Origin of the sequence: Acaryochloris sp. IP29b_bin.148 (assembly GCF_028285565.1) — a bacterium.
Classification (GTDB): Bacteria; Cyanobacteriota; Cyanobacteriia; order Thermosynechococcales; family Thermosynechococcaceae; genus Acaryochloris.
Genome location: NZ_JANQOY010000151.1, coordinates 1 through 40,874 on the forward strand (window position 1 = coordinate 1; position 40,874 = coordinate 40,874).

Consider the following 40,874-nt stretch of genomic DNA (forward strand, 5'->3'; position numbering starts at 1 on the left):
TGGACAAGCAAGGAATGAGCATCCTCACCAGATAGCAGTGTCATTCCTAAGAGAATGGCGCTGATGCTATGCAGAAAATACATATAAATCAGCAAAATCGCTTAAAGCGTAAGGACTTCAAAGCTTTTTAATAAAACCGCCACCTTAGGTTTACATTTCGCTAGCAACAGACAAATCTCTTTAAATGACAGAGTGCTGTAGTAGCAGTGGAAAGCCATCTGGAATGGAGTTCTCAATAGTGAATTATAGAAGCCTGACAGGACTTTTTCCGGTAATTAACAATAATTAAGGTGCTCGATATGGGCAGGGATCACCCGATCAAGAATGAGTAAAAAAACTTATATAGTTATAAATATTCAAAATGTGTCATAAAAGTTTACTCCATCCCCTTCTTTGGCGATCAAATCAGGAATGAGATGAGATGAGCAAATCGTCCCATAAATCCTCAATTCCTCTATTTACAAATATTTCACTGGATTTCTAGCGAGCCAAAATGCGTCATTGAAATAAGTCGATACATGGACCCAGAGGATATCTATCCTTCAGGATTGACGCATATAAAACATAAGAAATTCTTATATTTTTGTTTACAAATTCTCATAATTTGCTGACAGAGGTAAAGCTTCATATTTCATCCATTAGTGCCAGGCTTTTCCGGTATAGTTCCCCTAGAGCAAGATTTTCACAATCACTAATAAATAAGTATTTCTAGGTATTTGGTATGCGATGTCGGCAGACAAGAGTCGGGTGGCTGAGTAGTTTCACGCTTATATGCTTCATCGTGGGGATCAGTTTATCTATGGCTTCCCCCGCCCTTTCGGCACCCCGCCAATTCTCACCAGTCACCGATATTGTTGAAGTCTCTCCCCCTGAAGCCATTCAAAAATTGCGATCGCAAATGGATCGATATCAGCCTCAGGTTAAAATCCTCAGTCCTGCAGTTGATCAGCTCCTTAAAGATGACTCGGTTTCAGTCCGGTTCGACGTTAAAGATTTACCTATTTTTAAAGATGCAAAGCTAGGCTTGGGCCCCCACCTCAGTGTTCTGCTCGATAATCAGCCCGCCCAAGAGGTTTATGACCTCAGTCAACCATTAGTCTTTAAAGACTTAGCACCGGGTACGCATACTATCCGGGCGGTGGCGGTTCGTCCTTGGGCCGAGAGCTTCAAAAATACCCGTGCCTTTGCTCAAACCACCTTTCATGTATTTACCAAAACTGACGAAAATAACCCTGCTGCCGATCGGCCATTGCTCACCTATGGACAACCGCAAGGCGTTTTTGGGACAGATACGGTACTGATCGATTTTGTCTTGAGCAACTTGCCAACAACGGAGCCCAACTCAGCCAATTGGCAAGCTCAGATTTCAGTCAATGGCTCTAAGTTCCGTATTGATGAATGGCAGCCCTTCTATGTTCAAGGTTTAAAACCTGGCAAGAACTGGGTACAGATGCAATTAACGGATCAGCGGGGTCGAACGATAGACAATGTCTATAACGACACTATTCGCGTGGTGGAGCTGCAAGAGAACCGTAACGATACGCTCTCTCAGTTAATAAGAGGGGATTTGTCCGTGCTGGATGCAGGCGGGATTGTTAATCCCAACTACAAGCGGCCTCAACCCCCAGTTAAACCCGCACCTCCTAGCCCTGCTCCTGCTGAACCCGCACCACCCAAAGCTGAAACACCTAAGCCTGTGCCAGCGCCCGTACTTAAGCAGCCGGCAGCGACTCCCAAGTCTAAGGTCTCTGCGCCAGCACCGGCACCCAAACCTACTCCAGCAAAGCCTATTGCTCCCACTAAACCTGCTGAGACAAAATCACCGGAGCCGACGAAGCAGCCCGATCAAAACCTGAAGCCCACATCCCCTACCCAGAAGGAGAAAAAGCCAACTGCTGACCAGGCCAAAGAAAAAGTTGTCTCTCCGGCCCCGTCGCCTGATCGCACACCGGCTAAAAAGGAGACACCAGCGAAAGGAGCAGAGTCTGGTAAATCTGCAGCCCCAGCGCAGCCACCTGCTGCCAAGGCCGAGAAAAAACCACCCACCTCTCCACAAAAAGAGAAAGCTGCATCCCCCTCTGAGCTAAAGCAGTCTCCGCTAAAGCCTACTGATCAATCTTCAGGTCTTGAGAAAACGGCACCAAAGCCCTCAGGGAAATCGGCACCTCCGAAGGGAGACGCCTCTTCTAAAGCAACCCCTAAGCCCACAGTATCCAAGCCAGAGGCGACTCCGGCTCCCTCAACGCCAGCCGTGAAAGCGCCGGCACCTGTTAAAGAGAAGTCTTCAGCAAATTCAAAACCTTCTGAGCAACCTAAATCTACTCAGAAGGATGAAGATTCTTCGCTGAAAACAAGCTTGACCAAGTTTTGGCAACAGGTGCGGCCTGAACCTGCTAAACCCTCACCATCGACTGCAGACGGGAAAGCACCCGCTAAGCCAGTAGAACCCAAGCCAGCTCCAGCAACTCCTAGCCCTGCGACTAAGACAGTAGAGCCACCAGCACCTGCGCCTAAAAAACCAGCACCTGCGACTAAAAAGATAGAGCCAAAGCCAGCTCCCAATCTTAATAAGCCGTCGAGTCAGCGAGCCACTCCATCCCCGACGAAAGTGCAGCCGACGCCTAGCCCTCGCTCAACCAATACAGTAGAGACTCCTCCGGCTAAACCAAAGATCACAACTATTCCGCCATCGAAGCCATCTACGCCATCAAAGCCATCACCTGCGAAGTCCCAAACCGCTCAACCGAAGCCACCCGCTTCCCCGTCCCCAAGTGCCAAACCGCCTGTTGTTCCTTCTAAGGGGGCTGAGCCAAGTGCTAAAACGGCTGTTAGTCCCGAGAAATCTCAGCAAAAACCCGCAGCGCCTGTACAACAAGGTAAAGATGACAATTCTTCCGTATTTTCCGCGTTTCGAGATCGGCTACAACAGCGGCAAAAGAAGGCAGCACCTGCGCCAAAACCGAGCCCATCAGCACCATCACCCAAGGCTACAACACTTCCCAACTCAAGCAAACCAACCGTAAAACCTGAGAAACCTACAGCCCCTGCTCAAACAGCCACACCCAAGACGAGTGGCTCTGCGACAACCTCCAAGGTTGATAATCAGACTCAGAAGGAGTCTCCTAAACCCTCTGTGGAGTCTAAGGAGAAGTCCCAGCCTTCTGCTTTATCTGCTCTGCGAGACCGATGGCAGCAACAGAAGTCGTTGATGTCTCCTGCAGAAAAGGCTAAACCTGCTCCAGTGAAACCTGTTCCACAGAAGAAAACGGGGCCAACAGGAACTGTGACTACGCCTCCCAGTCCAAGTAAGTCATCTTCTACTAAGTCGTCTTCAACTCCAGCTGCCAATAAGCCCGCTCCTCAAAGTTCAGTCCAGAAACCATCTAGTACAAAATCGACCGCCAAGGAGTCTGCACCAGCGAAGCCCGTGGAGCCCAAACCAGCAGGGCCTCAGTCTGCTCAGTCCAAGCAAACCGATTCAGTCTTTTCGTCTTTGCGGGGGAGATGGCAACAACAGAAGCAGCTGATGTCTCCTGGAGAAAAGGCTAACCCTACACCAGTGAAACCTGCGCCTCTAAAAGCAACTGGTAAAACAGGAACTGTGACTACGCCTCCTAGCCCGAGTCAGTCGTCTTCTGGTAAGTCGTCTTCAACTCCAACTACCAAGAAGCCCGCTTCTCCAAGTTCAGTCCAGAAGCCCGCTTCTACAAAATCGACAGTTAAGGAGCCTGCACCAGTGAAGCCCGTGGAGCCTAAACCAGCCGCGACTCAGCCTGCTCAGCCCAAGCAAACCGATTCAGTCTTTTCGTCTTTGCGAGGAAGATGGCAGCAACAGAAGCAGCTGATGTCTCCTACGGAAAAGACCAAACCCGCTCCAGTGAAACCTGCTCCTCAAAAAATAACTGGTACAACCGGGACTGTGACCACGCCTCCCAGCCCCAGTAAATCGTCTTCTGCTAAGTCGTCTTCAACTCCAACTACCAAGAAGCCCGCTTCTCCAAGTTCAGTTCAGAAACCATCTTCTACAAAATCGACAGTTAAGGAGCCTGCACCAGCGAAGCCCGTGGAGCCTAAACCAGCCGCGACTCAGCCTGCTCAACCCAAGCAAACCGATTCAGTCTTTTCGTCTTTGCGAGGGAGATGGCAGCAACAGAAACAGCTGATGTCTCCTGCAGAAAAGACCAAACCCACTCCAGTGAAACCTGCTCCTCAGAAAGCGCCTGATACTAAAGGTGCTGTCACAGTACCTCCTAGCAAAAATAATATTTCTCCAGCCAAGCCGTCTTTAACGCCTGCTGCCAAGCAACCCACTGCTCAACGCTCAACCCAGAAACCATCCGCTGCAAAACCTGCAACTAAGGAACCTGTGAAGGCTCAGTCAACCCCAACTCAACCCTCTGCCGCGACTCAGCCACTTAAACCAAAACCCACAGAGTCTATATTTTCATCCTTACGAGATCGATGGCAACAGCAGCGCAATCAGCTTGGGCAGCAAACACCCCAATCTCTTCAGGCTCCTGAATCGAAAAAACCGAGTGCTACTCCAGCCAAAACAGCAGTACAGGCGAAACCGTCTACACCAACTACACCAACTGCACCGACAACGCCGAAAAAATCTGAGTCTATGAAGGCTGTATCTAAGCCTTCTGATTTATCTTCCCCGCGTGTACAGAGACAACAGCCGCAGAAACCGCAGACCCCTATCAAATCTGTACCCAAACCGACTACTCCTTCAAAGTCATTGAGTTCCAAAGCAACGACTGCTCCCCAGGATTCACCCAGTCAGCCCAAGACCTCTAGTTCTAAAGCAACGACTGCTCCCACTGCATCTTCGAGTCAACCCAAGGTCTCTAGTCCCTCTACCGCTTCAAGTCAGAGTACAAAGAAGGCAGAGGATGCTCGGTCCCCAGAGCAGGCTCAGAAGCCAGACTCAACGGTGTTTGATCCAGGTGTTTACTATCGTCGCTTTTTCCCAGGCAAATCAACTAATGTTGTTCCTGGTCCAGAGAAGGCCAGTCCAACCCCATAAGCCCTATTTAAACAACGCGGACAGAATATTCATCAACGTTACAACCTAAACGCGTAATACTGGGAGAGGCCAGCAGGATACTGGGTCTACTCCCATAGCCCGCAGGGGATGGGGATGAAACGCTGGAGATTGAGTTCGACGTTTATGTTTCTATTTTTATCTAAGTTGCTCCCTCTATTGATCTATCCGGTGGGGTTGAGCATGGTGCTGTTGATGGTTGCGATCGCACTATTCTGGAAACGCCCAAAAGCCGCCGCAGTTTGTGTGGGCCTGGCGCTAGGAGTGCTTTTCTTTGGTGCCAATGCTTGGGTTGGAGATGGCTTGCTTTACTCTCTAGAGCATCAGTATCCCCCCTTAACCCAGAATTCATCTGCAGAGGCCATTGTCGTTCTCGGGGGCTGCACGCGATCGGCTCATCCGCCTCGTCCGTGGATAGAGTTATCGGAAGAAGGCGATCGGGTTGTATATGCTGCCAAGCTCTATCGAGACGGGAAAGCTCCGACCGTGATTTTGGCGGGTGGACGCATTTTTTGGCAAGGTGGCGGGAAATCTGAAGCAGCGGATATGGCTGAATTGATCCAAACCATGGGGGTACCCCAGTCTGCAATTCTGTTGGAGCCTGACTCTCTCAATACCTATGAGAATGCCATTAATGTTCAGCAGGTACTGGAAAAGAACAAGATTGCCGGACCTTTATTGCTGGTCACCTCGGCTCGTCATATGCCTCGGTCAATGGCAATTTTTGAGAAATTAGGATTATCTGTCATTGCTGCACCGACTGATTTTCAGGTAACAGATGTCAATGAAAATGATGGTGTGTTGGGGTTTATTTTACGGTTGCTGCCCGATGTGAAAGCGTTGGATGACACCACTATGGCCCTTAAGGAATGGATTGGGCTGGCGACTTATCGGCTGCGAGGGTGGGCTTGAAATATCGTTATGGGAGTGATGGATCAGTTGTGGACGCCTATTAAACCGTCAAGTTAACAGCGCAGATTGCGCTCGCACACAGGCCCCTGTCAGTAACCCGAGCCAAGAAACAAATGCTTTCCCGACCCTGTTAGCGGCTAAATCGCATCCATAGATCGAAATTTTGGCGTTATCGGTCAACCAGCCTCGCCATTTGCGAAAATCGTCTGCATAGGCCCACAAATTAGCCTCGCATACTCGTGTGGTTCCCAATTGCATTTGGCCAGGAGCCCCCTGACAAATGAGATGAATACTCGAAAGATGCTGATAGCGAGACAACAGGGCTTGGAGTTGAGCGATGCCATCTTCCTGAGCGTTGAGCCTGTAAACCTGAAGATTCATCAAGGAGCTGGCCAGAAAAGATTGGTAATTTTGAACCGCAGCATCCACCACGACGATGGCTGAAGCATTCTGGGGGGATGGTGTTGGCGACTGAGTATCAGTCAAAGACAAGGGGGGGAGCGGATGGGACATCGTTAGCCTCTGAATCCAACAAGCACACAATACAGAAGAGAAGGAAATTAAGACGGCGTTATCCAGCCAGTCCTATAGACGCAAACCTGAAAATTAGTTCCCTAGGGCAATGAGATTCAAATTCTCATAATCTGGACCCATAACACGTTTTTACAGACACACTCTGAAATCGATTCACGTACTCCTCATACGCATACTTAGTAGGTTTGGATTTAAAACAATATGCTCAAGGAAGCCAGAATCTCCCGGTCTCAGTTTTGGGGGGAGGGACTAGGTTTCTTGATATGAGTTATGGGCGCCACCAGCAGAATCAGTTATACCGATTCATTCACAATCAGATCGACCAACCCAGTAATCATACGTTCTCGCTCAAAGGGCACCACTTCTTTGGCATAAAGCAGCTCTTGAAAAATCACATAATGAACGAGGCTGCCAATAAAGATTCGAGCAATTGCTTCTGGATCCTTGAGTTTGAGACCCGATTGAGTGCTGAGATACTCTTTTAGAAGTGAGAGAAAACATCGGGGTGTATGGTGGCTAAAGGCTCGTGCTAATTCTGGAAATCGACCAGATTCCCCAATAATTAGCCGCATAAAGGCCTGAAAGGGCTTATCTTCGATAATGTTTTCCAGCATGGTGCTAGCGAGATGATGCAGCACTTGCCTAGGGGGTCCCTGCAAGCGTTGCCCTTCGGGTGATCCATACACCGCCTGAAATTTCTTCTCTTGTAATTGCTGCACCAAGGCCATAAATAGCCCTTCCTTGTCTTGAAAGTGGCTATAAACCGTGGCTTTAGACACCTTCGCGGCAGCCGCCACTCGATCCATTGTGGTGGCAGCATAACCATGGGCCAAAAACTCCTGCATCGCCCCCGACAAAATGGCGCTGCGCTTGGTAGTAGAGAGCTGACGCTCGGAGGTAGGAGTGGTGGTTTCCATCGTGGGCTAAGGGCAACATAACGCCAAGTTTTGAGCAGTTAAAACCGATTGCTTTTCCCTATCCTAGGGCAAAGTGGGACTACCCTTGACAAAACTAAACTAATCGGTTTAGTCTAATAATAGCAAATCTAAACTAAACAGTTTAGTTAAGTATTCTGGAGACAAGCCATGGTCTCGAACAGCATGCCCTCACCCTCCCGATTGAAAGGGTCCCGAGTAACCTGGGTTGCGATCGCAGCCGCGCTTACCTTAGCAGGGACCTCTATTTGGGTATTCCGGCAATACACCGGTTCCAGTCAGGCCTCTCATTCTCCTGCTGCGCCCCTAGTGATCAAAACCGTTACGGCTCTGGGGCGGTTGGAACCTGAAGATGAGCTGGTTCAACTCTCAGCCCCTAGCAGTACTGAGGGCAATCGCATTGCTCAACTACTGGTGAAAGAGGGAGAAACGGTGGCAGCAGGACAGGTGATTGCCATTCTCGATAGTCGCGATCGCCTTCAAGCCGATTTGCTGACCGCCCAAGAGCAGGTGCAGGTAGCAAAAGCAGAGTTAGCCCGAATTCAAGCTGGAGCCAAACAAGGTGAAGTCGCAGCCCAGCGGGCTGAAATTGCCCGTTTAGAAGCTCAGAGACAAGGTGAACGCACTACCCAATCGGCTGCGATTGCCCGTCAACGAGCCGAAGTAGACAATGCTCAGGCTGAATTTGACCGCTACCAATCCCTCTACCAGCAAGGGGCGATTTCCGCCTCGGAGCGTGATCAAAAACAACTGGTATTACAAACCGCTCAACGCAGTCTGCAAGAAGCCCAAGCAGTGGCCAACCGTTTGCAAGCCGTCCAATCCCCAGAATTAGTCTCAGCTCAAGCCAAACTCAATCAAATTGCGGAAGTGCGGCCTGTGGATGTGCAAGTGGCCCAGGCCAATATTAGCCAAGCTCGTGCCAGCGTCAAACAAGCCCAGACCAGATTGGAGCAAGCCTATATCAAAGCCCCCCAATCGGGGAGGGTGTTAGATATCTATACCCATCCGGGCGAAGTAGTGGGGACAGACGGCATCCTAGAACTGGGTAAGACTCAACAAATGTATGCCGTGGCCGAGGTCTATCAGAGTGACGTTCATAAAATTAAAACGGGTCAGTCCGCCCAAGTTAGGAGTGATGCCTTGCCCAAAACCTTGATGGGCAAAGTGGACCGGATTAGCACCAAAGTCCGTCGCCAAACGATCATCAATACAGACCCCAGCGAAAATATCGATGGCCGGGTCGTGGAGGTTTACGTCAAGCTGGATGACGCCTCCAGCCAACAGGCTGCTCAATTTACCAATTTGCAAGTCAACGTGGCGGTGCAATTATGAAGGCTTTAAAATCGCTAACCCACCGCACTCCCCTGGGGTGGTTGCAGCTTAGCCACGAAAAAGGGCGATTATTCGTTGCCCTCGCAGGGATTGCCTTTGCCGACGTTTTGATGTTTATGCAAATGGGGTTTCAAGACTCCCTGTTTGTTAGCAATACTCAACTGCATCGTTCCCTGAATGCGGACATTGTGCTGCTCAGTCCCCAGGCCCGGAATTTACAGGCCCTGTCTACCTTTACCCGACGACGACTCTATCAAGCTCAGGATATTCCCGGCGTCCAATCCGCCGACCCCCTGTATGTGAGCACCCTCAACTGGAAAAACCCCCAAACCAAGCGAGAAACGGTGGTTCAAGTTTTAGGCTTTAACCCTGACCGCCCCGCATTAACCTTACCGGGACTCAACCAGCAACTCGCGCAGGTGAAGCAACCCGATGCATTTTTGTTTGATCGCGGTGCTCGGGGAGATTATGCCGAAACCTTTGCCCAAATTGATCGAGGGCAACTTGTGCAAACAGAAGCCCAGCGGCGTACCATCACTATTTCTGGGCTATTTCAGATGGGGGCTTCCTTTGGGGCCGATGGTACCTTAGTCACTAGCGATCAAAATTTTCTCCTGCAATTTCCCCGACGGCAAGCGAGCAGCATTAATTTGGGGCTGATTCAATTGGAGGAGAATGCCAACCTTGACCAAGTGGTTGCCGCTCTTGATGATCATCTCCCTGAAGATGTGCGGGTACTCACCCTAGAGCAGTTTATTGAATTTGAAACGGCTTACTGGCAGGTTCGTAGTCCCGTAGGATTTATTTTTGGACTAGGGACAGCGATGGCCTTTGTGGTGGGTGTTGTGATCGTCTATCAAGTATTGTCCACAGACGTTAATGCCCATATCCGAGAATATGCCACCTTTAAGGCGATGGGCTACCAGAACCGCTACCTACTGGGTGTGGTGTTTGAAGAAGCGATTATTCTAGCCTTGTTTGGATTTATCCCAGGGGCAATCCTGCCCGTTGGCCTCTACAGCCTCACCCGCTCTGCCACAGCGCTACCTGTATTTATGACCACCGCTCGGGCAATCACGGTGTTTCTGTTAACGGTGGTGATGTGTTCGCTCTCGGGTGCGATCGCAACCCGGAAACTCCAATCCGCCGACCCTGCTGATATGTTTTAGCCCCCAGGAACCATAACTATGAAAGACCCCGTTATCTCGATTCATCATCTCGATCATTTCTTTGGTCAGGGTCGCCTGCGTAAACAGGTGCTATTCGATATCCACCTAGATATTGCCGCAGGAGAAATTGTCTTGATGACTGGTCCCTCCGGGTCGGGGAAAACAACCTTATTAACTCTAGTCGGTGGATTGCGATCGGCTCAAAAGGGCAGTCTCAAAATCCTGGGCCAGGAATTAGCAGGGGCAAAAGAAAAGGATCTGGTGCAAGCCCGTCGCCACAATGGCTATATTTTTCAGGCCCATAATTTACACCGCAGTTTAACGGCCCTGCAAAACGTAAAGATGGGGCTAGAAGTAACAGGCACTCGATCCCCCCAAGCGATGGTGGAGCAAGCAACGGCGATTCTGAATCAGGTGGGGCTGGGCGATCATATTCACTACTATCCCGATGATCTGTCTGGGGGCCAAAAGCAACGGGTTGCGATCGCAAGAGCATTAGTCAGTCATCCTGCCATTGTCCTCGCGGACGAACCCACGGCAGCACTTGATAGTAAGTCCGGTCGGGATGTGGTGAATCTCATGCAAACTCTGGCCAAAGAGCAGGGTTGCACCATTCTACTGGTCACCCACGACAATCGCATCCTTGATGTAGCCGATCGGATTGTGCATATGGAAGATGGCCGTTTAGAAGCCAACACTCTTACGGCAGAAGCCCCTCCGCACGCGGCCTAAGTCTAGACTTGCGCTATTCCCATGGAAATTACATCGGTACTTGTGAGAACGGCATTCGCAGCATGTTCTAAAACGGACTGACCACGATCGAGAAAAATAATTGGCTATCGTCGAACCCACTCGTATCTCGACCAATCGACAGAATGGGAATTCCCCAGTCCAGCCGAGCTGACATTAAATCAGACCACTGCCACCGTAGCCCTAAACCCACGGCAGCTAAAGTCTCTGCGTCGGAACCTGGAGTATGGCTCCACCCATGGCCAATATCAACAAATGGAGCTAGCTGTAAGAGTCCCTCTTGGTTATTACCCAATCGGACAATGGGAAGGCGATACTCGGCTGAACCAAATAGGCCATTGTCAACCAGTAATCTATTTTGCGGATAGCCTCGAACGCTATTAAGTCCACCGAGACCGTACTGTTGCAACGGCACCAAAGCTCGATCAGAAAATTGAGCACTGGAACGCAACAGCAACAGATTATTCGGTGCAAATTGCTTGACCCATTGTGCTTGCCCTCGCCATAGAAAGAAGAGGCCATCGGGTCCAGTGGGGTTAATCGTCGAGAACAAATCGAGACCTGCGCCAAATTCCGATCGCAACGCTAAGACGGAATCATTGCCTCGCTGTGTCCACTCTTGAAACAATCGTAACTGAGTGATTTTGGTTCGCCCTTCCTCATCCGCCCCAGGAGAGAGGGGAAAACGGACTCTAGGGATGCCGAAGCGCCCGCCTAAAAAGGTCTCACTCTCCTGACGACCCAGCGTGATGCCTAAGGCCAGCTCCTTTTGCGGGGTCTGAATCACAGGTTGACGGAAGGTCAGACTCATATCACGAGAGGTACCTTCGATATCGAGCTGATCGAAGGGTTCTTCTATCACTCGGCTCCACACTTGGCTAAAGCTCGCCCCCAGGGTGCCATTACGAGCATTGACCGGGAAAGTGTAGCTAAAATCTACCTCATTGCTGCCATCGGTATTGGCATAGCCCAAGCGGGCCGCATCCCCAAAGCCAAAGAGGTTCGCTTCACTCACAACAATCTGTCGTTGGAAACTACCAATACTGCCGGAGCGCTGATTATCGAGGACCAACTGCACATCAAAGGTGGACGCTTCTTCCACCTCAACTTGTAAAACACTAAGACCGGATTCTGAGCCTGCCGTCAGTTCAGCCGAGAGATTACCAATCAATGGATCGATCTGAAGCAGCCGCATCGCTTCCAGCAACTCATTGACATTTAGAGGCGGACCCGAGCCCCGTTGTAATCGCTTCCGCACATAGCTAGATTTCAGATGTTTATTACCTGAAATTTCAATGGCTTCCAGTTTGCCTTCGACGACTTGTAACGTAACGATACCGTCTTCGATCACTTGCTCTGCTGGCAGATAGGCCCCTGAGGTGATGTACCCTTCATCAATGTAGTGCTGAGTAATGGCTGAACGGGCTTCCAACAATTGTGAGAAGGGGACGGCTTCGCCCGTAAAGGGTTGGGTGATTTTATCGAGTTCCGCCTGCTTAAACACCGTACTGCCTTCCACACGATATCCCTTGACTTCGATCACGTCAGGATTATCCGGTGAGTCCGGCTGGGGGACAGGTTGCGGTGGTGCATTTAACAGATTATCCGCGGGTGGCAATTGCTGCGGCACCGATGGCGGAGATTCAGGTAGCGTCTCAGGTTCAATACGGTTAAAATCAGTCGGTGCCTGCGGAGCCTGGTTGAAATCATTCGGCGCTTGCGGAGCCTGCGCACCGGCCCTGAGTGGCAAAAGATAGAGTCCCCATAATCCAAAGAAAGTTCTGAACAGTAGCAAGCGGAGACGAATAAAACAACATTCAGAAGCCATCTTGAGCATTCATCAGTAACTGTATTAGCTTAAGGATTGGGAAGCGATTCTAATCAGAGTTAAGCTAACTCTAACATCAGGATGTTCTGTGAAAAATACGCAAGCTTTCACTAATATTTATTTTCCTAACCTAATTAATGACACCAGCCTAGTACCGTCAAAACCTCCCAGCAAAGGAATTTTAACGATATTCGCATTTATTGATGAATGCCATTTCATGAGCCGTTATTTCCCCTTGCCCAGCCATCAAACGTCGATACAAAGGTTGACAGATTGAAGAGGGAGTAGTCTTGCCATTAGCAGTGGGCAAATTGGGAAACTGAAAAGCCAGAGGATGCGAGTTCTGCTGTTTTAGGTGTTTCTGTTAATGAGAGAGGAGCCAACGCTGCCACAGGCTCTGAATCAGGAATGCCGATCATGGCTGGAGAAATCCTTTAGAGTGGGTAAGGGTGAAGAACCCTATTCAGCCTTGGTTGTCCCCGTTTTATGTTGCTGCCTGCTAGCCTCGAATTCACTAGCCTCTGTCAAACGCAAGTGGCACTCCTGATGCAAAGTTTTGAGGCATCCATGGGGGCCGTTTACTTATCCAAGGATCTGCCTGCACGACAGCAAGGCGAACTGATTCCCATTGTTATTTATCCAGAAGATCCCGCTCAAGATTTACAACCCGCCATACTCCGATTGCCTGCTAGTTCTGCGGCCTCTGATGGGGCTGTTGACACCATGCCCTCGCTGACGGCTGGCCAGACCGAGCCTTTGCCACAGCTAGAGATGGGAGAACAGGGGCTGACCACTGCACTCTCGGTGACCCAAGCGCAACGCTTAGTGATTCCATTGATTCATGAGGAGATGGTGTTGGGGTTATTGGTGGTTGCTCGCGAACAGCGTTCCTGGAGTGAGGTGGAGCAATCCCAGTTACAACAGATCGCCGAGACCTTAGCCATTGCCTGTATTTTGGATCAGCGATCGCAATGGTTGGCGAATGCCCAGTATCAACAGCGAGCGTTGCAGTCTGAACAGCAGCAAACCCTCTCCAATCTGCTCCACCAGTTTCGGAATCCACTCACGGCCTTAAAGACCTTAGGCAAACTCTTGCATAAGCGGTTTGACGAAGAGGACAATAACCGCAAAATTGCGGCCAGCATTGTAGAACAGAGCGATCGCTTAGAAGAGATGCTGCGCCAATTTGACGGAGCCATTGATCTAGGGGAAGCGGCTATCGAGCCCTTAGATGCAGATGCTTGGGTTTCTACACCTCAATCCCCTCCGCCTGCACTCCCCCCCTCACTACCGTTGGGGGAAGAGGCGTTACATCTGCAACCTTGTCAGCTCACGGATATTCTCAAACCCCTGATGCAATCGGCAGTGGGACGAGTAGAGCAAAAGAAATTGCAGCTATCCATCAGAATTCCCAAGGATTTGCCTCCCATCCAGGCAGATGCGATGGCTCTGCGGGAGGTCTGTAGCAATTTATTGGATAACGCCTTGAAATATACCCCTGCTGGAGGCGAGGTCCAGATAGAGGTTTGTCGCCAATTGTCTAAGGAACATCAACCTGCCCAACTCTTGTTAATTAGCGATAGTGGGCCAGGGATTCCCCAGGCAGATTTAACCCGAGTGTTTGAGCGGGAATATCGTGGTATCCAGGCACAAACCGATATTCCTGGAACTGGGCTAGGGTTAGCCATTGCCAAAACGCTAATGGCACAAATGCAGGGCGATCTTCAAGCCTTTAGTCCTCGGATTGATCAGCTAGATCCCTGGGCTGGGGCTGCACCCGGCAGCACCTTTATGGTTAGGCTGCCCGAAGCTGGCGTCAAGATTTTGGCCTGAACAGGGTAGCCTATAAGGGGCGAATGGCCGTTTGGTCTCGTGAGTGAATACAAACTATTGATAGGGAATAGTACTGAATGCTGTTGAGCAATCCGATGGTGGCTGAGATGGCGATGGAAGCAGAAGATGCGATCGCAAATAATCTCAAGCAATTTTTGCTAGTATTGTCCGTCTCTTTAAGCGTCGCCACGCTGCCCCAGGTATTTAGCTGGTTTCGGCAAATTCCCTATACCCTGCTGCTGGTGATCGTGGGCTTGTGCTTAGCCTTTGTTGATGTCCGCTTAGTGGATTTATCGCCAGAACTGATTCTGGCCATCTTCTTGCCACCGTTGCTGTTTGAGGCCGCCTGGAATCTAAAGTGGTCGGACCTGAAAAAAGATCTTTTCCCCATCTGTCTCTATGCCATTTTTGGAGTGGTGATCACCGTGGGGGGGGTAGCCTTTGGCCTCAATAAATTTGCCGGAATTTCCCTGACCACCGCTCTGTTAATCGGAGCCAGCTTATCCGCCACCGATCCCGTTTCCGTGATTGCCCTCTTTCGAGAACTCGGGGCAGGCAAACGCCTTAAAACCTTGATGGAAGGGGAAAGCCTGTTCAACGACGGTATGGCGGTGGTGGCCTTTAGCTTTTTGGTGGGCTTACCCTTGGGCGTCAGTACCTTTGAGCCATCTCAGGTGTTGGGACAACTGTTGGCTGTGATTGGCATTGGCATTGGTGTGGGTTCTTTAATTGGGTTTGGTATTTCCTACCTGACTCAGCGGTTTGATTTACCTTTGGTGGAGCAGTCACTGACGCTGGTATCGGCCTACGGCACCTATTTGCTCACAGAGGATTTGGGCGGGTCTGGCGTGATTGGTGTAGTCACCACGGGTTTGGTGCTGGGTAACTTCGGCTCTCGAATTGGCATGAACCCGAGAACCCGACTGATTGTCACAGAGTTTTGGGATTTCTTGGCCTTCTTCGTTAACTCCATTGTCTTTTTGCTGATTGGCGATCAGATTCGGTTTGCCATCCTGGGCGATAACTTAGGCACCATCGTCGTCACGATTTTGGGCATGCTGGTGACTCGGGCTATCTCCATTTATGTTCTCGGCCTATTTACCAATGTCACAGCCAAGTCGGACATTCCCCTTAAAGATCAAACGGTCTTATGGTGGGGCGGCCTCAGAGGGTCTGTGTCCATTGCCTTGGCCTTGAGTGTGCCCGCAGTGCTGGGTGAACGAGAAGAGATTATTGCTACGGTCTTTGGTGTAGTGTTATTCACCTTATTGGTGCAAGGTTTAACCACTAAGTTTTTGCTGCAAGGATTGGACTTAATCAGCGATCAAACGCAACAGCAGGATTTTTTAGCTGCGATCGCACGTCGGACAGCCCTCTCTCGCGTCCTAGAGTATTTGGAGAAAGGAGATGCTCGACCCGGAATTGAGCCGGAATTTTATCGGTATCAAACGGCCTTAGTCGAAGGACAACTGGCCAAGCTGGAGTCGGAATTGGACGAGATGCAAAAGAAATATCCCGAGTTAAAGGAATTTACGGCAGAACAACTTAAAGAGGAATTACTGGCCATAGAAGCGGATACCTATGCGGAATTTGTGCGAGCAGGCCGCCTCAATAAGGAATTAGCCCCGTTCTTAGCTGAGGTCTTTGTCCCGGAATAAACGACGGGGACATGTAACGGAAAACAACGGTCCCTTAGCAAGACTCTCAAAGTTGAGTATTCTAAGCTAACAAGGTTCCTCAACGTCCCCCCCCGACATTATGGCTAAAGATTCTGCTGAGCTTATTCCAGTCAGTCAGTTACAAGAGCGCTACAACGTTAAGCGCTCAGCCCTCTACAATCGTCTATCAGCATTAGAATTACAGCCCACCAAAGTGGGGCGGCGGGCTTTTGTCACTCCAGCTGATGTCGGTCGACTGGATGCGTTAGCGGATCATATTGAGGCCGGTGGAACCATCCATGATTTTACAGAGCAGCCGTCTGGCATCGATGCTAGCGCTTTAGCGGTTGCAGCTGAAGACGGTATGACTCCCCTCAATCCCAATGCCAACTTTGCTACTTTTTTAGAGGCGTTTGCCGCTCGGCCAGAGCCCGTGCAAGCGTTGACCAATCGTCTAGATTTGTTAGAAAAGGCGGCCGCCCATGAATGGTTGTTACCCACTTCAGACTTGTCAATGACCTTAGGACTGTCTCGGCGCTCAGTGGGCAAGTATCCCAAGTTTGAACGCTATGGCTTTGTCTTTACCAAGGTGGGCCAGATGGGCACCGAAACCTCATGGCGGGTCCAGAAAGCGGCAAAACCGAAAAAGAAATTTAAGCGTTAGCGTCACCCTTCCCGCCGACAACGTTTATCTGCCAATCTTGGGGACGAGTTGCCCATCATTGCTGTGAAGGTATGGGCACACTGAAGTTGGAGGCCAACCACTACGACAGGAAGGATGATGACCTTTCAAGACCTGTTTTCGCTATTGATTCAATACAAACCGTTGCTTTTAGGGATGATGTTGTTTGCCCCTTGGATAGCATTGGCTATCTGTGTGGTTATCCCAGGCCAAAAAGAAGAACCCTTTGTATTGAGCTTTAATTTAGGGATGGCCCTTTTGAGTTTGGTCTTGGCGGTTGGCTATTTGCTGTTTGCCACTAACAATGGTGGCTGGGCTCGGGTGATGCAAGAAGCAGATATTCTACTGATGCTAGCGCCTTGTTACTACGTGGGCATTTCATTTTGGGTGACGAAGCAGCGCCTCCCTTTAAGTCAGGTTCCAGTTGCCTGCATGGTTCAGGGCATCGCCTTGATCGCAGCAGGGTATCTCGGGCTGGCTTGGATGCTGAAGTCCATGCGAATTGTGGTGTTCTCTTTTATTCCCTTTCAGTATCTCGTCCTCTTGCTACTGGGGCTCACTGGGATTATGTACTTCGGTTATCTGAGAGTCACGGGGGCTGATACGCGCAAGGATAAACGCTAAGGAAGCCACAACGGATTTAATCCTGACCCGATAGATTGCGGTTGTAATTTTTGACCCGGTTGCAAGGGCAACAGCCATAGATTGCTGGTCGTTACTGTGCTGCCCTGATTGGTTTGCACAACATTTTCAGCGTCAGCATCGGCCTCAATCGCTTGATCAAAAATCAAAGCTGAACCATCGGGGGCTAGCGTCATACTGACATTGCGTTGATTGGGGAGATCTAACAGTCGCGTCTCTGTTTGGGTCGCCAGGTCAACTACGGCTAAGTAGGGGGTTTCCATATAGGTTTCGCCAGTACTCACCTCAGTGAGTAAACAATACAGTTGCTGTTTCTGCGGCCCAAAGGCAGTATTTAATACTGACCCCGATGTCTTCAACAGCTCCGTTTGTTGCCCCTGATTCGTCACTAAAAATAACGAACGAGTAAAGTCGGGATTGAACTTGAGCATGGTTGCGGCTGATCCATCCTTGGCAAAGCTCAAAACCATACCGAATTTGGGTAGGAAGTCCAAGGGCTCGTCACTGGCACTGCCATCTAAAGGCAAAATAGCCAGTCCTTGGCCTTGGGCAATCACCAAAGACTGGCTATCCGGTGCAATCAGAAAATCACCGCCCTGAACATTCTCAAGCTTTTGCAGGGATCCGCCTTCCAGAAGCTGCCAAAGAGAAACCTCACCTAATCCACCGCCTGCTTTGGGAGCTCGCTGGAGCACAATCCGACTACCATCCGCCGCCAGATTAAATTTAAGGATCTGATACTGTCGGTTATCTAAAAGGACCTCGATCTGACCTGCCGCTTTAACCGGGCCATTATCCAGACCAGGAGGACTGGCCTGTAGCCCAGTGGTAACGGTGTAGAGTTGAGGGTTAAAATTGTCGGCGCTCGCCCGTTCAGTCGCAGTGAATAAAATGCGATCGCCATAGGGATACGACTGGAATTCCATCACCACCAGCTCAGGGGGAGTCAGGACAGTTTTTTTATCTTGGGTAAGGTTCTTCAGTATTAGGCGTCCCGATTCCTCGCCATTCACACCTAGATAGATATAGGCGAGATCGCGGCTGCGAAACGAACCCGTAAAAGGTTGCATCACCTTGGGCTGACTCTGAACACCACGACGGGCTTCTTCTACCTGGTCTAACTGCACCTGAAACTCAGTTCCATAGGGAATAGGTTCCGTCAAGGTATAGGCCAGCCGTCGGCCTGACCAGCTCAGTTTGCCCGGTAGTTCAGGGGTGAGTTGAAGATGTTGCTCAACACTCGGCCAATCCATAGTTCGATTGAAGGACAGAATAAATGCCGTATCTTCAATCCCCACGCTTTTCTTTTGCCAGCTAAAGTCTCGAACAAAGGGAACGGTATGGTCACCCCCCACGATGATGCCGCCGATTAAAACCGTAAGCACAAGCATAACTGTGATGGCAATACGATCTAGCGGATAGGATCGATACTTCTTCATAGAGCGCTGGAGGAGAATGCGGGCAAGACAACCTGTGCTGTCACCCAGTCAGGGAGGATAGCACAGGACGGGGCGCTACATGCCCATAATGGAATACCCTGAATCGACATACAAGATTTGGCCAGTAATGCCTGTCGATAAGTCACTACACAGAAACGCGGCCGTGTTTCCCACTTCCGTCTGCGTAACAGTACGTTTGAGCGGTGCAATTTCTTCCACATGGTGGATCATATCTAGAATTCCGCCAACCGCAGAGGATGCCAGTGTGCGGATGGGTCCCGCCGAAATACCATTAACCCGAATGTTTTGCGACCCCATTTCTGCGGCCAAATAGCGAACATTCATTTCTAGCGCTGCCTTGGCAATGCCCATAACATTGTAGTTGGGAACTACCCTCGCCCCACCCAGGTAAGTGAGCGTCACAATACTGCCGCCCTCGGTCATTAAGGGTTTGGCTGCCGCACTCATTTGTACCAAAGAGTAGGCACTGACATCTAAGGCCAGATTGAAGTTGTCCTGCTTAACCGCGCTAAAATCACCCCCCAGATCTTCCTTATTGGCAAAGGCTAGGCAGTGGATCAGAATATCTAGACGTCCCCACTGTTGCTGAATGGTATCGAATGTGGCATCCACTTGAGCTTGGTCTTGGACGTTACAGGGTAAGAATAAGCTAGGTGCCAGCGGTTCAACCAGCTTTTGCACCTTCGACTCGTGACGACCTTTTTCATCGGGTAGATAAGTAATGCCCAGATTAGCTCCTGCAGAGTGGAGTTGTTGGGCGATTCCCCAAGCAATGGAACGATTATTAGCAATTCCAGTCACGAGGGCGTTTTTTCCAGTTAAATCAAGCATGAATGTGAGTTGGATAGAATAGGATAAGCCAGGGGAAGGTCCGTAATCAAAAAAGCCTGATCCTTGACTCTAGATCTAGCTTAGAACGAGTTGAGGGCAAAACGGATCGGGTTGTGGATGAGTCTGAAGAATCACTTGCTTTTTTGCAGATGTATATTTTGATACATAAACAATCGGCTGAGTCCGCTTAATTTATGTAAACTACTGTTTTTTATAAATTTAACGCTGATAACAACCTCTAGATTGAAGCGTTAACCTCTGCTCAGCGTTCTTCTTCTATAAAAATGTAGTGTTTGATTGTTCCGCTTTTCTTTTCCTTCCTTCTTGTCAGTCTAGGGTACGGTCATGTTAATGAGCTCGCCACAAATTAATCGATTAGCACCGGAAAATCCCCTTGCTGCCGTCTTCCGGCAGATGGGCAGCGGGTTGTTTCCACCCGTAACCGAAACCTTTGACCGGGGTAAAACGATCTTTTTCCCCGGTGACCCGGCAGAGCGCGTCTATTTCTTGGTTAAAGGGGCGGTGAAATTATCTAGAGTCTATGAAGCAGGCGAAGAAATTACGGTTGCTCTGCTGCGCGAGAACAGCGTGTTTGGTGTACTGTCGCTATTAACAAAGCAGAAATCAGATCGCTTTTATCATGCCGTGGCCTTTACCTCGGTGGAGTTACTGTCTGTCCCCATCGAGCAGGTGGAAAAAGCCCTACAGAGTGATCCAGATTTACCGATGGTGCTGTTGCGGGGATTGTCGTCTCGGATTATCCAAACGGAAATGATGATTGAGACCTTAGCCCATCGCGATATGGAGTCTCGTTTGATTAGCTTTCTGTTGATTCTCTGTCGTGATTTTGGCATCCCTGATGGGAGTGGAATTACGGTCGATCTCAAGCTATCTCATCAAGCGATCGCAGAAGCCATCGGCTCCACCCGCGTTACGGTGACTCGACTGTTAGGCGACCTGCGGGATCAAGAGAAGATCTCGATTCACAAGAAAAAAATTACAGTTCACGATCCCATTTTATTGGGACAAAGCTTTACCTAAAATAGGCTAGCAAGGCTTGTCTCATCACATCTACCGGTGCCGGTTGGTCGATCCAGAGGGAAAGGGCAGCAGCACCCTGTTGGACCAACATTTCTACCCCAGTAATGGCCCTACGTCCACTGGCCTTAGCCTGTTCCAGCAGCAACGTGGGATTGGGATTATAGATTAAGTCATAGACGATCGCTTCCAGGGGTAGCTGGTCCATTTCAACCGCTGATAGAGGAGAAGTAGGCGGATGGGGGGCCATGCCAATGGGGGTGGTGTTGACCAGCAGAGATGCTTGGGGCAAGATAGAGGCCAATTCTGGCCAGAGATGAACCTGAATATCCAGAGATAAGGTTGAGGTGGCTTGTATCTGCTGTAATTTGTCGGCTTGCCGACCGACCAGATGAACTTGAGGACATCCCAGTTGAGCACACCCCGCTAGGACTGCTCTCGCTGCCCCGCCACATCCCAAAATACAGGGCGTCAGCGTTGACCAATCGAGATCGAGGTTCTGTAAAGGGGCGAGAAATCCTTGAACATCCGTATTCGTGCCTGCCCAGCCAGCATCCGTGGGCCAAACGGTGTTGACAGCTCCCACTGCCTTTGCGATCACAGTGGTGCTTGCTAACAGGGGCATAATAGTCTGCTTATGTGGAATGGTGACGTTAAACCCACAGCATCCCAGAGCCCCTAAGCTAGACACCACGGCAGGCAGGGCATCTAGGGGGACGGACCAAGGAATATAGACGTATTCCAGCGTATTCGTTTGGGCTGCCAACGCATGTAAGGCGGCGTTATGCATCACTGGAGAGAGGGAATGTTCGATGGGATAACCCATGACCCCTAGCAGTTTTGTTGCACCCGTAATGTGGACCATGTGGTAGCCGCCCTAGCGTTGGACAAGAAACGAGCGGCAGCCTAGACGGCTTCGAAATCTTTTTCGCCCGTGCGAATCCGCACAATTTGATCCACAGGACTAATAAAGATTTTGCCATCACCAATTTCGCCGGTGCGGGCCGCATTCACAATCTTGTCAACGACCATATCGGCTTGGTTATCTTCCACCACAATTTCCACCTTGAGCTTTTGCAAAAACTCAACGGTATACTCGGAGCCTCTATAACGTTCAGTTTGTCCTTTCTGGCGACCAAAGCCTCGGACCTCAGAGACGGTCATGCCCACAACCCCAGCATTGACCAAGGCAATTTTAACTTCATCTAATTTAAAGGGGCGAATGATTGCTTCAACTTTTTTCAAGGTCTTTGCTCCAAACTTCGAGACAATATCAATGGTATGAAGGATCGGATGTAAACGAAAGAAACTTTATGGAAATCTCATCATCTTTTGGATAGAGCACTTGTATGTTAGGTTACCGATCTCGATCAGGCCTAGCCCTTAGCAGCCCTAAACTCATCTCAAGAGAGAAATAGGCGCTCCCCCTCAGTAATATCCTGCTTGAGATTGTAGGGGGCTGGCTGTCCTCTCAGCAATGGGCATTTTCATGCTTAGCGAAATGGGGGGCAACACCGATGGTCAGGATAGGTCAAATTGTTGCTCACTGCGGGAGATATATCCGCAAAATTCGGGTATGGTGCCTCCCTTGTCTCTGCGGCTGATCCGTTGCAGCTTCTCACAGGATGACACACGCATGGGCCTAACTTAATAAGAATTAGTTGCAGAAACCCTACGTCTGCATAGAGAATAGGAGAAACTCACCCATCTACCGTAGTAGAGACTGGGGAGATTGCAGGAGCCAAACCAGCTACCCTTTGACGTTTGCAGATGCCATGCAATCGGCAATCAACCCTATGCTGCCTGAACGGTGTGACCCTTTTAGAATGTCCAATAGTTTATGCCCTTAAAGCAGCCTTTGTCTTCCCTTTCAACCTCTGTCCCTGCGTCTGCTATGGCTGAGCCCTTTATCTTACAGTTAGACAATTTGACCAAGCGCTATAGTGCTCATGCCCCTGCTGCGGTCCATCGGATCTCTCTGCAATTGCCACAAGGGACCATCTTAGGGTTGTTGGGGCCGTCGGGCTGTGGCAAAACGACGTTACTGCGCTTAATTGCTGGCTTTGAACAGGCAGAGGAAGGGGTGTTAAGACTCAATGGTCAGTTAATTGCGGGGGCTCGGCAGTGGACGTCACCAGAGCAACGCATGATTGGCATGGTCTTTCAAGATTTTGCCTTGTTTCCCCATTTAACGGTGGCCAAGAATGTCACCTTTGGGTTGCAGCAAACCCAAAAGATATCAACTGAAGCGCAGCGACAACGCCAAACCGACGTGTTGCGGTTGGTCGGGCTGCTAGGCATGGAAGATCGGTATCCCCATGAACTGTCTGGGGGACAACAACAGCGGGTGGCCTTAGCGCGCGCCTTAGCCCCACAGCCCCAGTTGGTCCTCTTAGACGAACCCCTCAGTAATTTAGATGTGCAAGTTAGACTGCGTCTCCGACAGGAGCTGCGAGATATTCTCAAAACAGCGGGGACCACGGCGGTCTTCGTCACCCATGACCAAGAAGAAGCCCTTGCGATCGCAGATCAAGTGGCCGTGATGCGCCAAGGTTGCCTAGAACAAATCGGCACGCCAGAAGAGATTTACCAAGATCCCCAATCTCAATTTGTGGCAGAATTTGTGACCCAGGCCAATTTTCTGGAGGCTCGCCGCCTCGGGAATGCCTGGCAAACCGAAGTGGGATGTTTTGCAGCCAGCGAGAGAGAAGATCTGCCTGCCACTGAGGACAGCCCTGCAGTGGTGATGATTCGCCAGGAAGACTTAATCCTTCAGCCCGATCGCACAGCCTCGACCATTATTCGCGATCGCCAATTTTTAGGACGGGAATATCGGTACTGCCTAAAAACCCAGTCAGGCCAAGAGCTACATGCCCGCTCGGCCTCCTCCGCTGCCTTACCCATCGGCACCGCCGTCAGCCTATCGGTCATGCCCCAAAATCTCAGGATTTTTCCTCAGAATCCAGGTCAGCCTGCCCAAATAGCTGCTTAATAAAGGTATTAGCGCTGGGGAACAGCCATTTTTGGGTAAAGGCACCATAGGCCAACCCCACACCGAGCATGCCAACGCCCCAAGAGGCCGCCGTTTGCAGCATCTGGCGTCGTTCGATGGAAGGGACTTCCGCCACCAGTTCATTCACGTCTGCTAAGGCTTCCACGGCTGAGGGATAGCGTTGGCGGAAGTCATAACGGACCATCTTATCGATAATTTCCCCTAGTAAGGGATTAATTGAGATATATCGTCGCCAAGCAATTTCGCCTGTTTTCGGATCAAAGGACAGCTTTCCTTTCGTCGGATCCATTCCCGTTAGGGCTTGAATGGCAATGATACCGACGGCATAAACATCGCTACTAAAGTTGGGACGGCCAATGGACTGCTCGCTGGGCATATAGCCATCGGTACCAATGACAACGGTCTGGGCAATCCGACGCTTATTTTTTACCGAGCCAAAGTCAATCAAAACGACTTTTTTATCTTTCTTGCGTCGAATCAGGTTGGCAGGCTTAATATCCCGATGAATGACTCGACGCTGATGGACATAGGCCAAGGTGGTCAACACATCCTGCAAAAAGGCAATCAGCTTCGCCTCTGACCAGCGCCGCCAGCCAAATTCTCGCTTCAGATTGGTGCCTTCAATATATTGTTCAACCAGAAAGAAATCTTGATCTTCTTCAAAATCGTCGAATAGCTGGGGGATTTGGTCATAGCTCCCCAGGCGCCTGAGGACTTTGACTTCTGTGGCAAACAGACGGCGAGAGGTTTTCACCGTAAACAAATCATCGGACTCGGGCTGCAGCTTTTTGACAATACAGCGACGCTTGCCAGGATGCTGGGTATCCGTTGCAATAAAGGTTTTACTAAATCCACCACTGCCGAGCGCTTTGGTAATTTTGTAGCGATCAGCTAATGTGGTTCCCAACATGAATGTACTCGGCCCTGCAGTACATCATCATACTGTAGAGCCGAACTGGATGGCTTAAAATCCTGCTTTTCCCCAATTTTTAAGTTGAAATATTACGATTCATGATCCCCAGCCCAGGCACTCCCCCGGAAATCTTGCCGGATCAACGAGCGGCATCGCCCTAAAATTCATCTTCATAGGTACTTACTGCATTGGGATCGCTATCCCGTTTAGATCCCAGTAAGTCCAAGCGATCCACTCGAATCACTGGGCGTGATCGATTCGCACCCGTATTGCGATCCTGCCAACGATCAAACTTCAAGGCCCCCGTCACGCCAATCAGGCTGCCTTTGCGCACATAGCTGGCGGCAATTTCGGCTGTTTTGCCCCAGATTTCTAAACTAAACCAGTCAGGCTGATCATCACGGGAGCGACGGTTGACCGCTAAGGTGACATTGCAAACGACGCTGCCGGACTCAAAATACTTAACATCTGGGTCCATGCCTGCACGACCCACTAGGCTAACTAAATTTAAACTCATGGTTGGATTTCCAAGACTGACTGAGCCATAATGCTGATCGATTCTAGCTGGATTCTTCCTCCTCCGGCATTACAGTTGGTAAATCCGATGACAACTGGGTGGGGCCATCGGCAAGGGCGACAACATCTGGTGCAAAGGAGGGATAAGGCGCAGAGCGATCGTTACCCCAGCGATCCAAAATATCTTTGACGAGTACCTCTTTTACCCAAATTTGGCCGATCACCATCAGTGGCAGGGCCAAAAGCAATCCTAAAAAGCCAAAGAAAAGAGCAAACACGATTTGAGACAGTAAGGTAACGGCTGGCGCCAGGGAGAGCTGTTTAGCCATCACCGCTGGCACCAGCAAATATTGCTCCAATTGCTGAATCAGAATATAGAGAATCAGTACGGCCACCGCCTTCCAGGGCGAATCCAATAGTGCAATGGCCATTGGTGGAATCAGACTCAACGTCGGTCCAATATTGGGAATCGCTTCTAGTAGGCCCGCAATCAGGGCATTGGCGAGCACCAGTTTAACCCCTAAAAACCACAGACCTAGACCGCTAAAAACCGCAATCACGGTCATATTGAACAAGATGCCCACAATCCAGTTGTCTAAGGCGGTATCACAGAGTCCCAGGATGTGGTCGACTCGTCGCCGATAAAAGGAGGGGAATAGGCGGATAAAGATGCGTCGATATTGATCGGGATCGACCAAAAACATAATGGTCAATACCAAAATCAGGAGAATATTCAGAGCCACCAACAGTGAGTTGGAAAATAAGGCAAAAAAGTTATTGAGGGCACTTTCCGCAACATCAGGAATTTTTTCTCGGATGTTCTCAATGAGGGAGTCGATCGGAATTTCAATGCCAGCACTGGGCAAACCTAAGGCTAAGCCTGTGCCTTGAGCTTCGTCAATTAATTCTTCGATCCGAGTCAAGCTGCGGGGAGCCAGCTCAAGGAGCTGCTGAGCTTGAGTGACAAAGGGAGGGATCACTAAGAGGCCAATCAAACAGGCGACACCCATAATGGAAAAGATGGCTAAGGCAACCGCTAGCCCCCGACTTAACCCCCGCTTCGTGAGCTGACGGACCAGACCGTTGAGTGCAGAGGCCAGTACAACTGCGGTGAACCCTAACAGCAAAACTTGGCGGATTTCCCACAGAATATAGAGAGACACCAAGAAGACAACTAAGCCAATCCATTTCCCTAGACTCAAAATCTGCCTCCACGATCGATATCACAAATGAACAGAGAGGGTTCCTCCTGTGCTTACCGAATTTTAGGAGACCGGTTGTGATTTCAGTAAAGGAAATCCTAATTCTTCACGTTGTTGGAGGTAAAGTTGAGCGACTTGGCGGGCCATTTGGCGAATGCGGCCAATATAGCGAGTCCGCTCGGTGACGGAAATCACGCCTCTGGCATCTAAAAGGTTAAAGGTATGAGAGCATTTGAGCACATAGTCTAACCCCGGTAATACAAGCTTTCTCTCAATCAATTGCAGGGCTTCTTGCTCATACAAACTAAAGAGCTGAAACAGCAGTTCTGGGTTAGAGGCTTCGAAATTATAGGTGGATTGTTCGATTTCCCCTTGCAGATGGACATCGCCATAGGTAAGGGTGCCGTTCCAATCGATTTTTGCGAATGAATCGATTTCTTGTAAATACATTGTCAACCGCTCTAGACCATAGGTGAGTTCAATGGATACGGGTCGACATTCAAGTCCCCCACACTGCTGGAAGTAGGTAAACTGAGTCACTTCCATGCCATCTAGCCACACTTCCCAACCGACGCCCCAAGCGCCGACGGCAGCATCTTCCCAGTTGTCTTCGACGAAGCGAATATCGTGATCTTCGGGCTGAATGCCCAGAACTCGCAGGGAGTCGAGATAAATATCTTGGATATCATCGGGGGAAGGCTTGATCAGAACTTGGTACTGGTAGTAGTACTGATATCGATTGGGGTTTTCGCCATAGCGACCATCGGCAGGGCGGCGGCAGGGTTCGACATAGGCGACAGCCCAGGGTTCGGGTCCTAAGGATCGCAAAAAGGTATGGGGGCTTTTGGTGCCTGCCCCTTTTTCGATGTCATAGGGCTGGACGATGAGACAACCGCGATCGCTCCAAAAGTCGTGGAGTTTGGCAATAACGGATTGGAAGTTCACAGCACTTGACCTACTTCGAGATGGGTTCCAATTACCTAGTCTACGAGGCTGATGGCATTTTGATCCGGTTCAGCCCTTCACTTCAGAAATGGAATCAGCAAAAGTCAGGGATTTTAATTGTTTTTTAAAGATAATGAGTAGAAAGAATAAAGGGTGACGGTTTGGGGCATTAACCTTCAGATCTCATCTAAAGAAAGACAAGCCTGCGGCTATTTCGCTGCACGAAGCTCTTCTTGAATAATTCGGCGGAGCGTTTCTGCGTCTAGAGGCTGCTGCTCTTTGCCTAAATACTGTCGTAAAGCTTCATTCATCATGGTTTGATAGCCTTTACCAGCTGCTTCACTTCGTTCGCGAAATGTTGCTAACACATCGTCATCGATATAAATTGTGATCCGAGTTTTACCGCTTTGAGGAATCACCGCTCCTCGTTGGGCTTGACTGAAATCATATTCCGCTTTCATAGTTCCGTCTCTCCGAGCGCGTTGCAGAACGGGCAGAAATCAGGCGAATACGATTGTCTCGATAGGTATAGACCACCACTAGCAATCGCCAGAGATGATCCATGCCAATCACCACGAACCGTTGCTCACCTTGAGCCGCCATATCTTCGAAAGAAAGTGCATTGGGGTCAAATAGAACTGCCTCAGCATCAGCAAAGCGCACGCCATGTTTTTGCTGATTGATAGCGGCCTTATTCGGATCCCATTCAACTTCCATGCATATATTATATGCATAAGAATATGAGCGATGTTCAGTCTTTTGATTCTGGTCGGTCTAAATATCTGCAATCGGCTATACGGAGTATTTGGCCCTTTAGAACTGTCCTGAGTCTCGGCGCTAGTACATGGCATTGTTCTGTGGCGACGTCCATGCTCACGACAATATCGCTTAACTTGGCAACCGTTAGGATTGGATGGGAAAAATTGTATTGAGAATCCTCCAAAAATCGTGGAGTTTGGCAATAACGGATTGAAAATTCACATTTAAGATTGAGATAGCAAAAATGATGCTGTGTCTCAACATCAATCATGAGACCATAGTCAGAGTGTGTTCCATAGATTTAGCGGCATAAAATCCAAAAAGTGGATTAACACCCCCTCCGCTGATCCTTTCCATGACTTTAGCCTCTCCCACGAAACCGCTTGGAGCTGTTCTCCAACAGGCCGGATTAATTTCCGCTGCCCAAGTCAACCTGGCGCTGCAAGAGCAAGCCATCCATCAACGCCGTTTCGGCGACCTCCTCTGTGAACATGGCTGGATCCAAGCACCGACCACCCACTTTTTTGCCGAAGCCTGGCCCATCCTCTATCACGATCCCGATCTGATGCCCCTCGGGCAATATTTCCGCCAAGCCCATTTACTGACCGATGCTCAGATTGGCTATCTGCTCAAGCAGCAAGACCAAACCCAACTCCGTTTTGGTGTCCTCGCCGTTGCCAATGGTTGGGTCAAACTCCAAACCATCAACTTTTTTCTCACCCACCTCCATCTCCAGGACAATCCCCAGCTGCAGCAAGTCGAGACCGATCAAGCGATCAACTTCGACACCCCTGAATATTGGCAACATCTGCGGGACTATTTACTAGAGAACGAGCAGGCCAATCCCTACGCGCTTCTCCACCTATATGAGCAAATCCTGACCTATTATGAAATCCCCTTTACCGGCACCTTAGAACAAACCACCCTGCTTAATCTGGGACTCGTGACCCTTCACGATCAAGTCTTAGTGATTGCCCATCCCTTATTTCGGTCTGTCCTAAACCCAGAATGGATTCAGCGAGAACGACAAACCCTCCATCCCTATGACACGATTCGGTTGCAATTTCTCAATCTCAGTAAAGCCGGGGCCTACCCCTATCGCATCTTAGAAGCGATTCTTGATTGGACGAATAATCAGCCGCTATTGAGCCAAAAAGTGGCCCATCTCGTGCGCATGGGCGCGTTTATTCCCGCTGGGGAAGAAGCCGTTATCATCGAGCAGCTGGTCCAAAAACATATGATTCAAAACTGGCGCACGGGATTTGTCAGGAAGCACTTGAAGCGTTTAGAAACACAAATCCTCCAGAATTCGAACTGTGATCCCATCGATCTATTAACCTATTACCAAGTCATTTGGTATCAGCTGCAAGCCCAGGCGACTAACGGAGACGAAGAAGCCGAATTGCTGCGATTGGGACTGCTGACTCAGGACGGTCTGCAGGTGAAAATCGCCAATCAAATTTATCGATGGGTCTTTGACCAGACTTGGCTGGAACAACAAATCTCCAGCATTTTAGATCCGCTGCACACGGAGGAAGAGACCTCAGCAGGCTGGACCCCCAACATTGATGACCTTTATGCTGACGAAGACGCTGAATCTGAGCTGCTTGCCCGCTACAGCCTTGGGCAACTTCTGGGAGCTCTGCTACTGGGGGGATTGGGACTTGGGGCAATGATTTGGGTCCTTTCTAGCCCTCCTCAACCCCAAACTGAGCAAATTCTGGACGCAGAAGGCTCGGTTTCAACAGAACAACGATTGAGGAGCACCCCCTCCGCAACATTCCAGGCTAATCGTCCGGCCCAGCCATCGACGATACCCAGCCCCTCTGGTAAAGCTGTTTTGATGCCCCATCGCCTGCCTATCTTTAGTATCGGCGTCACGGAAGCAGAGATCCAAGCTGCCTTAGGTCCTCCCACCGTGAAAAGTCCGGGATACTGGCCCAATAGCTATGGGGTGTTGTACAAAAATATCCAACCTTACCAAACAGACTTTGGCTTTTTGCTGGATGTCAAGACCCAACGGATTCGGCAAACTGAAGCAGCCTTTGCCCAATCCGCAGGGCTAACACCCCTCCACCAGACACTGCAGGGAATGCTAAAGAGCCGTCCTCCAGCGACGGTGACCCAGCAACTGGCTCTGATTTACTACCGCCAGGCCCAGGAATATCAGTTTCGAGTGGGTAAGCTCAAAGGAATGATTCAGCGTAACGAGAAAGATCGCATTTATATCGGGGTTTGGGACGCTGAGTTCCACTGAATCCTCTGTTCTAACCGCGGTGCCGCTCTAGCAAAATCATCATCAGCAAGCTCAAGACGGCAAGCTGCTGCTCGTCTTCTGTCATCTGATCGACTTGTTTAATCGTAAAAATCCGAGAAAGGAAGGCAGGGACTTTACTAAAGTGCATCACCACATTGCCGTCAGGACGGGTGACAAGATAGGTGGGATTGAACACATAGCCCGTAAACATGCCGATAATAGGAATCTCAGCAAATAGCGCATCCATGATTTTAACCCAGGGATTTTCTTCATGGATGGTCAATACGGGCATTTCTGACTGCCCTGCCGCGATATCATAATGGGCCTTCCAAAGCGACTTCATGCCCTTGCGTTTCACGGAGCCCAGTTCCTGACCGGTGCGATCTCGAAAATGATACCGTGCCGAGAAATCAATAATGCGATCAGCACTGATGCTATATAACTGCTGGGTTTGAGCCTCATCTGCACAGACGGTAATTTGCTCTTTCAGCTTAAAGAGCTTTTGCTTCACATAGAAAACGAGATTGCCCGTCTTATCGTTGACAAAGATCTGAGGGGCAAGGGCAAAAAATTTAAATTTTAAGGTTAAGGGGTATTGCATCAGTTTATAGAGATAACGTCTGACCAAATGACCGCATCAGCATGGGGTCCAAATCATCACTAGCAGTTGGGTTGACCTCGCCGTAACGACAATCAACATCCTAGTTTTCACAATTGAAAACTATCTTGAGTATGCCCATCCACTACTGTAGACATAGCATCATCATCATAGAGGTCTATAGCAGTGATGTATGGCCATTTTGAGGGTGGAAGCCTAAAGAACTTGAGCGGTTGTAAGCTACCCATACCAATCGTTTGAGAACCAGAGACAGAAGCGTTGTGCTGCTCCCACCTCTAGCAAGTGGGAGGTGGGCACATCGCACCGAAGCGATGCGATTGCCCAATATCAGACGCTATATTGATTCATTCGGTGAAATAAATTTATGTAATCATACAGAAGAATGGGGCAGCATATTTAGAATGAATCGCGTACCCTTGAAATAACCGTTAGGGCTGACTCGTTATATGGCAAATCCTGCAAGAACCGTTAGCATATTTCACAAAGCCGACGCTCCCCTGTTCAAAAAAACAGGTGAAACCATCTTTGTTGAGGGTGAAACAGGAGAAGTCATGTATGGACTTTTGACCGGAGAAGTGGATTTAGTCGTCAAGGACAAGGTGGTCGAAACGATTCACGTGGGTGATGTGTTTGGAGAAGGGGCACTTGTTCAGCCCTCTGGGATTCGGGCCTCGACGGCGATTGCTCGAAGCGACTGTAGCCTGGTGTATTTAAATCAAGAACGGTTTCTATTCGCCATCCAAAATACGCCCATGTTCGCCATTGAGGTGATGCGAAGCTACTCGGATCGGCTGCGTCGTCTCAAACATCTAATCTGAAGCTGGCCTTATGCCTGGTCTAGGTATTTCATCACCGCCCGAGCAATCGTCAGGTTGCCGTCTTTCGGTAGAGGCTGCTCTGTTCGAGGCGGGGTAAGCGGTTGAAATAAAAACTCCCAATGACTTTCGGTAAACTCCTGGTCTGCTAGCAAATAATGGGGGTTGTGGTCTTGTAGACCTGACAATAAGTATTGGGCTTCTGCAAAGTCAGACCGAGGAATCGAAATAACGGGGATGTCCAGCAAACAGGCTTCAGAAAAGGTGCCATAGCCTGGTTTACTAATAATCCGGCCACACAGCGGCATCAGATCGACGGGGCGATAGTTGGTATCTGTGACCTTCACGAGGTTGGGAAAGGTGTCAGGTGCTAGGCGATCAAAGGTAATAAATTGCCAATCAGGAAATCGTTGAAGATTGCGATAGGGAATTTTAGCTAAGCCTAAGCCGCCAAAACTTAAGAGAACTGTTTTTCCCGGGTCAGCCTCGATGCCAAACTGGCGGCGGAGTTCGAGGGGAGTGAACCGGGGAGAAGCACCGGTTAGACCCACGTCTGTAATGTTATGAAAAGCTGGCATGGGGGTGTGGAAGGGTAGCCGAAACAGGCGATCGCATTTGTGAAAACAGTCGGTCACCCAATCCACAATCTCGGCGAAGTCTTCTCCCCACTGCTGATAGATTAAATCCCAGCCAAAGTTACTGGCCATCCAACAGGGAATGCCCGCGGCCTCGGCAATCACACTGGCAAGGGGGGGGATATCGGCCAAGATCAGTTGGGCACCCACCTGTTTGATATAGTCGACTTCGGTGGCAACCAGGCGTTGCTGATAGGTGCGAATGTCCTGCAGCTGAGTCAAGGTGGCCGGTATGTTCATGCTGAGGCCGTCACTCTGCACCACTCCCACATCCAAGACCCGAGAGCGATAGATAAAGTCTCCCGAAATATAAGACTCAATCAGCCACCGAGGGGCGCTGGTGACCACAATTAGCAAAATATCTGGAACTAAGCGCTGAATCTCTGCTAAGACGGCAGCAGTACGTGTGGCATGACCAAACCCATGATTGGTAATGGCCACATATAAAGTGGGTTGAGGCATTCTAAACCTTTAGACTCTCGTTAACACAAAGAGGCTATCATTATTACCCCGGCCAATCCGCATGTCCTCATCTAAATAGGTGGTCTCTAGCCAGCCCACCGATCGCTCTGCATTCAGCGGGATATTTAGGGCGGCCACAGGGCCTTGGGTTTCCAAGCGAGAAATTAAGGTATCGAGAGAGGAATAATTCATTAATCCTTTCACACCTAAAATAGAACGTTCAAAGTTCACCTGAACCCGTCGCTCCGATACGGGAATGAGTCGAGCCCCAACACAGACAACGCCCTCTAAAAAAGGGATGCCCTGTAACTCTAGGACATTATAAAGTCTCAACTCTTGACCCCGAATACACTGGTAAATGGGTCCCGCTGGCGCCATGGGGAGTCGGGCTAGTCCTAAGAGATCTTGACTTGTGGTGTAGATCAGCCGCCAGACCCCACTTAATCGATCTCGCTCACTCAGAGGCTGGGGCGTTGGATTTTGAACTTCTAACTGGACAACCTTCTCTAAGACCAAACTGCGATCGGCTTCTGTGGTAATCACGCCCCGATTGGTCCCTGCGATCGCAGCTAATAGCTCTGCTTTGGCCATCATGTCTCAGCTCCCCAGTATCAACACGACTATCCCCACAGTAGCGTCCCCCCGCCATTGTAACCAACCTCCCATCATTCCACCTCAGCATCGCCAGAACTAAGGCCCCAGAACTAAGGGCTAAAATGCGCTGTTTGTAACCGAGTCAGCAGCGTTTCGGCGCGATAAGAGACTTCCAACCAATTGCCCATGGCTAGCGCCCGCTTGGGGAATAAAAAGCTGGATAGCCCCACACCAATAGCTCCAGCCGTGATCATGGCTGGAGCATTGTCTAAGGAGATTCCTCCCGTCGGAATCATCGGAATATGACCGATGGGACCCTGTAGACTTTGAATATACTGGCTCCCCCCCACCTGGGCGACGGGAAAGATTTTGACACTACTGGCCCCTGCGTGCCAAGCCGCCATAATTTCTGTAGGCGTTAAAGCGCCCGGAATAATGGCAACCTTAGCGGCCAAGGCCGCTTGGATCAGATCGACATTGACATGGGGGCAAAAACAGAACTGAGCCCCTGCTTCAACAGCTAAGTGCAGTTGGTTGACGGTGAGAATGGTACCCACCCCAATATGACAATTCGGTAGCTCCTGACGCAGCTGCGTCACCAGGGTGGCAGGCTGATCGCTATTCCAGGCAATTTCGATCAGCGACATACCCGCCTGGGCAATCGCTCTAGCCATACAGAGCCCCAGGGACCAATCCGGTGCCCGAATCACTCCAATGGCTCGATGATGTTTGACCGTCTCTAACCAACGGGTCCGCATCAAAGTACGACAAACCGTAACAGCAACCGACGTTTATCGCTGAGCATAAGCCGTCATTGGTTCTTTAATCCAGCGAATATAGAAATGCTTGAAGGTGGATCGCAAGACCCGAGGCGCGCCAAAATCAATGGGCATCAAATTATCAGGCAATCGCCAATCAGCTACCATCATCTCTTGGGGATGGTGCAGGGGAAACTCGATATCCTGCCAGTTCGGGCAATAACCGAGACGGTGGGCAGCAGCCGTGGTCGGGACCTGTTCCGGATCCACTTGCAAAATCTCTAGCATCACCCGGTCTAATGCAAACACATCAGTAGCAGCAGCCAGTAGACCTAAGGGCCTGGGATCACCGCCACTGGGACCATTCCTTTCATGAGCAATAATGCCATCTAAAAGGGTCAAATTAGGGGCCAAGGTGCGGGCGGTTTCCACCAGCATTTCCCCAAACCGATTGACGTCTTTACCGGCTTCCATATGCCACCAGGCTTTCATCTTGCCTGGCACACATCCAAACAAGTTTTTGACCCCCAGGGTCATGGTTAACTGCACATGGGACTTCACCTTGGGCAGGTTAATAATCACATCCGCTTCCATCGCCTCTTTAGAGAGACGCAAGTGGTCAAAGGTCTCGCTTTCCGTGGGATAACGCCCACCGTGGAGATCCACAATGGGAATCTGTAGCCTTTCCAGCATCGGCAAATACCCGTTGGCCTTAGCCACCCCCTTGGCACTACCAAAGGCAGGACTATCGCCCATAAAAGGTTGTCCACCCGCTGCCATCACCTGCTCTGCAACAGCTGCCACGACTTCCGGGCGCGTGGTGCATTCCTTGCCCGGACGAGAACCCGTGAGTAAATTCGGCTTGAGTAAAACGCGATCGCCCGGTTTTACAAACGCGCTCATCCCTCCCCAAGGTCTTAGTACTGCATCCAAAGATGCCCGTAATGGGCGTTGATCATAACTTTGGGCCGGGATCAGACTGACAGATGCGCTCATGCTCATCCTCAATTAAGACAACAGAAACATAACACGATTAGCTAGAGACCTCAGACGCCGATTCAGAATCCGGGGTGCTTGTATCACTTGTATCGTCAGTTGAGTCTGTTTGGGCAGCCTCATCGGTCTGCCTGCGCTTGCGTTGGGCTTCTAAAATATCATCCATAGCCTGACGGACTTGAGTAATCTTGTCCAAATTCCCTCGATAGATCTCTAGATCCTTTTGCAGCTTACTTTCAGAAAGATTGAGGACGGTGCAAATATTAGGGAGGAACTCTGCTAAAGATTCCTCATCTTGGGTCACATTCCCCTCACTCAACTCCAGAAGGGTAAACAACCCAATCGCAAACAGGCGGCTATATTTGAACTTTGCATTTTGAGCAATATTACGTAGCTGCCATTGCAGCTCATCTCCACCCGAATTCGCCGCTTGGGTAATCCATTCCAACATCTCTTGGGCAGACTTGGATTGGGCTAGCTCTTGCAAGCGCTGACTATCTTTTCTCATCTGAGTCGGATCAGCATCCTGAGCTTGGCAAATGGCGGTAAAGATCGGTTCCTTATCGTTTTCAGGCTGGTACCCATCCATAAAGCGATCAAAGGAAGTGACAACGCCCAGGGCAAAAATCGGGTCGTAGCGAAAATCTTCATTAACCCGCAGCAGGTGCATTTCCACCATCAACTCTTCCACAACTCTCCGATAGACAGAGTTCACAGGACGGGTATGGATAGAATAGAAGGATCGCTTAGTATCGGAAACAGTACGCAGGTTATTCACAATTAGGGCAAGAAGAAAAACTACAATTATTATCACAGCTAAAGAGATCGGTCGCTAGCTGAGAAGCAAAGCACAAGGTTTTAATCATCAAACTAGTGTCGTCGAGACTGCCGTTATGGTTGATAATCTAAAGTAGACTGAGAGCCCAGTTATACAATAGATGTCAGCATTGGCTGCAATTGATGGATGTTGATTATTGTTTGCTAGGGTAGCAGACGAAAATTAAAGAGCTGGCTTCTGAGAGCAACAAACCTAAAATTCGACAACAATGTCCCATCATATTGATGATATTTCAAGAGCTACGATATTTCACATCCTGTAATGGGTAGGATAAGAATAGGTGCGCACAGCAAAACTAGGGTAAAGATTTGTGGTGGATGTTGATCAAACAAAGATTCAAAAACTCGCTCAGCAAGGAAATCAACAAGCAATTGCAGTCGTCCTCAATCGCCACCTGATGCCCAAAGGGGCTCACATTAAAGTGAAGCATAAGGGAGATTGTTTACAAATTCTCTTACACACCCCGCAAAAAGCTCAACAGTCCGCTTTGATCCAAACCCTGCGCGATCAATTGCTGATGCTTAACCCAGCAGGCTTTACTTCTGTCAAAATATACAACCCCCACCCTGGGAAGAAGACAGCCAGTTTAATTCATGAGTTCAGTTTGAGCGTTGCGACTCCCTCCACGCCGAACGCTACGAATGATCAAAATCAAGCCCCTCAAGGGCGCTCCTCTCAGCGTTCTTCCGTAGCTGAAGTCTTACTTCATATGAGCAGCTTGGAGGATCTGAAAGTATTAAAGGATCATCCCTTTTTTACGGGACATTGCCCTCAGTGTGGCAGCCCTTATATTCAGCAAGACCCTCCCCCCGTCTATTGGGACTGTCAAGAATGTGGGTGGAAGGATGATCCCAGTCAGCTGATTCCAACAGCAACTATCAACAGCACTTCCAATCAAAAGAACTTTACCGACAGCAAGAAACTGGGAAATTACTTGATGGAAGCTGGATTACTAACCGCAGCCCAAATAGAAGTTGCCCTCGCTGATCAGCAAATTACGGGTATGCGTCTGGGAGAAGTTTTGGTCCGTAGAGGATGGGTGAAAGAAGAAACCATTGAATATTTAATGCAAAAGGTGATTTTGCCAGAGCGTACCTCGCCACAGGATCAGTCTTCCTCCTTTCTGGAGTTAAGTCGAAAACTATTAAAGACATTAATGACTCAAGCCGGATCTGGGCCTATTGACGAAGGTGGGCAGCAAAATGATTTGCCTCAGCAACCGGCCACGGAGCCATCAAACCGCCCTGTTGCCAGCGAACGGGCGACACTTGTTTTGCCGGATGCTGATGTGAGTGATTATCTCGATGATTTTCCCGCAATGGGTTAAGCCAGAGCCTTGTTCAAGGCGTTAGGCAGCAACACGTTACGAGGCAAGGGCAACCTCAACTAACTGCTGCAACTCACCTTGTTGATACAGCTCAATAAGAACGTCAGAGCCGCCCACAAACTCCCCATTAATATAAACTTGAGGAATGGTCGGCCAGTTTGAATACTCTTTGATGCCTTGACGGATATCGTAGTCTTCTAACACATCAATCGTTTCATAAGGTACGCCAAGGCTATTGAGAATTTGAACGGCATTGTTGGAAAATCCACACTGCGGCATCAATTTGGAGCCCTTCATAAAGATGAGGATTTTATTAGCCTGAACTAAATTATCAAGTCGTTCTTTCAATTCGGGTGTCATAGCGTAATCCTAAAAATTTATACTAACTGAAGATGTCGTGAATTGAGGTGGGCCTCAACATCAGGGTATCAAGAAAACAGCTACGCAGTCTCTGCTTGATGGGTTTGCCACTTTTCAGGTGTAAAGGTTTTCAAGGCTAAGGCATGTAACTGCTCACTTGCCATCACTGAGTTAACTGAGCGATAGACAAGCTGATGTTGTTGAACGAGGCTTTTGCCTTCAAACTCAGCAGAAATGACCGTTGCTTGATAATGATCTCCTCCTCCAGTCAGATCCTGGACAAACACTTCAGCCTCAGGTAAACCCGCTTGAATCATGGTGGTCAGGTCGTCTGGGTTAATCATCTAAACTTTGAGTGGAAACGAGGACTCAACCAGTCTAACTTTAAAAAAGAACCAGCTTACTGCCCGCAGGTTATATCAACAGTCGCTGTTACCGATGGCCCCCGGTAGATTGCTTCCATAAGATTGAATGCAGTAGCGTTTTAAAGATCGCTGAGGATTGATGGGATGTCCCATCCACGGAGCTTGCCCCTGACTTTACTCGCCATGCTTGCCTTTGCCGGGAATTCTATTCTGTGCAGGCTAGCGCTTAGAGAAACGCCTATTGATGCAGCGACCTTTACATCGATTCGGATTGTCTCTGGCGTGATGATGCTGGGGGTGATCACGCAAATGAAGGGTAGAGGCCATAAAACTGAAGGCAGTTGGTCTTCTGCTTTGGCACTGTTTATCTATGCAGCAGGCTTTTCGTTTGCTTATATCAAGCTCTCTGCGGGGACGGGGGCTTTGCTGCTTTTTGGGGCAGTACAGGTCACCATGATGGGGTATGGATTTTGGACTGGAGAACGCTTAAAAAAACAGCAAATTGCTGGTTTCATTTTGGCGCTGGTGGGTCTGGTGGGGTTTCTGCTACCGGGCCTCTCGGCTCCCCCGCTACTGAGTTCTGGTCTGATGATGGCTGCGGGTGTGGCCTGGGGGATTTATTCTTTGCGGGGTAAAACGGCTAGTAACCCCATAGGAATGACGGCTGGCAACTTTTTAAGAGCAGTCCCTTTTACGGTGGGACTCAGTCTGTCGATGGTTTCTGAAACATCGTTAACCCTGGCTGGCTGTTTATATGCAGTTGCTGCGGGTGCTGTCACTTCGGGGTTGGGGTATACCATTTGGTACACGGCTCTAAAAGATTTGACGGCAACATCTGCGGCGACGGTCCAACTTAGTGTTCCCGTTATTGCCGCTGTAGGCGGGATTCTTTTTCTCAGTGAAAATCTAACTGTGCGTCTAGTAGTTGCGTCCTGTGCCATTCTGGGAGGAATCGCGCTGGCAATCTTGGAGAAACCTCAAACCTCAGAAACTTAAGTTGAGAAAAAAGAGATAACTGCTCAGGGTAAGGTGGGTTTTAAGGCTTTAAATTGCATATAGTTGCTCATGGCTCAGATGAAGTGTTCAACTTGACGATACGCCCAGGCAAACCTGTCTTCCCCAACGTTTCTCTTTAAAATCGCAGTTTCTCCCATGACCACAGAAGCCACCCCCACTCCTAGTAGCACGATTAAACTTGAACCAAGCTGGAAAGCAGTGCTGGAGGATGTCTTTGCCACTCCCTATATGCTGGAGCTGAAACAGTTTCTCAAGGCGGAGAAGGCTGCTGGCAAAACGATTTATCCCCGTGGCTCACTGATGTTCAATGCCATGGACAGCACCCCCTTTGACCAAGTTAAGGTTGTGATTCTCGGTCAAGACCCCTATCACGGTCCCAGGCAAGCCCATGGTTTATGCTTTTCTGTTCCAGAGGGCGTTGCGCCACCCCCTTCTCTGGTCAATATTTTCAAAGAAATTGAACAAGATCTGGGCATTAAACCACCCAGACACGGTTGTCTACAAAGCTGGGCAGACCAAGGCGTGCTATTGCTTAACAGCGTTCTAACCGTGGAACGGCATAAAGCTGCTTCGCATCGGGGCAAAGGTTGGGAGCAATTTACAGATGCTATTATCAGTGCCTTAAACCAACAACGCGAACATCTCATATTTTTGCTGTGGGGTAGCTATGCCCAGCAAAAAGGAAAAATTATTGATCGCAGGCGACATCTGGTCCTGACCTCGCCCCATCCATCACCGCTATCCGCGCATCGGGGCTTCTTTGGCAACCAGCATTTTTCTAAAGCCAATGCATATTTGCAGAAAAACGGCATTGAACCCATTTCTTGGTCGCTATAGTCGATTCGATTCAGAATACCCTATACGTGAACACGTCTAATACTCTGAACTACTTGCCAATAGCGACATTCACATAATGTGTAAGGTATAGCCATCTAGCCAAAGAAGTAGACTATTTCAGAGATAATGCGAGCAAAAGATCCAGAGCTGATAGAGTAGCAGCAGCGACGAGAGCCTCTCCAGACCAGTTCAATTGCTTTGCCTTCCAGTCTCTTCGTTTAACCAAACTTTCAATCGCTTGGTCGTACTCTTTTATGAAGAGCAGCCTATATTCATCCTCTGAAAGCTCCAAGCATTTTTCAACTTGCTCTGCGGGAGAAATAATTTGATCTTTACCGTCCTCTTTTCTAGGCAGTAGTGCTCTAACACTAAGCACTGTAGAAATAACCAGTAGAATTAAGGTTAATGCTTTAAGAACTGAACAGGAGTAGCATGAAAGTAGGCCACTCCATTCTGAGCCAGTTATTTCAAGAGACTGATCAGACAAATTGCCCGCAGATTTGATCAGAACAACCCCAAACCCCACAATTGCACTAAGTTTGGTGTTGAGATTATTGATATTGCTGTCAAGGGACTTGATAGATTCCTGGGCATCTTCAAAAATAAGTTTTACGATTTGAGAGTAGCTTTTCCTCGTTGGTTCATCTTTCATGTCCAATAATGATCCCAGCACTAGTAATGCACAAACCTCAAAAGCGAACGCTTCTGAAGCCAAGAAAAATAGCCCAGAACCTCCAAAAACGCCCGATATTCAGTTTACAAGAACCTACCACCGCACGAATGATTCTAAGGATTAGAGCATCGGAATAGTTAGGGCTTGCTGAAAAAGTCAAAAGTAACATGCTTGCAAAATGCTGATGATACGAGTAATAGAGTTGCAAGCATTGATTCTCAAGCAACAGATGAATGTGTGATTTAGTAATGGGGATAATGTCGTGACTGCCTATACCATTGACTTCAGCCCAATTACCAAACTCACGGATGAGCAGTTT

39 protein-coding genes are annotated in these 40,874 nt (G+C 49.4%); 16 read left to right on the forward strand and 23 right to left on the reverse strand.

Features of this window, described 5'->3' with window-relative positions; all coding sequences use genetic code 11:
* Positions 1 to 799: 799 nt before the first annotated feature.
* Together Q0986_RS14280 and Q0986_RS14285 are read left to right on the forward strand one after the other, a co-directional pair.
* Positions 800 to 5,029, forward strand: a complete 4,230-nt coding sequence (locus Q0986_RS14280) for a hypothetical protein (protein ID WP_299411430.1) — start codon at positions 800 to 802, stop codon at positions 5,027 to 5,029.
* Between the two features lie 144 nt (positions 5,030 to 5,173).
* Positions 5,174 to 5,959 carry a YdcF family protein gene (locus Q0986_RS14285; protein ID WP_366918592.1) on the forward strand — a complete coding sequence of 262 codons (786 nt, stop codon included), beginning with the start codon at positions 5,174 to 5,176 and terminating at the stop codon, positions 5,957 to 5,959.
* Positions 5,960 to 6,007: 48 nt separating this feature from the next.
* Here Q0986_RS14285 and Q0986_RS14290 read toward each other — a convergent pair whose 3' ends face one another.
* Both Q0986_RS14290 and Q0986_RS14295 read right to left on the reverse strand, forming a co-directional pair.
* On the reverse strand, positions 6,008 to 6,472 hold the full coding sequence (locus Q0986_RS14290) for a DUF4347 domain-containing protein (protein WP_299411435.1): 465 nt from the start codon (positions 6,470 to 6,472) through the stop codon (positions 6,008 to 6,010).
* Positions 6,473 to 6,786: 314 nt separating this feature from the next.
* Entirely contained in the window at positions 6,787 to 7,410 is a 624-nt protein-coding gene (locus Q0986_RS14295; protein ID WP_299411438.1) for a TetR/AcrR family transcriptional regulator, read from the reverse strand.
* Between the two features lie 168 nt (positions 7,411 to 7,578).
* Between Q0986_RS14295 and Q0986_RS14300 the strand changes: the two genes are divergently transcribed.
* From Q0986_RS14300 to Q0986_RS14310, 3 genes are read left to right on the forward strand one after another with little or no spacing between them, the layout of a single operon-like run.
* Positions 7,579 to 8,763 (forward strand): ABC exporter membrane fusion protein, encoded by a 1,185-nt coding sequence (locus tag Q0986_RS14300; RefSeq protein ID WP_299411440.1) that lies wholly within the window; start codon positions 7,579 to 7,581, stop codon positions 8,761 to 8,763.
* On the forward strand, positions 8,760 to 9,932 hold the full coding sequence (gene devC / locus Q0986_RS14305; RefSeq protein WP_299411442.1) for an ABC transporter permease DevC: 1,173 nt from the start codon (positions 8,760 to 8,762) through the stop codon (positions 9,930 to 9,932). Before Q0986_RS14300 ends, devC begins: the two co-directional genes overlap by 4 nt.
* Before the next feature lie 18 nt (positions 9,933 to 9,950).
* The gene (locus Q0986_RS14310) at positions 9,951 to 10,664 is read left to right on the forward strand and encodes a DevA family ABC transporter ATP-binding protein (protein WP_299411444.1); all 714 of its coding nucleotides are present in this window, start codon (positions 9,951 to 9,953) and stop codon (positions 10,662 to 10,664) included.
* Between the two features lie 67 nt (positions 10,665 to 10,731).
* Here the strand turns inward: Q0986_RS14310 and Q0986_RS14315 are convergent, their stop codons facing one another.
* Positions 10,732 to 12,510, reverse strand: a complete 1,779-nt coding sequence (locus tag Q0986_RS14315) for a ShlB/FhaC/HecB family hemolysin secretion/activation protein (RefSeq protein ID WP_299411447.1) — start codon at positions 12,508 to 12,510, stop codon at positions 10,732 to 10,734.
* A 486-nt stretch (positions 12,511 to 12,996) separates the two neighbouring features.
* Between Q0986_RS14315 and Q0986_RS14320 the strand changes: the two genes are divergently transcribed.
* From Q0986_RS14320 to Q0986_RS14335, 4 genes are all read left to right on the forward strand, one after another.
* Positions 12,997 to 14,343, forward strand: a complete 1,347-nt coding sequence (locus Q0986_RS14320; protein WP_299411449.1) for an ATP-binding protein — start codon at positions 12,997 to 12,999, stop codon at positions 14,341 to 14,343.
* A 107-nt stretch (positions 14,344 to 14,450) separates the two neighbouring features.
* Positions 14,451 to 16,001: a Na+/H+ antiporter gene (locus Q0986_RS14325; RefSeq protein WP_366918593.1), complete on the forward strand. Its 1,551-nt coding sequence runs from the start codon at positions 14,451 to 14,453 to the stop codon at positions 15,999 to 16,001.
* Positions 16,002 to 16,101: 100 nt separating this feature from the next.
* Entirely contained in the window at positions 16,102 to 16,665 is a 564-nt protein-coding gene (locus tag Q0986_RS14330; RefSeq protein ID WP_299411455.1) for a hypothetical protein, read from the forward strand.
* Between the two features lie 114 nt (positions 16,666 to 16,779).
* Complete coding sequence (locus Q0986_RS14335) at positions 16,780 to 17,307, forward strand: hypothetical protein (protein ID WP_299411458.1); 528 nt, start codon at positions 16,780 to 16,782, stop codon at positions 17,305 to 17,307.
* Here the strand turns inward: Q0986_RS14335 and Q0986_RS14340 are convergent.
* Both Q0986_RS14340 and fabI read right to left on the reverse strand, forming a co-directional pair.
* Entirely contained in the window at positions 17,304 to 18,764 is a 1,461-nt protein-coding gene (locus Q0986_RS14340) for a hypothetical protein (RefSeq protein ID WP_299411460.1), read from the reverse strand. The two genes, Q0986_RS14335 and Q0986_RS14340, sit on opposite strands and share 4 nt — an antisense overlap.
* A 75-nt stretch (positions 18,765 to 18,839) precedes the next feature.
* Positions 18,840 to 19,616 (reverse strand): enoyl-ACP reductase FabI, encoded by a 777-nt coding sequence (fabI, locus tag Q0986_RS14345; protein WP_299411462.1) that lies wholly within the window; start codon positions 19,614 to 19,616, stop codon positions 18,840 to 18,842.
* Positions 19,617 to 19,967: 351 nt separating this feature from the next.
* Here fabI and ntcA point away from each other — a divergent pair, with 351 nt between their 5' ends.
* On the forward strand, positions 19,968 to 20,657 hold the full coding sequence (gene ntcA / locus Q0986_RS14350) for a global nitrogen regulator NtcA (RefSeq protein ID WP_299411464.1): 690 nt from the start codon (positions 19,968 to 19,970) through the stop codon (positions 20,655 to 20,657).
* Here ntcA and Q0986_RS14355 read toward each other — a convergent pair.
* The gene (locus Q0986_RS14355; protein ID WP_299411466.1) at positions 20,650 to 21,519 is read right to left on the reverse strand and encodes a shikimate dehydrogenase; all 870 of its coding nucleotides are present in this window, start codon (positions 21,517 to 21,519) and stop codon (positions 20,650 to 20,652) included. The two genes, ntcA and Q0986_RS14355, sit on opposite strands and share 8 nt — an antisense overlap.
* Before the next feature lie 41 nt (positions 21,520 to 21,560).
* Entirely contained in the window at positions 21,561 to 21,899 is a 339-nt protein-coding gene (locus tag Q0986_RS14360) for a P-II family nitrogen regulator (RefSeq protein ID WP_299411468.1), read from the reverse strand.
* Positions 21,900 to 22,548: 649 nt separating this feature from the next.
* On the opposite strand from Q0986_RS14360, the gene Q0986_RS14365 reads away from it, so the two are divergent.
* On the forward strand, positions 22,549 to 23,646 hold the full coding sequence (locus Q0986_RS14365) for an ABC transporter ATP-binding protein (protein ID WP_299411512.1): 1,098 nt from the start codon (positions 22,549 to 22,551) through the stop codon (positions 23,644 to 23,646).
* Here the strand turns inward: Q0986_RS14365 and Q0986_RS14370 are convergent.
* From Q0986_RS14370 to Q0986_RS14395, 6 genes are all read right to left on the reverse strand, one after another.
* Positions 23,597 to 24,577 (reverse strand): serine/threonine-protein kinase, encoded by a 981-nt coding sequence (locus Q0986_RS14370; RefSeq protein WP_299411469.1) that lies wholly within the window; start codon positions 24,575 to 24,577, stop codon positions 23,597 to 23,599. The genes Q0986_RS14365 and Q0986_RS14370 overlap by 50 nt on opposite strands.
* A gap of 160 nt (positions 24,578 to 24,737) precedes the next feature.
* A complete protein-coding gene (locus Q0986_RS14375; RefSeq protein ID WP_299411471.1) occupies positions 24,738 to 25,097 on the reverse strand; it encodes a single-stranded DNA-binding protein in 360 nt (119 codons plus the stop codon).
* A 43-nt stretch (positions 25,098 to 25,140) separates the two neighbouring features.
* A complete protein-coding gene (locus tag Q0986_RS14380; protein WP_299411473.1) occupies positions 25,141 to 26,298 on the reverse strand; it encodes an AI-2E family transporter in 1,158 nt (385 codons plus the stop codon).
* A 63-nt stretch (positions 26,299 to 26,361) separates the two neighbouring features.
* On the reverse strand, positions 26,362 to 27,243 hold the full coding sequence (glyQ, locus tag Q0986_RS14385) for a glycine--tRNA ligase subunit alpha (RefSeq protein WP_299411475.1): 882 nt from the start codon (positions 27,241 to 27,243) through the stop codon (positions 26,362 to 26,364).
* A 209-nt stretch (positions 27,244 to 27,452) separates the two neighbouring features.
* A complete protein-coding gene (locus Q0986_RS14390) occupies positions 27,453 to 27,704 on the reverse strand; it encodes a BrnA antitoxin family protein (protein WP_299411477.1) in 252 nt (83 codons plus the stop codon).
* Positions 27,688 to 27,960, reverse strand: coding sequence for a BrnT family toxin (locus tag Q0986_RS14395; protein WP_299411479.1), 273 nt, complete (start codon positions 27,958 to 27,960; stop codon positions 27,688 to 27,690). Before Q0986_RS14395 ends, Q0986_RS14390 begins: the two co-directional genes overlap by 17 nt.
* Before the next feature lie 397 nt (positions 27,961 to 28,357).
* Here Q0986_RS14395 and Q0986_RS14400 point away from each other — a divergent pair, with 397 nt between their 5' ends.
* Positions 28,358 to 30,259 (forward strand): hypothetical protein, encoded by a 1,902-nt coding sequence (locus tag Q0986_RS14400; protein WP_299411481.1) that lies wholly within the window; start codon positions 28,358 to 28,360, stop codon positions 30,257 to 30,259.
* A 10-nt stretch (positions 30,260 to 30,269) separates the two neighbouring features.
* Here the strand turns inward: Q0986_RS14400 and Q0986_RS14405 are convergent, their stop codons facing one another.
* Entirely contained in the window at positions 30,270 to 30,860 is a 591-nt protein-coding gene (locus Q0986_RS14405; RefSeq protein WP_299411483.1) for a hypothetical protein, read from the reverse strand.
* A gap of 464 nt (positions 30,861 to 31,324) precedes the next feature.
* Between Q0986_RS14405 and Q0986_RS14410 the strand changes: the two genes are divergently transcribed.
* Positions 31,325 to 31,696, forward strand: coding sequence for a Crp/Fnr family transcriptional regulator (locus Q0986_RS14410; protein WP_299411485.1), 372 nt, complete (start codon positions 31,325 to 31,327; stop codon positions 31,694 to 31,696).
* Positions 31,697 to 31,704: 8 nt separating this feature from the next.
* Here the strand turns inward: Q0986_RS14410 and Q0986_RS14415 are convergent, their stop codons facing one another.
* From Q0986_RS14415 to psb29, 5 genes are all read right to left on the reverse strand, one after another.
* A complete protein-coding gene (locus Q0986_RS14415; protein WP_299411486.1) occupies positions 31,705 to 32,790 on the reverse strand; it encodes a glycosyl transferase in 1,086 nt (361 codons plus the stop codon).
* A gap of 9 nt (positions 32,791 to 32,799) precedes the next feature.
* Positions 32,800 to 33,384, reverse strand: a complete 585-nt coding sequence (locus tag Q0986_RS14420; protein ID WP_299411487.1) for a PAP/fibrillin family protein — start codon at positions 33,382 to 33,384, stop codon at positions 32,800 to 32,802.
* A gap of 110 nt (positions 33,385 to 33,494) precedes the next feature.
* Complete coding sequence (locus tag Q0986_RS14425; protein WP_299411489.1) at positions 33,495 to 34,142, reverse strand: bifunctional 4-hydroxy-2-oxoglutarate aldolase/2-dehydro-3-deoxy-phosphogluconate aldolase; 648 nt, start codon at positions 34,140 to 34,142, stop codon at positions 33,495 to 33,497.
* A 33-nt stretch (positions 34,143 to 34,175) separates the two neighbouring features.
* Entirely contained in the window at positions 34,176 to 35,138 is a 963-nt protein-coding gene (locus Q0986_RS14430; protein WP_299411491.1) for a DUF362 domain-containing protein, read from the reverse strand.
* A 37-nt stretch (positions 35,139 to 35,175) separates the two neighbouring features.
* Positions 35,176 to 35,916 carry a photosystem II biogenesis protein Psp29 gene (gene psb29, locus Q0986_RS14435; protein ID WP_299411493.1) on the reverse strand — a complete coding sequence of 247 codons (741 nt, stop codon included), beginning with the start codon at positions 35,914 to 35,916 and terminating at the stop codon, positions 35,176 to 35,178.
* A gap of 373 nt (positions 35,917 to 36,289) precedes the next feature.
* Here psb29 and Q0986_RS14440 point away from each other — a divergent pair, with 373 nt between their 5' ends.
* Positions 36,290 to 37,303, forward strand: coding sequence for a hypothetical protein (locus Q0986_RS14440; RefSeq protein ID WP_299411495.1), 1,014 nt, complete (start codon positions 36,290 to 36,292; stop codon positions 37,301 to 37,303).
* A gap of 36 nt (positions 37,304 to 37,339) precedes the next feature.
* Here Q0986_RS14440 and grxD read toward each other — a convergent pair whose 3' ends face one another.
* Together grxD and Q0986_RS14450 are read right to left on the reverse strand one after the other, a co-directional pair.
* Positions 37,340 to 37,663 carry a Grx4 family monothiol glutaredoxin gene (grxD, locus tag Q0986_RS14445; RefSeq protein ID WP_299411499.1) on the reverse strand — a complete coding sequence of 108 codons (324 nt, stop codon included), beginning with the start codon at positions 37,661 to 37,663 and terminating at the stop codon, positions 37,340 to 37,342.
* Between the two features lie 80 nt (positions 37,664 to 37,743).
* On the reverse strand, positions 37,744 to 38,007 hold the full coding sequence (locus tag Q0986_RS14450; protein ID WP_299411501.1) for a BolA/IbaG family iron-sulfur metabolism protein: 264 nt from the start codon (positions 38,005 to 38,007) through the stop codon (positions 37,744 to 37,746).
* A 165-nt stretch (positions 38,008 to 38,172) separates the two neighbouring features.
* Between Q0986_RS14450 and Q0986_RS14455 the strand changes: the two genes are divergently transcribed.
* Together Q0986_RS14455 and ung are read left to right on the forward strand one after the other, a co-directional pair.
* Positions 38,173 to 39,024 carry a DMT family transporter gene (locus Q0986_RS14455; RefSeq protein WP_299411503.1) on the forward strand — a complete coding sequence of 284 codons (852 nt, stop codon included), beginning with the start codon at positions 38,173 to 38,175 and terminating at the stop codon, positions 39,022 to 39,024.
* Positions 39,025 to 39,180: 156 nt separating this feature from the next.
* Positions 39,181 to 39,882, forward strand: coding sequence for a uracil-DNA glycosylase (ung, locus tag Q0986_RS14460; RefSeq protein WP_299411505.1), 702 nt, complete (start codon positions 39,181 to 39,183; stop codon positions 39,880 to 39,882).
* Positions 39,883 to 39,994: 112 nt separating this feature from the next.
* On the opposite strand, the gene Q0986_RS14465 is transcribed toward ung, so the two are convergent.
* Positions 39,995 to 40,597: a hypothetical protein gene (locus Q0986_RS14465; protein ID WP_299411508.1), complete on the reverse strand. Its 603-nt coding sequence runs from the start codon at positions 40,595 to 40,597 to the stop codon at positions 39,995 to 39,997.
* Positions 40,572 to 40,874, reverse strand: a 303-nt coding sequence (locus Q0986_RS14470) for a hypothetical protein (protein WP_299411510.1), incomplete at its 5' end; no start/stop codon positions are given. The genes Q0986_RS14470 and Q0986_RS14465, both read right to left, overlap by 26 nt.

Excerpts from the sequence above, each read along its gene's own strand:
- Q0986_RS14280 (WP_299411430.1), top strand. The coding sequence starts at position 800 with ATGGCTTCCCCCGCCCTTTCGGCACCCCGCCAATTCTCACCAGTCACC.
- Q0986_RS14285 (WP_366918592.1), top strand. The coding sequence starts at position 5,174 with ATGTTTCTATTTTTATCTAAGTTGCTCCCTCTATTGATCTATCCGGTG.
- Q0986_RS14290 (WP_299411435.1), bottom strand. The coding sequence starts at position 6,472 with ATGTCCCATCCGCTCCCCCCCTTGTCTTTGACTGATACTCAGTCGCCA.
- Q0986_RS14295 (WP_299411438.1), bottom strand. The coding sequence starts at position 7,410 with ATGGAAACCACCACTCCTACCTCCGAGCGTCAGCTCTCTACTACCAAG.
- Q0986_RS14300 (WP_299411440.1), top strand. The coding sequence starts at position 7,579 with ATGGTCTCGAACAGCATGCCCTCACCCTCCCGATTGAAAGGGTCCCGA.
- devC (WP_299411442.1), top strand. The coding sequence starts at position 8,760 with ATGAAGGCTTTAAAATCGCTAACCCACCGCACTCCCCTGGGGTGGTTG.
- Q0986_RS14310 (WP_299411444.1), top strand. The coding sequence starts at position 9,951 with ATGAAAGACCCCGTTATCTCGATTCATCATCTCGATCATTTCTTTGGT.
- Q0986_RS14315 (WP_299411447.1), bottom strand. The coding sequence starts at position 12,510 with ATGGCTTCTGAATGTTGTTTTATTCGTCTCCGCTTGCTACTGTTCAGA.
- Q0986_RS14320 (WP_299411449.1), top strand. The coding sequence starts at position 12,997 with ATGTTGCTGCCTGCTAGCCTCGAATTCACTAGCCTCTGTCAAACGCAA.
- Q0986_RS14325 (WP_366918593.1), top strand. The coding sequence starts at position 14,451 with ATGGCGATGGAAGCAGAAGATGCGATCGCAAATAATCTCAAGCAATTT.
- Q0986_RS14330 (WP_299411455.1), top strand. The coding sequence starts at position 16,102 with ATGGCTAAAGATTCTGCTGAGCTTATTCCAGTCAGTCAGTTACAAGAG.
- Q0986_RS14335 (WP_299411458.1), top strand. The coding sequence starts at position 16,780 with ATGATGACCTTTCAAGACCTGTTTTCGCTATTGATTCAATACAAACCG.
- Q0986_RS14340 (WP_299411460.1), bottom strand. The coding sequence starts at position 18,764 with ATGAAGAAGTATCGATCCTATCCGCTAGATCGTATTGCCATCACAGTT.
- fabI (WP_299411462.1), bottom strand. The coding sequence starts at position 19,616 with ATGCTTGATTTAACTGGAAAAAACGCCCTCGTGACTGGAATTGCTAAT.
- ntcA (WP_299411464.1), top strand. The coding sequence starts at position 19,968 with ATGAGCTCGCCACAAATTAATCGATTAGCACCGGAAAATCCCCTTGCT.
- Q0986_RS14355 (WP_299411466.1), bottom strand. The coding sequence starts at position 21,519 with ATGGTCCACATTACGGGTGCAACAAAACTGCTAGGGGTCATGGGTTAT.
- Q0986_RS14365 (WP_299411512.1), top strand. The coding sequence starts at position 22,549 with ATGGCTGAGCCCTTTATCTTACAGTTAGACAATTTGACCAAGCGCTAT.
- Q0986_RS14370 (WP_299411469.1), bottom strand. The coding sequence starts at position 24,577 with ATGTTGGGAACCACATTAGCTGATCGCTACAAAATTACCAAAGCGCTC.
- Q0986_RS14375 (WP_299411471.1), bottom strand. The coding sequence starts at position 25,097 with ATGAGTTTAAATTTAGTTAGCCTAGTGGGTCGTGCAGGCATGGACCCA.
- Q0986_RS14390 (WP_299411477.1), bottom strand. The coding sequence starts at position 27,704 with ATGAAAGCGGAATATGATTTCAGTCAAGCCCAACGAGGAGCGGTGATT.
- Q0986_RS14395 (WP_299411479.1), bottom strand. The coding sequence starts at position 27,960 with ATGGAAGTTGAATGGGATCCGAATAAGGCCGCTATCAATCAGCAAAAA.
- Q0986_RS14400 (WP_299411481.1), top strand. The coding sequence starts at position 28,358 with ATGACTTTAGCCTCTCCCACGAAACCGCTTGGAGCTGTTCTCCAACAG.
- Q0986_RS14405 (WP_299411483.1), bottom strand. The coding sequence starts at position 30,860 with ATGCAATACCCCTTAACCTTAAAATTTAAATTTTTTGCCCTTGCCCCT.
- Q0986_RS14410 (WP_299411485.1), top strand. The coding sequence starts at position 31,325 with ATGGCAAATCCTGCAAGAACCGTTAGCATATTTCACAAAGCCGACGCT.
- Q0986_RS14415 (WP_299411486.1), bottom strand. The coding sequence starts at position 32,790 with ATGCCTCAACCCACTTTATATGTGGCCATTACCAATCATGGGTTTGGT.
- Q0986_RS14420 (WP_299411487.1), bottom strand. The coding sequence starts at position 33,384 with ATGATGGCCAAAGCAGAGCTATTAGCTGCGATCGCAGGGACCAATCGG.
- Q0986_RS14425 (WP_299411489.1), bottom strand. The coding sequence starts at position 34,142 with ATGCGGACCCGTTGGTTAGAGACGGTCAAACATCATCGAGCCATTGGA.
- Q0986_RS14430 (WP_299411491.1), bottom strand. The coding sequence starts at position 35,138 with ATGAGCGCATCTGTCAGTCTGATCCCGGCCCAAAGTTATGATCAACGC.
- grxD (WP_299411499.1), bottom strand. The coding sequence starts at position 37,663 with ATGACACCCGAATTGAAAGAACGACTTGATAATTTAGTTCAGGCTAAT.
- Q0986_RS14450 (WP_299411501.1), bottom strand. The coding sequence starts at position 38,007 with ATGATTAACCCAGACGACCTGACCACCATGATTCAAGCGGGTTTACCT.
- Q0986_RS14455 (WP_299411503.1), top strand. The coding sequence starts at position 38,173 with ATGTCCCATCCACGGAGCTTGCCCCTGACTTTACTCGCCATGCTTGCC.
- ung (WP_299411505.1), top strand. The coding sequence starts at position 39,181 with ATGACCACAGAAGCCACCCCCACTCCTAGTAGCACGATTAAACTTGAA.